The sequence below is a fragment of the Psychrobacter sp. TPE 89C genome (assembly GCF_055522395.1).
This window is the reverse complement of the sequence record NZ_JBVFXW010000002.1, coordinates 57672-115342: the sequence shown is the minus strand read 5'-3', so window position 1 is coordinate 115342 and position 57671 is coordinate 57672. Positions and strand designations below refer to the sequence as shown.

Here is a 57671-nt window from a genome sequence, read left to right as displayed (position 1 = left end):
AGGCTTGATGGGATGGCTGAGCTATATTTGAATGAGTGAAGTTTAGAGCTAGATAATTTAATATGTTATTTTGGAAAAGTATTGAAGTGCATAATGACCTACATCCCCAGACAAAATATTGAAAATTTACTTGAAAGAATGAATTAATCGTTCGATACTATTTTCTTACTTAATGAATGTAAGGAAAGTATGATGGGTAACCCATATGGTAACGATCATGACGATGATACTGAAGAACTAAATGATGCTGATCAACAAAAAGAAAATAATGAAATTCAAGAAATGGGTAAGCAAGGTTTGACGGATCAAGACTTCCCAAAAGGTAGGCCACTTGGTACATTCAGTAGTAGTGACACAAAAAAATAAGGGTCTTGCAGGTAGTTATTTAAAACCTCACTTGTAAGTGAGGTTTTTTTTCATGGGTCATTCCAGCTATGTTTGAGACTTTTTATATTCAGTTTTATAAATGACTACTTGGAAAATGGATAAATTAGTTTAAACTAAATAAGCAGATCATACCGCTCAAATAGACTCAATATACCCTCTCTTTAACTAGATATAGTATCTTACTATGCCCGATCACTATCAAAGCCTTATCCTAAGCCTAACTCAACAGCCTACCGAACAAGAGTGGCTTGAGTTTAAGCATAACTTTCATAGCTCTGATGAGATTGGTAAGCGTATATCTGCGCTTGCCAATGGTGCTTGTTTGGCTGGCAAGAAATTTGGCTATTTAGTGTTTGGCGTAGAGGATGTCACGCATAATATCGTTGGTACAAGCTTTAGTCCAAGGACAAAAAAAGCCAAAGGCAACGAAGACTTAGAGCATTGGCTGGTTAGCCGTTTAAGTCCTAAAATTCATTTTACAATTCATGAGTTGCAGATTGATGGTAAAGCGGTGGTGCTGTTCGAAATTCCAGCAGCCACAGATATGCCCATTAGCTTTTTACATGAGCCTTATATTCGTATTGGTAGCTTCACAAAACCACTTAAGCATTATCCTGATCAAAGCCGTAAGCTGTGGCAAAATAGGGCGGATGACTGGAGTGCCGAGATTTGCCATGAGGCAACGCTTGACGACCTTGACCCTAAAGCCATTGCTGTTGCTAGACAAGTCTTTGCTGATAAAAATAAGCGGTTGGCTGAAGACATTCAAGAATGGGATGACATCACCTTTTTGAATAAAGTCAAAATCACCATTCGTGGTCAGATCACTAACACAGCGATTATTTTATTAGGACGTTATGAATCCACGTATTTTCTAAGCCCAGCGCAAGCGCATATCACTTGGATTCTAAAGGGCGTTGATGGTATTGAAAAAGACTATCAACATTTTGAACCGCCGTTTTTGTTAGCCTTGGACGAGGTGTATAACAAAATTCGCAATCTAAATTACCGCTACATGCCTGCTGGTACGCTGTTCCCTGAAGAGGTACAGCAGTACGATCCCTATATCATCCGTGAAGCATTAAGCAATGCTATTGGTCATCAAGACTATCGTCTGGGTGGACGTATTACGGTGATTGAAAAAGAAGACTCAACACTGATTTTTCAAAACAGTGGTGAGTTCATTCCTAAGACCATCGAGAACGTCTTGCTACAAGATGCGCCTGAAGCGAGCTATCGTAATCCATTTTTGGTTAATGCCATGGTCAGTTTAAATATGATGGACACCATTGGTAGTGGCATCAAAAAAATGTATCAGATTCAGTACAAGCGCTTTTTTCCTTTGCCAGATTATGACTTAACCCATGAAAGAGTACGCGTAAAGTTTACGGGCAAAGTGCTTGATCAGGAGTATGCCAAGCAATTAGCGCAAGTTGATAATCTCGCATTACACGACATTATAGCGCTTGATAAAGTACAGAAAGGGCAGACCATCACCGAAAATGAAGCCGAAGCGCTACGTAAAAAATCACTGATTGAAGGACGTAAAAACAGCTATATCATAGCCGCTGATGTTGCTCGGTATACTGAGCAGCAAGCTGAGTATATGCAAATGCGTGGTTTGGATGATATGCATTATCAAAGCTTGATTATAGAGTATCTCAAGACGTTTGAGCGGGGAAGGCTAGTTGATTTTGATAAAATGCTGGCTAATAAGCTACCGCAAGTGCTAGACGACAAGCAACGTAAGAATAAGGTGCGTAATCTATTACAGAAAATGCGTCGAGATGGTCTAGTCGTTTCTGAAGGCTGGTCTTGGTTTCTGCCAAATAGCTAAGAATAGCTAAGAATAGCTAAGAATAGCTATTTGGCAGTAGTCAAGTAGTTATCTGATAGATTTAATGAAGCTCATTATTCATTAATATGCAGCATTCTTATTCATCTCATCAATCTCTGCTTGAGATAGCGTTGTTTCTGGTCCATCCAACTCACCTTCGTTTAACTCATTCATTTCGTTAATCTCTTCTTGAGAAAGTCTCATTTCTGGACCGTCAATTTCTGGATAAAGTGGCTCGCCTGTAGCTGAATCATATCTAAGCTCATCTGGCAATCTTCGGATATCATCGTCTGTTAGCGGGTTTGGACTATCAACATATACTTCCGTATGATTTGCATCGTCATCTTGATCATTAGGCAAAGCTGCAACTTCAGGTGTTTGTTCTTTTACCTCTGAAGATGTTCCATCTATATCCTCTACTCTATGCTGTTCTGTTGTGTCCACATCGCTAGATTTTATAGTTTTAATCAATATAACGCCACAAACGGTCGCTACTATCATAATGATAAGAATTGATATTGTTTTATTAGTATTAATTGAGTGAGTTCCTTATAGCAATGCAATATATGCGTTTATAGTAAAAAAATTTAATAAATTTCTTGTAATCAGTATGTTATAAAAAGTACAAGTCGGCTTAAACAAAGTTATCGCTCAGACAAATAAAAATGTATACATAGATCGATTAATAAGCATTATAATAACTCTATTTTTATAATATGGTAAGTATTCTCTCGACATTTTCTCGGGAAAATACTTTTTTAAATCTTTATGGGAAAACTTACAATGAACAAGTTTTTGAAGGTTGTAGTGGGTATATGCTTTACTCTTGCATTTTCAATGAGTCATGCTGATTTTTCTGCAATGAATAAATACTATACAAACTCCAAAGTTGCACCAAAAGTAAAGCATTGTAAGGGTGATCAGGATTGTAATGCTTTTTACGCCTTATCCAAAGAATGGAAAGCTATTCCAAATTGTTTTAAAACTTCTTATGGCTCAAACTGTGATGCTAAGGCAGAAGCAAAAGCTGGTAATGGTTATAGCTTATGGAAAGGAGCTAGTTTTAGACATACACGTTCCTCAAACTTAGCTAATGCTGCTGAGGAGGTATTCTATAGAGGTGGTAGTGCAAGTCCGGCTGACGAACGTATTTTTGCTGAAGGGCTAGCCGTACTATACTTCTTAGATGCTAAAAAATAAATTAACTATCTATTAAAATAAAAAAATAAGCCGCGTAGTGCGGCTTATTTTTTATCCTTGATCAGTGAACCCGAGCAGATATTTTACCTTTAATCCAATCAGCCACTTCACTTTCAACCCATGCTACACGACCCTTTGATAGCTTTACTTGAATAGGGAATGTTGGGTCGTAACGATCAGATTTTTCATTGAGCATCTCATAGATTGTAGTGCTGCTAAGCGCTGTATAATGCATTACCTGCTTGAGCGGTAGCATGCGAGGGATCTGTAAAGTGCTAGCTGTTGATACGTTTTGTGGTGTGTTCGCATTTAATAATTGCATGATCATCTCCTTTGTAAGTTAATGAGAATCTTTCTTCTCATACAGTTACGGAGTCCCATATTTTTTTACGGCATCCCATGTAGTTCAACGATTAGCCTTAGTTAAAGCAATAGCAAAAGGAGCTGAATGATCAGCTCCTTTTTTATGCCGTATATCTTTACCACTCCTTTAACTTATAGCTGTCACACTCTCCCTTAGACTTCTTTCGATATTACCGACATTGTAAGGAGCCATGCCATTTTGTGATCCCTCTTGATGGTTACTATTAGCCTCACATGCCTCTACGGGATAAAACTCATCCACCACCTCCATGGCATCTTCGCTATCGACACCAAAGCACGAGTTCACATAGCCAAGCTTTGCCGCTGCCTCTAATGCCGCTTGATCAAAGCCATGTTCGCTAAGCTCCTTATCAATAACCCCAGCATCTTGTACGGCCTGTTTTAGCGTCACATCATCACGTAGCGTCAAGTCCACAAAGTAAATCGGAGTACGATAGCTTTGCGTGGTGCTCTTACCTCTGAGTGTTAGTTGCAGTGGTAGACATGACAGCTTGTTGCCTGATACCGCAGCAAAGTAGCTTAAGCGTGCTGATAAGGTACGGATACTATTAAAGCCAGTAGTGCGAAAGATGAACGTACCTAGCTCATCATCTTCACTCAGATTTGCGTACAGTCTGCCATACGGCTTACAAGCACCGCCCTGTGCCAGTGGACAGCGATCAGGTGATGGGCATGGCAGCTGCTCTACGCCATTGCTAGTTCTGCGCTGACATTGCTCACCGTCGCCAACACATAGTGGACGACCTGTTTGTCTATCGAACAGCGTGTACTCTGCTCGCAGGTTGAGCTCCGGATCATTAAACAGCATGCGTACGGGAATCTGTCTGAGTTTACCGTCATTCTTTTCGCGTAGCTTTGCATCGAGTGGATGATTGATCCAACCGTCTTTATTTTGAATTTGACTGGTGATAGTGAATTGATCGTCTTTAGCAGGTAAACGCTTGCCATCTTTTACAATGACACGCCCAATGCTGATACGACCTAAAACTGGTGGGGTTATCGTTAGACCTTTAATCATGATGGTATTCCTTATGTGTTTAATAGAATGTGTTTGCCCATAAAAAAGCCCACCTGTAATAGGTGGGCTGTTATGCGCTTGCTTTGATTCATTAGCTTTGACTGGTTGATTGAAGCGCTGATGATTGAGTGATCGTCAGCTCAGTCATTAAGCACAACGAAACGTCTGCTGCCTTGCTTGGTTTTACTGAACTTGACTAATAGCTCAGGATGCACTTTGATAACGGCTTTGCTATCTAAACCAATACTGTCTTTCGAGCGCTTCCATGAGATCGCACCTTTATCAAACACAGCCACTTCGTTATCGGCAATCAGCGTTTGCAGCTGGTGCTTCACTTGATCATGCCGCTCTTCCAGCTCTTGCATATAGTCACGGTAGCTCAGTAATTGCTCGAACAGCTTGTTAGCCCCATCATCATCCGTTAGATCAACCTTGCTTGATGGCTTAGCGGTTGGATACAGCTGCTTTAATGCCTGAGCAGCAGATTCAGAATGATCAGGGGTTGGTGGCGTATCTGTTTCCACGTACTGCCAGAATAGACGCTCATGCTCCATGATAGAGTCAATCAAGCGCTCGTCACGTTCAACCTTATAGATCTTGGCTTCATGTCCACACAGCAGCACGCAGATATGAGCCGCTTGTTTACCTGTGACCGCCAATTGATGCTGTACTTGGCATGTCACATATAACGGCACGCCATGCTTCCACAGCTTGGCACCATGTTCACCAGCGGTCTTACACTCTAGAATCTGTACCTCGTCATTGCCTGTGATGGCATAGTCTAGGTTAGCCAGCATAAAGGCTTTGTCAGGATCAGGGTGCTGCAAGATGGCATTGACGCGGCGTACCTTGTTTCCAGTATGGTCTTGATAGTACTTAGCCACCATCGGCTCTAAGGTATTGCCCCAATAGAGTGGCGAATAACCCTCGATGCTCTCATCGATGTTTGATGTCATACGTCCTGTCTTAATCATCCATAGCTCAAGCATCGACAAATATGGATGAATACCACAGGCGGCTGCGGCATCAGAGCTGCCAATGCCTTGCTTTCGAAACTGTAGCCAGTCTTCACGGCTTAAGTCTTTAGTGTTGACCAAACGTTTAGCTGTGATTGATGTCTTTGGTTGAGCAGGTATCCTAACCGTTTCATTTTGTTTTAGCATGATACCTACTGGTTTACTCTTAGTTTTAGACGTTCGAGACGCCTTACCTGTAATGGTTGAACGTTTAGGTCTTATCTGATTCGTGGTTGTATTATTTAATGCGACCATGTTCATGGTGAACTCCTTTATTAAGTTTATTCCTGGTGATCTGTGAATGTGCCTTGCTTAATTGATGGCATAAAAAAACCACGCTCAAAGGCGTGGTTAATTCATTAGACAGGTGAAGTAGCTAGGCAATTAAGCGTAGCGCTTCATCGAGGCTTTTATCTTTGAGTTTAGCGCCTGCGCCAAACCATGCAGAATCTAAACGATGATCTCTCGACATGGCACGTCGTTCATGATCGACATATTCAGTCATCGCACTTAGTAAGCCATAAGCCGTATCTTTAGCAGAATCTAGGTCAGCACCGCGACCTTGACCGTTAAACATTGTCATTACCTGATTCATGGCTTTAGCGTTCGGGACGGCATCTTTTTCTTTCTTAGCCGTATTAAACAGAATGAGGCCATCGTCTTTGACATCGTTAAACACACGGTTTAAATAATTGGCCGCTTCTGCTTGAGTGATTCGTCTATTGCTCAACTGCTTCATCTCATAGTTGAACTCATTCCATTGACTGACGGATACGCCTAATTGCTGCTTGACCTTTTTGGCATCAAAGGTAGTGCTATGCGGTACTTTCACCACACCGCCACTACCATCAGCTAAGCTGATCGCTAAAGTGTTATTACATACCACGCGAATATTAGTGAATTGAGCTGTGGTGGCAAGCGTGCCATCACAAGCGGTTGCTAGTAGCAAATAGCCATGACTAACATCACCGCCACGTAGCGTCGCGGATTGACCCGTACGAGCTAATGCCCAGAACTTACGACCGCCTTTTAACACACCTGCAGTCTCTAGCTCAAAGTCTGCTTGTTCAGTAAGATCACGATAAAACTCTAGGATCTCATTCGGCTGGACTTCTTGATAACGTTGACTAACAACGGATAGTGGCTCTAAGGTGTCACTGCGGTACAGTACCTTATTATTGTCATAAGGCATGATTAGGTTTTGGCCTTTATCATTAGTTGCCATGTAGCTTACATCGGATGATTCAATACGCCAATCCATTCCTGCTTGCTTGGCCCAGACTTCAATAGGCTGTTTGGGGGAAAGCTCGTTACCTAAGCCGTGCCAAGGTGTTTCGCCAACGTATGCCATACTTTCTATTAAATGTGCCATGAGTATTACTCCTTTATGATGCAGTAAAATAAATGTTTTGATAAGTACTTGAATAAGTGAGAAAGTCAGATACTGAAGGTATACTGACAGGTACTGCATAAGTAACGCGGCATGGTAGCCGCTTTGACGAGTGGCGGTTGGATAAGCTTTTGTTGTGCCAGATTAATCACGGTAGCAATAGCGCCGCCTGCGACGATGCCAATCATAGGGTTGATCTTGTAATACTTGCAGACGCTAGCACCAAGACTGGCTAATAGCTTTGGTGAGAACAGATGCTCTGACATACTCTGCGTATTGGTATCTATATTTTCTACGACATGGGCTGAATGACAGTTGGGACAGATAGGTTTCATAATATCTCCTTGATCATGGCGCATAAAAAAGGCCTGCTCATAGCAGACCTTTAATTAGGGTGGATTGGGTTTAAACGGTCAGAAAAGCATAGCTATCTGACTGCTCTCATAGGAATATTATATATCTGAGATTATTTTGATATGGGCGCTAGGCCTCTACGTTTTTTTGTACGATAAATACCATGACCAAAGGTACGCATGTTTGGTAACCAAAGTTTAAGTTGCTGCTCACTCTTGCTTGGCTTCGTTAGGTATAAAGCTGAAGCTACAGCGTTTTCGACTTCCTGAGGGTTATCACGATGAATCATGCCGATACCTAGTTTGCCATGTTGCCTATACTGCTGCTTACGTTCTTTATCGTGGTAGCTATAGTATTCGCCTAGACCAGCGGTTACCTCCTTCCATTTTTCGCCCACCTCTTTAGCCAAGTACCAATCGTTCTGTCGCTCTGAGCCATCATATATAAGTAGTAAATGACAGTGCAACCCGCCCTCGATACCGCCTTGTTCTAAAGCCCAAGCATTGCCTTGCAAATGCTCAAAGCACGTCTTTTTATTACCGATAAGCTCACGGAACTTGCTCATGTGAAAGTCAAAGTCTTCGATAGATACATGATGGCTGGTCTGCTTTTCGTACTTTAAGTCGATGCGGATAAATAGCAGTTTTGAGTAATGAGTGGTCAGATTACCTACGTAATTCGCTAAATTGTTTCTATTTTGCGACTCCTGATAGCTGAACGTGATGCGTTCACGCTCAATGTCATTTCTATAGCATGGCAGCATGTTGATAAAATGCTGTGTTTTATCATGATCCCAAATAACATTAATGGGATATGACTCACCAACAATAGAGTTGGTGCTATGAACAAATGCGACAATTGGCTGTGAATAAAATAGCTCAGTATTGAAGTGAGTCGTGAACGGGTAATACAACCCGTTCAACTGACTTTTGACATCCTCAAAGTGGATAGTATTTGCTAGTACGTCTGTAACGAGACTATGGACGTTAGCGAAAACTTGAGGTTGGTTGAGATGTGAATATGGCATGATCATGATCCTATTAAATTAATGTTCATAGGGTCAGGTCAGTCTGTATTTTTATAATGTTAGTCGCTGAGAGATGAGCTCTCAGCAATAGGATAAATGACTACTGGAGTATTAATAATATACATAACCCATTAAGGATCAGCTGCCGGAAAGCAGCTGTATTTCAGCTAACGTTGAAGAATCGCACGCTAAGTAATTTCAAATTACTGTGTGCTACAGGTAGTTGCTTGGGATGGAGTTAGCTAAGCGGCAATACTAATTAATCTGAACAATCTTCCGCTATAACATCTTAAAAGCAGGTGGATATCACAAATTTTTAAAGCTATCTACTCTGATTTAGAACTAGGCTTGATAAGCATGTTTTCGCTATTAAACTAGCACTTTCGATTAAAGCTGCTAGTTATTATATCTATCAAATTCTAACTTAGTAGTTGCTTAGCTTCATCTACGCTAATTTGGTATAGACTGGCAACATTCATCGCTGTAGTTAACCATCCCATCGTTTAATACGGAATAAAAGTATAGACCCTCATCGTAAGCTAGTATATATTAAAGATACATGACTTATAGTGCTTAAATATAAGGTCTACATGGATTTATTGCTAGAAATAAACTAGAAAAAATACAGTATAAAACCTAATGTAAACTAGGCTTTATACTGTGTGTTTCTATAATCTTTTACGAGGAAATGACACGGTGGACGGACAATTAACCAGGCTGCCTGACAATCAGAACTATCGATTTGATCAAGCATCAATGCTGTACAGTCAATCGAAATTCTTGAAAGTAATGACAGATGAACACATCAAAGACGTCAAATTTGGTAGGAGGCGTATTGAAGATTTTTATAAGGCTTTGCAAAAACTGAGCACAGCGGATGCAAGGTCCCTACTATATATAGATAATCATTTATCAGGCAAAAGTTGGGAAAATATATCTTACGATGATGATGATTATAAAAACTTACTGATTAGTCAGCTTGAAAGCTATCCTGGTCCTATGGATAGATATAACTTTTTGGTAAATCATAAAGCCAAAAGTGTCTTACCAGATAGCTATCTTGATTGGTTTAAAAACGATCTGCGATGCTCACTTTTTTTAATGAGCTTGATTCAGAGTGCAGTTAGTGACTATGCTTACAAAGGTAAAAAAGAGTTGATTACTGGAATATCGAATTTACTACGCTATCATATATCAATTCTAAACTGCACTTCATACAACCTCGATTACAAAGATGAAATACTTAGAGATGGTGACTGGAAGACTGTATTTTTGCTGTCAATTAAATCAACATACCTAAAAGGTCGTGCCGAGAACAAAGAGCTAAAATGGCTTAATGTTTCTAACCATGAACAGATCGAGTGGGCGTGTGATTATCTTGAGAAGAATAAATATACTATTCTCAAAGGTGTTTTTTTTCCTGAGACCATTGAGGAAAAATATGAGCTTATATTAGCCAGTTTAGATAGGCTTTCTAATATTGAAAGTGATGATATTGGAACTGAAAAGAATAAGGGTTATTCTCCACGAAGCTATGTTTTATTTAGTATTAAGAAGGCATGGGATGGGCAAAAGCAATATGATTCTAAGAGTAAAACGAGCGATGGCATTATAAAAATATATAAGAAAAATCAGGCTAAGTTAGACGAGCTCACAAAGAAAAATAAGATGACAGCAAATAAACTGATAAATAAATACATTGAAGACGCTCATAAGAAAATGTTGTCCCCAAACGACCAAAGTGAGAAGCAAGTTTTTGAGCACTATGAAGAATATAAAGCCGACGAAAAGCATATGAATATATCGTCAACAGAGGAGGTGCTACCTGACTCAAATTCAACTAAGCCACCAATAGAAATTACATCTCCTATAGATAAGAAAAAAAATCACCATAATGTAAGTGTTAAGCCTCGTAGAAACAAAGTCTTTGAGAAGCCACCTTGCTGATTAAAGTTTAATTTTTATTAGATAATGATAATTGTATCTCTTCAGTGCTTAAACCTTTATCTATTAATGCTTGTATCAGAGCATCGCTGTCCATATCTGACAGTGATGTTTTTTTATGCTCATTTAGCGACTTTTCAATTTGCTGCCGTGCTGTCTGAAAGTCAACGACCTCGCCTGTTTCTCTAAGCAGGTCTAAAAAGTCTGCCCAGACTTGCATGATTTTACGGCGTTCTTCTAAGTGTTGCGCGTGGTTATAAACCGCTCTGATACTGCTTTTTTTATCGTGCGCCATTTGCTTTTCGATAGCATCGCCCATGTAGCCAAGCTCATTTAGATTGGTTGAGGCAATGTGACGAAAGCCGTGCCCTGTTTGTTTGCCAGCATAACCTAAGATATCAAGCGCGTTATTAATAAACTCTTCACTATACGGCTGATGCATGCCTGTATGATAAAACACGTATTCATACTGTCCTGTAATGGCTTTCATCTCTTCTAATACTGCCAGCATTTGATCTGATAGCGGTACGACGTGTTTACGCGCAATCTTAAGATTATCAATATCAACACGCCATAAGCGATTCGCAAAATCAATGTGTGCCCACTTCATCATACGCAGCTCAATGGTACGGCAAAATGAATAAGCTAAAAATTTCATACCTAGTCTGGTTTGTTCGTGACCATGATATCCTTCGATAGCTTGTAGGAGAGCAGGCAGCTCGTTGATATCGACATGCTTCATGTGCTGACTTTTGGCTTTAGGGTAGAGTTCCTTTAAGTCATCGATTGGGTTTTGCTCAATGATACGTTCACGTTTGGCACGCTTTAAAACATTAGCAACCAAATCAATGGTACGTCTGGTGACCTCACGTGGTGGTTCACCGTCTTTGTTCACACGCTTTTCGATCTCATCCGCCATCGATCGGCAATCTTCAAAGCTTACATCTTTTAAAGCGATGCCTTCAAAATGTGATAACACGTCTTTATGCATACGGTTATAGTCTTGCTGATAAGTACGTGGCTTGACGTTACGTTGTCGTTCAGCGAGCCAGTCTAGCGCATAGTCATTGAATTTCTGCGCATGAATATTGGCAAGCTTATCTTGCCGCTTCTTATTTTTTGGATCAATACCGTTAGCCAATAGTGCTTTGATCTCAAGGTTAGCTTGTCTGGCCTCAGATAGCGACATAAAGGGATAAGTACCAAGAGTCATGCTTTTTTTCTTACCACAAAAGCGATAAGTTCTTATCCATGATTTTGTACCCGTGCTACGCACAAAAAGCTGTAATCCATACTTGTCAGTGTATTTGTCAGGCCGCGAAGGTAGGCACTTCTCACTTGGTTTAAGCTTACGAATTTTGGTATCACTCAACATGTTGGTCTATTCCTTGTACCTACGAGCTATACATTTAAAGCGTTAAGGCAATTATGTTGTTCTAAGTCGTATAAATCTAGATCGAATGTTGGTCTAATTACGATGTATATGAATGATAGACCAACAAATAGACCAACACAAGCGAAGTGATAGGTGGGTAGTATTGGGTAGAGTTGGGAAAACAGCAGGCATAAAAAAAACGCTAGACGCGTTATTTATAAAGGGTTTTATTAGTATATGTGTGGAATTGGGGCAAGGTGGGAAAACTAGGAATTTATAAGATTGGCGGTGAAGGAGGGATTCGAACCCTCGATACGCTATTAACGCATACACACTTTCCAGGCGTGCGGTTTCAGCCACTCACCCACTTCACCGTTTTTTGACTGGCTCAGTATAGCGGATACCATTTAAAATGTCACCACTTACACCTTATCTTTCTTTATTTGCAGACGCCTGCTAGGATAGCGTATCCGTAATAACAAGCATAGATGGTTGAAAGTTGAATGATAAGTTTTGGTAGGCTCAAATATACTCTCAAAAATAGCATAATAATGACCGTTGCGACGGTTGCCATAAGTATGACTTCAGCAAATGCTGATGATTTTACTCAGTGTAGTGAGTCTTTTTATGGTGGTGTTTACCCCGAATTTACCAATGACAAACTCAGTAATAAGACGCAAGCGCTATGTATGGACGGTTTTGCCGTCATGTATTCAGGCGTATCGCGCACACCGTTATGGTCGGCAGAGCATCTAGATCGCAAGCGTTTACAGCAAGCCAAAGAGATTGATCGTGAAGACAGTTTTCATGAAGAAAGCAAATTGCCAGAATCCGCACGCGCCTCATTATCTGACTACTCAAAGTCTGGTTATGATCGCGGACATTTAGCACCCAATGCTGATATGGCCAATCGCAGCCAACAATATGACAGCTTCAGTTTGGCCAATATTGCCCCACAGTCACCTCGTAATAATCGTTATATTTGGCGCAATATTGAATCAGCGACTCGATATCTGACGCAGCAGTATGGCGAAGTCTATACGATTACAGGGGTTTCGTTTACGAATAAAAAAACCAAGCAGCTCGCTGATCGTGTGCTTGTACCCAGTCATTTCTTCAAAGCTGTTTATATCCCAGCGACCAATCAAGCAGGGGTTTACTACGCACCAAACGATGAGTCGGAGCGTATAGAAGTTATTAGTATTGATGAGTTGGCTACCGAAATCGGTATCGATGTCTTACCCATGCTGGACTCTCAGACCAAAAAACAAGCATTCGATTTGCCACTGAAAGCGGGTGAAAGCGCTGATTTACCTGACGCACCAACAGAAGAGCCTACTTGGATGCTATTTGTTTGGGCGATTATTGAGTGGCTGTTGGGTCAGCTGCAAGCATAGAGGTTTATATGTAAAAGTAGGCACATGACTAAAAGCGAATGATACTAAGGAATAACGTAAGATGCTATTAATAGGATGGATGACCAAATGATTGAACCCTTTGCTAATAATCATCAAAGTATGCAGATAGGTGAGCTTGTAATTGAAAATCAAGAAGACAAAATTATCATTTATGGTGATCTTGATCTGACTTTAGACGCGTCTGGATATGAGCAAGCCCAGCAGCTACATGCACTGACCGCTAAAATCATAAAAGCTTTCGAAGTTAACGACACTTATAGCAAGAATGACAGTAAGTCAAAAGAAAATGATGACCAATTAGGCAAAGATATAGATAATCCTTTTCTATAACTCTTTGATATAGTTTTGTTTTTACAGAAATAATAAAGTGTAAAAAACTACTAGGCAAAGTCCAAAAATTGCTTATAATGAATTAAGACATTGCTTATATCACTCAAAGCTTTGAAGAAACTGATAAGCAATGGTAGTCATCGGCTTTCAATTAGCGTGAGATCGTAAAGCTTGTAATAAAGTATTCTAGCAACGGAAAAGCATGGAATATCAGAAACATAATGTTTCGAGTAATCATTGTATGAAGGGAGTCAATTTATGAAATTATTTACAAAAACCGTTTTAGCAGTTGCTGGTATCAGCATGGCAACGATGGCATTTGCCGCTGATCCATTACACAATACTACTTGGCAGACCTATGATGAAGGCCAACCAAAAGGTGTCGTAAAAATTACCGAGTCTAATGGTGTATTAACAGGTAAGTTAATCAGTGCTAATACATCTGCCGGTAAACAGTATGTTGGTAATACCGTTATCAGAAATCTAAAGGCTGATGGCGGTGGTAAATATAGTGGTGGTACGATTACCGATCCTGCTAAAGGCAAAGACTATCGTATGACGGCTAGTCTAAGTGGCAGTACCTTGAACCTAAAAGGCTATATTGGTCCATTCTCACGCAGTCAAACATGGAAAAAGAAATAACCTAATATAGTTGTTCTTTTACCAATATTAATTTTGATCAAAAAAATCCCGCATTACTGAAAGGCATCGCGGGATTTTTGATGCCTATAGTTTAGTATGGTTTCAAAGTATTTATCTTACAAACTCTGGATAATCTTTCATACCACATTCTGCTATATCTGCACCTTCGTACCTATCTTCTTCAGAGAGACATAGGCTAATAACTGCTTTGATAATTGCTCAAACGATACTAGGGCATGTCCTCAATTCAATCGATGGTAATCTAAATGGGTTAAAAATGGCTAAATCTTGCCAAACAGCGTCAAATAGTTAACTAATATCTCGATATTACCTGCACTATTTTCCTTGTTTGACTGCAACTTATCTCATTTTTACCATCATTTTTGAAATGAGGACACACCCTAATTTTGATCAAAAAAATCCCGCTTTACCAAAAGGTATCGCGGGATTTTTAGTGCTTATAGTTTAGTATAGTTTCAAAGTGTTTATCTCACGAACTCTGGATAAGCTTCCATACCACATTCTGCTATATCTGCACCTTCATACTCATCTTCTTCAGAGAGACGTAGGCCAATAACTGCCTTGATAATTGCCCAAGCGATTAAGCTAGCAACGAATACCCAAACAAAGATGGTAGCTGCACCAGCGATCTGACCGACGAACGATGCCGCTGGATTGGTAATTGGTACAATAAGTAGACCGAATAGACCGACTACGCCATGAACTGAGATAGCACCGACAGGATCATCTATTTTTATTTTATCCAATGCTAAGATAGATAGCACAACGATAACGCCAGCGATTAAACCAAATAGTGTGGCTTGTAATGCAGATGGAGTAGAGGGTTCTGCCGTGATAGCGACTAGCCCTGCAAGTGCACCATTTAAGAGCATTGTTAAGTCAGCTTTGCCAAAGATGATGCGTGCTATTATTAAAGCACCAATTGCACCGCCTGCTGCTGCTGCATTGGTATTCAAAAAGACCATGGCAACTGAGTTAGCACTGGCAATATCGCCAAGCTTTAGTACTGAACCGCCGTTAAAGCCGAACCAACCCATCCATAATATGAGTGTACCCAGTGCTGCTAGTGGTAGATTGGCACCTGGAATGGCACGTATCTCGCCATTAGGGCCATACTTACCTTTACGTGCACCTAACAGTAGTACACCTGCCAATGCAGCCGCAGCACCCGCCATATGAACGATACCAGAGCCTGCAAAATCAGAGAAGCCCATATCACCTAAGTTGAACATGCCAAATACATCATTGCCACCCCACGTCCAGCTGCCTTCTAATGGATAAATGACACCAGTCATCACCACGGCAAACAGTAAGAATGACCAAAGCTTCATGCGCTCAGCCACAGCCCCTGAGACGATAGACATACAGGTTGCAACAAATACTACTTGGAAGAAAAAGTCAGACGCGGCAGAGTAGACAGAGTCACCGTCAAAGCCGTTTTCAGCTGATGCTGTCAAAGCCTCTTCTACTAGTGTGTCACCACCTGCGATACCACTCAAAAACAAATCACCGCCATACATAATGGCGTAACCGCAAATCATGTACATAGTACAAGCGGTCGCAAAAAGTGCGATGTTTTTGGTTAAAATCTCAACGGTGTTTTTTGAACGAACTAGGCCAGCTTCCAACATAGTGAAGCCCGCTGCCATCCACATGACTAGCGCCCCACATATCAAAAAATAAAACGTATCAAGTGCGTACTGGAGCTCGAAGATTTGATTTTGCATATTAATTCCCCCTTGAATTGATGCAATACAGCTTATCGGTGTGATCTATAATTTTTGTTTATAGGTTGGTCATATGCTTTAGATAGCGTCAGGACCTGTCTCGCCTGTACGGATACGAATGACTTGTTCAAGAGCGGTGACGAAGATTTTGCCGTCTCCAATCTTGCCAGTGCTCGCAATGCGAGTGATTGCTTCGATAGCAGGTTCAACCATTTCATCGATAACAGCCACTTCGACTTTTACTTTAGGTAAAAAGTCCACCACGTATTCTGCGCCACGATAAAGTTCTGTATGACCTTTTTGGCGACCGAAACCTTTAACTTCAGTAACGGTGACACCTTTAACACCGATGTCAGAAAGCGCTTCACGTACATCATCGAGCTTAAACGGTTTTAAGATCGCAGTGATTAGCTTCATAAAATATTCCTTATTTGTGTGATGCTGCAGATTGATAGAGGCATTGTGGTACATCTTATCTCTGCCTTGCTTATCATAAGTTATTCAAGAACTGTGCCAATTTACTCAAGGGGGATAGGTAAGATCGGAACTTTGTGCTCAAAAAACTCACGTTCAGGGCAAAGAGTAATGACTATGCTAACACGGTAAGCACTGTCACCATGGGCATAAATAACCTGTATAAACCTTTAGCGTTAAATCAACGAAAACTTTATTATAACCAACTTTTTAGGTGCTTGGGGAGGCTATCCATGTATTTCATGTGATGATTTGCTAAATTGATTTAATGTGTGGAAATGTATTGAGAACTAGATGGGGAAAAGTATTAGAGAGTGTATTGATATATAGCAGAGCTGGGCGGCAGAGCTTGGTATTAGTACTCATGCTCTGCATCTAACAAGATAATAGTAGCCATGTAGTGGGCTACAGGCTAGTTTGAGCCTACGCTTTAGGGAATAGTAGATAAGGTGTTTTAGTACTGCCTAGGAGCTTTTTGGTATCACTACCTTGTAATAATGTGCGGATACGAGATTGACCAAAGGCACCTGTCATCAGCAGACCGATGTCATTTTCATTTTGATAATAATGTAGAGCAGCAGTGACATCACGGCAGTCTAGCAATGCTTTTTTAGATTTAATCCCCGCTTGTTTGAGACGCGCATAAGCTTCACGTAAGGCATCACAGTTTTCTGAGTTTTCTTTGCCGATCATAACGATGTGCACAGTTAATGCACGCACAAGCGATGTTTTACAGAGCCAATTGAGCAATTTATGCGATGTTGGACTGTTATCGAACGCAAATAGCGCAGTAGTAGGGGGCAAAAATGGTGCATGAGTCACCAAAATGGGGCAGTGGCTGACTCTAACCAGCTGACTTAATGTTGCTTTGCAGGTAACATTATGGCCTATGACAATAAGTTGCGCCTTATCATCGACATAATCGATACTCTCATTGAGGTTTTCATGCCGATGCAATGTATACGTTTTTAGCTTCTTGCGTTGTTGCTCACAATAGGTTGTGGCTTGATGGAGCAACAGCTTACCTTGAGACTTTAGCTCACAGTTACTCAGATGCTCTTTAGTAGTGAATTGCTCGAGCAGCATGTTTTCATCATCGATGTTCAGACAGCCAGAATAATTCACCGCTGCTTTTTGTTGTAAGCTCGGTACAGAGTGCAACAGTCCGATAGGTGCTTGTAGGCGAGTCGAGGCCCACATGCTCGCCTCTAACACCGCTTGTACATGATCAGGGCAGTCCAAGCAGGCGATTACGCTATCTAGTTTTAAATTACTCATAAGACCACCACATCATTCTAATAATAAAAATACAGCTGCTTGGTTCAAGAATTGGACGGTAATGCTGATACCCAATTCTCTCAACCACTGCAGCTGTGTATTAAACTATCTATTCTATTATCTATTTATACGCCATCAAGCAACGCCAGCATTTACTATGCAGACGTGGCTGTGCTTAATCCAATAGGCCAATATCTCGGCGATCATGGACAGAGAAGCGATCAATTAGGGTTCGACTTGCATTGTTGAGTCCAACCACTTTGACATCAATACCCTCACGTTGCAAGCGCATGACCAGCTTGTCCAAGGTATCGACGGCACTGATATCCCAAAAGTGCGCTTGGCTGACATCGATTTGAATGCTGTCTAGTGCTTCTTTGGTATCAAAGCTGGCTAAAAATTGTGTGGTGGACGCAAAGAATACTTGTCCTTGCACATAATAATAGCGGGTGTTGCTGCTATCATCATACTCACTAAAGATGGTTAGGAATTGACCAATCTTATTGGCAAATGCTAGAGCGGACAATAGAACGCCAACACCCACACCATACGCTAAGTTGTGAGTGAATACGGTGGTTAACACAGTCGCTAACATAACGATATTAAATGACATTGGATGCGTTTTAAACTCGCGAATAGACTGCCAATTAAACGTACCAATAGACACCATAATCATCACAGCGACCAACGCTGCCATTGGAATTTGGCTGACCCATTCACTTAAGAATACAACCATGATGAGTAGGACAACACCTGCCATCAAGGTAGACAGGCGCGTGCGTCCGCCAGATTTGACGTTAATCATTGACTGACCAATCATCGCACAGCCTGCCATGCCACCAAAGAAACCTGACACAACGTTGGCAATACCTTGACCACGGCACTCTTTATTTTTATCACTTGGCGTATCAGTCAATTCATCAACGATAGTCGCGGTCATCATAGATTCTAATAAACCGACAACGGCCAACGCGATAGAGTAAGGCGCAATAATCAGTAGGGTTTGTAGATTCAATGGAATGTCAGGCAATAAAAACATTGGCAATGAATCTGGCAAATCACCCATGCTGCCGACGTTACGAATATCGAGATTCATATACATCGCGACAGCTGTCAATCCAACGATACAAATAAGTGGCGAGGGAATCACACGCCCAATCTTAGGGATAAGCGGAAATAGGTAAATAATCCCCAAGCCGGCTGCTGTCATGATATAAACCGTCATGCCAACACGTTCAGTCATGGGATTAAGCTCAGGAATCTGAGCCGCAAATATCAATATAGCCAGTGCATTGACGAAGCCAATAACCACTGAGCGAGAGACAAAGCGCATCAAATTGCCAAGCTTTAGTAAGCCCATCACAACCTGAATACCACCACATAATAAGGTAGCGGCCAGTAAATATTGCAAACCATGATCGGCGACTAAGTCGACCATCACCAGTGCCATGGCGCCTGTCGCCGCCGAAATCATACCTGGACGGCCACCGACGAAACTAATCACGACAGCGATACAAAATGAGGCATATAAGCCGACTTTTGGGTCAACACCCGCGATAATAGAAAAAGCAATAGCTTCAGGAATCAGTGCCAATGCGACGACCAAACCTGATAAGACGTCACCGCGAACGTTGGAAAACCACTCGTCACGTAAGTTATCAATAAAAGATGTCATAAGTAAACTGCGTAGGGTTAGAGGCAAAAAAAGTAATCATTACTCATTAATAAAATGATCGCGTCGCTACAAAAGTAGCTATCCATCTTTCTTTTACCACGACACGCATTGCATCATGTGGTGGCATTGAATTATTAAAGGTCGATAATAAGTATGTCTACTGATTTATGATTGGTATCACTAATACGCTCACCAATCACTAATACGATGATAAATTCAGTGAGATTACCTAAAAAATATTGTTTAAAATAGGTTGCGTAAAATAGCACCTAAGATAATGAATAGAGTCAGTAATGACTTTGTGCGGTAGAGGGTGGTAAATAATCTGTCAAACAAACCTTGTCGCTTGATAGAGCATGACCGCAACACCAATCTCTGTTAAAGATAAGTGACAATCACACGCGAATAGCGCGTTAACTATGGCAACATGCTAAACTAAAATGCTTGGGGGAATACCCAACCATTCATAGCTTAGGGCGACTATTATAGCACTAGCCACTTAATATAAAAACAGGCGCATAATAGCATAAAGTCATAAAAAACCAGTACCGAAATCTGAACGATACCGTTATGATGCTTCTCATCTTGAAGGCATTATTTGGACTCTTTATAGATTAGGTCTGCTTGATGCCATTTTGCTCGTAAAATAGAAGGAATATATATGACCACCAACACTGCAACAGATGCCTTACTTCATAAAGGCAGTGGTCTACAAGTCGTGGTCGGCTTGGGGCAATCTGGTCTATCCGTTGCGCGCTATCTGGCCAAGCAAGGCTATCAAGTAGCAGTCACTGATGCACAAGAGGCGCCTAAATTAGCGGATCAATTACCAGCTGAAGTTGATATCCGTCAGTTCGGTGCAATCGATGCCGAACTCTTACAACAAGCAGCACGTATCATTATCAGCCCTGGTATCTCTTTGGCTACCGAAGCCATTGCTGCTGCATGCCAAGCTCACATTCCAGTGGTCAGTGATATTCAGCTATTCTGTGAAGCTTGTACGGTGCCGATCGTGGCTATTACAGGCTCTAATGCTAAAAGTACCGTGACCACGTTGGTCGGTCAAATGGCTGCAGATGCTGGTATCAATGTGGGTGTTGGTGGCAATATTGGTGTGCCAGCGCTCACGCTACTTGATAATCCTGAAATGGCATTGGCTGTACTGGAATTATCCAGTTTTCAGCTAGAGACCGTCACCAATTTGGGTGCGCAGGTAGCGACAGTTCTCAATATGTCGCCTGACCATTTAGACCGTCATGGCGATATGTTGGGTTATCATCAAGCGAAGCACCGTATTTTTCAGGGTGCTAAGTCCATCGTTATTAATCGTGAAGACGCACTGACGCGCCCGTTAGTCGCTGATAATTTAACCAGAGTGAGCACAGGTATTCATGCCCCTGACAAAGGCCAATATGGTCTTATCATTGATCCTGAAGGTCAGATTTATCTTGCTCGTGGTACAGAATTGCTACTGTCGGCAGACAAACTGTTGATTAAAGGTCGTCATAATTTACTCAATGCTCAGGCAGCCTTAGCCTTAGGTGAGCTTGTGGGTTTACCACTTGATGGTATGCTAGATACGTTACAGCACTTCACTGGACTTGAGCATCGCTGTGAATATATTGCCCATGCTGCCGATATTGATTATTTTAATGATTCAAAAGGTACTAATATTGGCTCAACCATGGCCGCAATCGAAGGGCTAGGTGCGGTCTATGCGCCAAAAGACGGCAAGCTATTATTGATTTTGGGTGGACAAGGTAAAGGCCAAGCATTTGGCGAGCTGACGCCGTTCATTAATCAATATGTCAGCCAAGTGCTATTTGTCGGTGAAGATGCTCAGCTGATTGAGCAACATCTGCGTGCAGCGAAGATTAGTGCTGATGTGGCATTACATCAGTGCCAAACGCTAGAGAAAGCTTTTGCTACGATCCAACAGGTGACGTCAAGTAGCCTATCGCAAGTACAAGCGGTGCTACTGTCTCCTGCTTGTGCCAGCTTTGATCAGTATAGTGGCTACGCTGCTCGTGGTGAGCACTTTAGTCAGTTGGTTAGTCAGCTAGAGTGCGTGCAATGAAATTAGTTTTGATAACTGACTGGCTTGAGAATAAACAACAATATCGAATAGTAAGATGTTATTTAGTTGATGTTTATTCTCAGAAAGCATTTTCTGTATAAATGATTGTTTTGCTTATAGATTGCTGCTACTGTCAATCATAACCAGACAAGTGATCTGTTTGGTATTATCTTCTTCATGTTTTTTAAACGGTGGCGTTTCATAGACGCCGTGTTTTTCGTTCGTTAGTGTATATAAAATTATGGCGCTCCCTTCTTTTTTTCGTTCCTCGTCCCAATCAAAACAAGCCGCTGGCTCTGATGGCATTCTTTCTATGCCGTCAGCACGTGCTGTTTTGATATCGAGCGTCGGCTGCATGCTGGTGCTCAGTTTACTAATGGTTGCTTCTGCTTCTATTCCTTTTGCGCTCAGTCGCGGTATGACAGAGCTGTACTTTTTTAACAACCAACTGCTGTATATGACGATTGGTCTGGTTATCGCGTCTATTCCTTATTATAGCGTGTCCTTACGAACACTATATAAGACCGAAACCCAATTTATGCTACTCGGTATTACGGGCGTGCTATTAGTAGCAACCTTGTTTAGTACGCCTATTAATGGCTCTAAGCGCTGGTTGAATTTGGGAGTTTTTAACTTTCAGGTAGCAGAGCTTGCCAAGCTGGTCATGATTGTCTTTGTGTCTGACTTTGTGGTGCGCCGGTCTTTCGAAGTTCGTAATGGTTTAGATGGCTTTTTGCGAATTATGCTAGTGGTTGCGCTCATTACCATGCTGCTATTATCGCAGCCAGATTTTGGTTCTTTTGTCGTGATTTTAGGAACCATTTTTGCGATATTTTATATCGCTGGTGCGCCTTATAAGCACTTCTTAGCATTGGCTGCGGCTGCTGTTGGTGGCGCAGTATTGATGGTCACGACAGCACAGTATCGATTGGTACGTGTGATGTCGTTCATGGATCCGTTCGATGACGTGCAGGACACCGATTACCAGTTAGCACGCAGTTTGATTGCTTTTGGTCGTGGGCAGTTTACGGGTGTTGGCTATGGTGAGAGCGTACAAAAATTATCGCATTTGCCAGAGGCACACACGGATTTTTTACTAGCAATTACGGGCGAAGAGTTAGGTTTTGTTGGGGTCACTATGGTGTTGGTGCTCGAAGCACTGATTATCGGTAGTGCGATGCGTATCAGTTATAACGCGTTAAAACGTCGACAGATGCGTATGAGCTATACGGCATTCGGTATTGGCGTGGTGTTTATCGCACAGACGATTATTAATGCAGCGATGAATATGGGCGCGATTCCGACCAAAGGTTTGACCATGCCATTCTTTAGTTATGGTGGCTCATCCATGTTGATTAGCCTAGTGATGGTTGCGTTATTGTTGAAAATTTATAAAGAAAGCCCTGAGATCGAAAAAAGCCAGTGTCGTTATTATTAGCAGTTTATTATTATGCATGATGCTGAATAATATGGTACTTAATTACTAGTGTCTGGTTTCCTTTAAAAAAGCGTCGCTAATGAGTGGCGCTTTTTGTTATCTATTTTTTATCAGTTAGATAAATTTAACTGTTGCTTGCTCTGTAGTGGGGTATTGTCCCATTGCGCAATGGCTTGCTTGAGCATGTTTTCAGGGGTATCTCTGTCTACGACGGGTTGTTGTAATAATTTTAGTGCATGAACGATTAATTGACTTGGATTGCGTGTATCAATAGGTTGTGCAAGGTTTTGTTTGGAGAGTTTTTGTCCATCAGGATTGCATATCAACGGCAAATGATACCAGTGGTCGATAGCGGGTAAGTGAGCAGCATTCATGATGCTGATTTGTGCTGTGGTCATGGGTAATATATCCAAGCCACGCATGATGTGGGTAACTTGTTGTAGACCATCATCGAGACTCGCAGCCAAAATATAATTGATCATGCCATCTTGGCGACGAGCCACCATGTCGCCTAATGTCTGCTGAGGGTTATCCCATTGCATTCCTTGAATACCATCATTGAAGCCAATCCTATAGTTTGGTAGCTGAATGCGTAGTTTATGCTGCTGTCTATCAAGGTCAGCGGCGACACAGCAGCGTGGATAACGCTTTCTATTTGGCTGGTTTTCATTATGAATTTGGCTCTGTTCTTCTTTTGCCCAATATTGCTCTAAGCCTTTACGTGAGCATTGGCAGCCATAAGTGAGTGGATGCAGGGCAGAGTTTAAGTAATCATTATAGATATCAATACGCTCAGATTGATAAATGACATCGCCGTCCCAGTGTAGGCCAAGCGCTTCTAGATCAATCAAAATTTGCTCAGTGAACTGTTGATCGCAGCGCTCAGTATCGGTATCTTCAATGCGCAGTAGCCATTGACCACCCAGTGATTTTATATGGCAGAAGCTGGCAAGTGCTGTCGTTAAAGAGCCAAGGTGCAGCTCACCAGTGGGTGAAGGTGCGAAACGGCCGATAGGCTGAGAAGGAGTAGGCATAGGAATCTTGATCGTTTTTAAAATAAGTGGTTATCGATGATAGCGTTATTCAAATAGAATAATAAAGTTAGGTCAAAAAAGATATTTATTAAATGAGATGATTTGTTAGAGGTGTTACTTCTAAAAATAAAATTGATTTTTTAACACTTATCGTTAGGGGCTATATTTATAGATTGATTAAAGGTTATTCAACATAGAAACGATAGCCTAAAACGCAACGAGCGACCAATAATATGGTCGCTCGTACTTAAATATGGTCTTCTTATGCTTGATTGAAGCTATCTTATCTAAGCGCCTTGGTTCTGACGTTCTTTGATTTCAGATAGCGTTTTACAGTCGATACACTGAGTCGCTGTTGGGCGTGCTTCAAGACGACGCAGACCGATCTCTACACCGCAAGTTTCACAAAAACCATAGTCATCATTTTCGATTTCTGACATAGATTTATCAATTTTGCGAATGAGTTTGCGTTCACGGTCACGCGTACGCAAAGCCAGCGCAAACTCTTCTTCTTGGGTCGCGCGATCATTGATATCTGGCATGGCACTTGACTCATCCTGGATATAAGTCTTGGTACGATCTGCTTCGCCAATCAGTTGGTTTTTCCAGTCCAATAAAATCGCTTTAAAATGCTCTAACTGAGCATCAGACATATATTCTTCGTCTTTGGCTGGCACATAAGGAGTAAACTTCACTTCACTCGGATTCGTGGTCACGGTGCTCATATGGGTATCCTACTTTTTCAAATTAATTCAATAAAACGACGTATCAACAGATAAGACGTTATTAATTTTACGAACGCTATAATGCTTTCCATTTATAAAACGTTTTACCACTTGGTAACACAAGTAACACAGCTGCTCTAATAGTATGGCTATCTTGCTATGCTGACATAGCGATGGTCAAATATATGGTTACGCTTATCTTTATTTAAATAGTCTTGTTTAAAAAATACTGCAAACCACTGACGGTTAAAACCTCAATTATGGTCGACTTAGTCATCCTAGCCATTATGATTGTACCTAATAGTAGATATTAGGCAGTCTTCATTTTATAAGTTGTATCATTGTTTCTCATAATAATGAAGTGATTTTTTATACTGGTTGTTGTTTTACTTTGATATCTACTTCATATTAGGGTAGTGAATATCAGCTAAATGCTTAATACATAAGGGTTAAAACTATTTTTATACCAGTAATTATGGCCATCAAGTATCCAGTCTTTCAACCCAGCTTGCAACCGTCCCATTGTTGGCTAATTGCAACCAACGGTAACCAGGTCGAGCGTCTTCATCGTAAGCAAAGTCATCTTCGTTGGGCATGAACTGATAGCAGGTTGAGGGTGTGGTATAGACAGAAACGCCTTGACGATAGCGAACTTGGTCTTGGTGAATATGTCCACTAATGATTACTTTTAGATGCTCAAAAGCTAGCATATGCTGCCAAAAATCTTCGCTATTTCCTACTATATGAGCATCAATCCAGGCAGAGCCTACCGGTATAATATGATGGTGTAGGGCGATTAGCGTAGGCTTGTTACAAGCACTGAGTCTTTCACATAACCAGCTCATGTCGGCAGACGTTATTTTGCCTGCCACCTCACCACTAATGGAGGAGTCTAGCAGCAGTAACTGCCAATGGTCAGTTTCAATAATATGTTGACTCAATAAACGAGGGTCAGCAGGTTGAGCAACCAATGTGCGCTGCAAAAACGGCAAATGACAGCCAATTTCGTCAGTCACGTCATGATTACCAGCAATACAAGCAAAAGGAATGTTGGTCGCTTGTAGTACCTTAAAGATATGGTCATAAATCGTAGGTATGATTTTATTAACCAAGTCACCTGTCACGAGAATGAGATCACAGCGAATATCTTCATTCAGTGCTTGTTGAAGCACTTTCTCAAAACTATGCTGATAAATGGCGGCTTCATCACTGTCAATATTATCGTTATCTGTAATAAAAGCGCTAGGTGTCAATAAGTGTAAATCGGTAACTTGTAAGATATTAACTTGCTCATCTGGCGTACTGATTCTACTGATACTATTGCTTGGCATTGGGTCAGTCCCTTATTAAAGCAGAGCCATTGACGCTGTCAACATGACCATAAGTAAACGAGTCACTATTATCTGTTTTCACTACTTTTTTCCATCATATAGGATATTTAATCGCAGTTACCATACTATATTTTCAATAGCTATTATAAGCAGCTTTCTATTATCAATGATACCGATAGTGTCGAGGCAAGTTTATAACATAAAGTAAAACAAAGCTCTAGCAATATTAATCAAATAAAGTTGAATAAAATATAATCTACGACAGATTGTTAGCAATTAGCGGCGAGCTGACCAGAATTTTGTCGCGATTAATTTTGAAAAAATAAGTGCCACAAAAAACAAAATGGCCAATATCAATACAATAGATAGTCCAGTCTGAATATCTAGCCAAATGCTGCCCCAAACGCCTAAAGTAACACCTAACTGAGCGATAACTAAAGATATAATGACCATTTGTTTTGGTGATGTCACCCATAAGCGTGCGGTTAGTGCTGGCAATACCAACAACCCACTAATTAGTAAGCTACCGACTGCTTGTAGCGCAACAGCACAGAACCCTGCCAATATCCCCATAAAAAACAATCGTTGGCGTGTCGGGTTGATACCTTGAATACGTGCCAATGCTTCATGAGTCGCAAGCTTAATTTGCGCTGGCCATATATAGCGTAGTAAGCCCAAACCTACCAGCACGCTACCCGCAAGTAGAGGCAAATCAGCCCAATCTAGCTCTAATAAATTACCAAATAAAAAGCCTAATACATTGGCTTGCTGATCTGTCAGCTGGGTTAAGGTCAATAGTCCTAAACATAATAATGAGACAGCCACCACTGCCAATACGGCATCCGCTGGTAGGCGTTCATCATCAATTAATACCAGTCCTAACACTACCGCAATGCTGACTAACAAAACACCAATGCCCATTGGTAGTTGCCACCAAGCAGCTAAGGCCACACCAAGTAAAGTGCCATGTGCCAGAGCATCAGCAAAAAAGGCCATACGGCGCCACAATACCAAACACCCTAATGGTGCTGATAGTAGTGCTAAAATACTGCCAGCAATCCAAGCAGGAGCAATAATGGCTAACCAAGTGGTCATAATGAATATCCGTAAAATTTTTATAAAGGCATGAGACAGTATCAGTAAATATCAAAAATATTTGACTAGATATAGCCATCATATATTTGGTTTTGATGATTATGGTTCGAGCTCGTTTGGTGCGTGATGCTGGCAAGCATGTGGCTGATGCACATAAGGTTGCTCATAATAATGACCAAATAGCTTTTTAAATTCGGTGCTAATGGCCAGCTCGCTTGGTTGCCCCTCGCAGCAGATATGTTTGTTGAGGCAAATAACACGTCGACTACCTCTCATTACCCAATGCAAATCATGCGATATCACTAGCATGGCACAATGTAAGAAATCTGGTAGCTTGTCGATGAACTGATAGAGCCAAACCTCAGTATCAGGGTCAAGCCCTTGCATGGGTTCATCCAAAATCAATAAATTGGGTTTATCCAATAAGGCTCGGGCTAATAAGACGCGCTGTGTTTCGCCACCTGACAAATGCAGCATCTGCCGTGATAGCAAATGCGTCAATGCTAAATTATCAAATATGAACTGGCGCTGCTCGTCGGTTAAACGCTTTTTATTTGCTTGACCCAATAGGTCGCTGACTCGCAAGGGCAATATAGGCGGTACGGTAAATCGCTGCGGTACATAGCCAAGTTGTAGTGGCTGATGCGCTGTGATATTGCCCTTAGTCGGATCAATCAAACCTAAAATAAGTTTAACCAACGTTGATTTGCCAGCACCGTTAGGTCCCACCAGACTTACCGTCTCATTGACCGCAATGTCAATATCGATGTTTGAAAGGATACGTTGCTGTCCAACATGGTAGCTGATATTGCTTAAGCTCAGCAGCTGGTTGGTATCTTTCATAGGACGGTTATCAGCAGTAGGGGAGAGCGGCTGATTAGATATTGAAGTAGATGGGCTCATAATATGACAACGAATGGATAAGTAAAAGATAGGAATAATAAAAATATTGCTATTAAAAACCAATAAAAAAGTACTAAAAATAGTGAAAACAAGACTGATAGGTTATCGGCAAGCTTGGCATCGACCACTAAGTTCAATAACACTGTTCTCCACAACAAACCCAACATCTTGCTCAGCAAAGCTCATCATCTCTCGTACTGGCAAGCTGCTGCATTCTTGTACCCTCTGGCACTGACCACAGATTAAAAAAGCCGCCGTATGTTGCGCTCTTGGGTGACAGCAAGGAACATAAGCATTGATAGACGTTAATTGATGAATCAAACCTTCGCTCAATAAAAACTCCAAGCTGCGATAGACCGTTGGTGGGGCGACGTTTTTGTTGGTTTGTTTTTTTGATGAGGACTTTTTTGAGTCAGCCTCTTTATTATCATCACTGCTCTGAGAATCTGACAGGCGCATATTCTGTAATAGAGTGATTAGGTCATAGGCACCGATGGGCTTATTGGCTTCTAATACCAACTGATATATTTGCTGACGTAAAGATGTAAAGCGCGATCCATTTAAACGGCATCGCTCTTTTGCTTCGGTTAAGCGCTCGACAACATCATGCGGCGTAAAGTCTTGCGCATCATGTAGATGTTCACAATCTGATGAGTGGATAGACATGGTGCAGACTCCTAAAAATAAATGGCTGTTTTATTATATTTTTTATTGTTATAGTATAACATAATAAAATGAAAAGAAGATAAGCTGTCTTATGTTATCTACTGTATCGTCACTCTTCATTAAACATGATATTTCGACATTATCAACCATATACCAAAGACACCTACTATGAACTCAGCTTTCAATCAGTTACTACGTCCAATCATCAAGATAAAACGTCTGCTAGTTTCTGGAGCACTACTAGGATTTTTAACGCTAAATGCTCAAGCAGCAACCGTTAGTGTGAGCAACTATCCGATGTTTTTACTCAGTGAAGCGGTGACTGAAGGAACACCGGCCGCCAATAGAATTTTACAACCAGGTGATGTAGGGCATCATGGAAGTATCAGTCCAAGTGATATTAAAGCGATTAAAGACAGTAAGTTCATCGTTTGGTTTGGACCTTCATTAGAAAATAGCCTGACTGGCAGTTTAGAGACAGCCCCTAATGCCATTGCTATGTTTGACTTTAAGGCCTTCAACCGCTATCCACTTCGTGATGTAAAAGGCGCGCCGATTGCAGGCACGCTTGATCCGCATATCTGGCTAGATCCTGAAAATGCCAAAGCCATTACTCGTGCATTGGCCGTGATACACAGCCGTGCTAACCCAGAGTACGCAAGCACTTATCAAGCCAACGTTAAAAAATTCGCTGCTCGTATGGATACAGCAGTTGCCACTATACAACAAGCTTCACAGAAAAACCGTCCTTATTGGGCTTATCATGATGCCTATCAATATATTGAAAAAGCTGCGCATATAGAGCTAGCAGGTAGCTTAAGTCCAGACCACCATATTTCTCCAAAAGCCAGTCAATTGCGTTGGTTAAATGAGAACCGTCCTGTTAAGCAAATGTGCATGGTTAATCAAGGCGTCGTTTCTAAAGGATTGCTTGCTAAATTACAGCCAATCAGTACTTCTGTACAAATCGAAGACATGAGCGACAGTCAAGACTTTGTAAAAGGGTGGACGAATATGGCACAGCAAATTAACAATTGTGTGGATGGTAAGTAGGAATAAATCGAAGTATTCTTCAAATAAATGTTACCATGCCTCAAACTAAGTGCTTTGAAATGAAGTTTGGCCTAGTTTGAGGCGTGTTTTCACGCTAAATAGTTGACAAATTTCATATTATGCTTGCTTAAAACTCACATGCTCCTTATAATAAGTGGCGTTTAATTTTGGTTGAAAGGCATTACCTGTAGAGTGAGCGATTCACGGATAAAAGTGTCAAAAGGATACTAGATTATCCCAATATTGTAAGGCTATAGGAATACCGATGACCAAGCCTGCCAAACGCACGCAGAAAGATAAGATTGGTATCTATATCAAACGCCAAGCATGGATATTGTTTATCCTGATAATTGTTGTTTGGATTCTAGATGCTATTTGGTTAGATAGTGAGCTTACTGTAACGAAAAGCGCCGCAATTGGTGCGTTGCTAAGTTTTACTACTCAAGCCGTATTTGCTTCTTTTATCTTTTGGCATACTGGATATCGCGCACGCCAACATATTGTTAGCCAGCTATATCGAGGGCAGATGGCCAAATGGCTATTAGCCGTGTTAGGTTTCGCACTAATTTTTATTACCGTACAACCCCTATCTGCGCCTGCGCTGTTTATCGGTTTTATGGTAATGCAAATTAGTCACAGTTGGATGTTGTGGCATATACGCTAGGGTTAATCATATAACTATTTATATGGTTTTGTGATTAATAACGCTATGCAAGCCACCCTGCCGTCCAGCTTCTCTATGACTAGTTTTAAAAAGTCAAAACATAAAAACCTGTCTTATGACAGCGCTAGTGACTATAAAAACTGTAGTATAAGTGTTCTAAATGAATGTAGCATTTAAGAATGCGGTGATAGGGTAGGGCAAGTTTCGCTATCGTTATCATTTGTAATTAAATTATTACAATTAAATTACAGCCGTAAAGCTATATTGGTAAACGTTAAGCGTTGCTAACTTATTCATACAACGGATAAAAAAGTAACAATTGACTTTACACGAATACAACGCTGCATTAATATAGGCAGCTAAATATTTTGCTTACAAACCTTGTATAAGGCGCCAGTCGTGGAACACGACAGTAGGCGAGCACATATATAATAATTTTTCGTACACATGCAAGGGCTATTACTGATTCATCATAAGCCCTTTTTTGATAGCTAAATTTCATTTGTAGCTATTGAGTTGCGCACTAGTAATAGAACTATGGGTTGGATGTTATTGATTACATGAGCGCGTTAGCATGAATTATTTGCTTGCTTATAAGCACATCAAATAAAACACTAAACCTCATCAGATGACAACCATATTTTTGGTAGTTGATTAAATCGTTGATTAATAAGAAGCTTACATTATGGCATCCGAGCAAACATCATCAGAATATATCTCTCACCACTTAACGAATTGGACGTACGGCTATCTGCCGGGCGAAGGTTGGAAAGTTGCCTATACTGCTGAAGAAGCGGGGCTAATGGGCTTTAAAGCTATCCATCTTGACTCTATGCTATGGTCAATTGGTCTGGGCATTCTATTTTGTACCATCTTTTGGATGGTTGCCAAAAAAGTCACTTCAGGCGTGCCAGGCAAAATGCAGGCAGCAGTTGAATTGATCGTTGAGTTTGTTGATAACAACGTTCGTGATTCATACAGTGGTACATCAAAACTGATTGCACCATTGGCGTTGACCATCTTTGTTTGGATCTTTTTGATGAACTTGATGGATCTAATACCTGTCGACTTCGTTCCAGGTATTGCGGGACAAATTGGTGCTGCAATGGGCCATGATCCACATCATGTTTTCTTTAAGATTGTTCCAACGACTGATCCTAACATCACGCTTGGCATGTCGTTCTCTGTCTTTGCACTGATTATCTTTTATAGCATTAAAGAAAAAGGTTTGGGCGGCTTTATCGGTGAATTAACACTACATCCGTTTGGCGCCAAAAACCCAATCGTACAAGCGATTTTGATTCCCATCAACTTCATCCTAGAAGCAGTTACTCTAATAGCCAAACCTGTATCACTTGGTTTGCGTCTATTCGGCAACATGTATGCTGGGGAATTGATTTTCATACTGATTGCTCTAATGCCGTTTTGGATTCAATGGGCGTTATCGGTACCGTGGGCTATCTTCCACATCTTAGTTATTACACTTCAAGCGTTCGTATTTATGATGCTGACGATAGTTTATATGTCGCTCGCATCATCAACTGAACATTAATTAGACATTCAATAGGTAAATGAGGATACATCAATGGATCCAGTATTAGGTGGTTACACAGTTATCGCAGTAGCGCTACTTATCGGTCTTGGCGCACTTGGCACAGGTATTGGTTTTGCTATTCTAGGTGGTAAATTCCTAGAAGGCGTAGCACGTCAGCCAGAACTAGGCTCACAGCTACAAACTCGTATGTTCATCGTAGCAGGTCTTCTTGATGCTATTCCGATGATCGGTGTTGGTATTGCTATGCTATTGTTATTCGCTAACCCTCTAGCAGGTTAATCAGAAAGCTCAGTTGTAAATGTTTGGTAGTCAAAGTTTGTATCTTAACCATAGCCAAAGTTTGGCTATCAAATATGATCAATGAAACTGATTTTTCATTAACAAAGAGGTGATCACGTGAATATCAATTCTACCCTCATCGGTCAAGCCATTGCTTTTGCAATCTTTGTGATGTTCTGCATGAAATTCGTGTGGCCACCACTTATTGGTGCCATCAATGAGCGTCAGCGTAAAATTGCTGAAGGCCTGAATGCCGCAGAAAAAGCAAAAGCAGATCTGGCGACCGCGGAGCAAGATGTCCAGCAGGAGCTTACTCTTGCAAAGACTAAAGCTGCTGCTCTAATCGAGCAAGCGAATAAAAGTGCCAACCAGCTTGTCGAAGATGCAAAAACGCATGCCCAAGTGGAAGGCGAGCGCATTCGTCAACAAGCGCAAGCGTCTATCGACCAAGAAATCAATCAGGCGCGTGATTCATTACGTGCTCAAGTTGCTGAACTGGCTGTACTTGGTGCAGAAAAGATTTTGCAAGACAAAGTCGATGTGCAAAAACATGCCAGTATGCTAGACCAACTGGCGGCGAAGCTGTAACTGTGAGGATATAATGGCTGACTTATCAACCTTAGCACGACCCTACGCTAGAGCCGCGTTTGACTATGCCAATGAAAACGGGGCCGTAGACGAGTGGGAAAATTTCTTGTTTATCGCTGGTGCAATTGTCAATGACAAAGCGTTCCGTACTTGGCTAGAAAATCCAGCCGTTACGGCTGAGCATAAGTCAGCTGCTTTGGTTGATCTTTATGACTCACAAGTGGCTGGTGATAACGACTCTGCTTTTAAACAGCTATTAGGTGAGAACAAAGGTTCTCGCTACGGTAATAGTATTAGCTATCCTAAAGTATCACCAGCGCTCAATAATTTTATTAAGCAGCTGGCAGAACAAGAGCGTCTGGCGCTGCTTCCTGAAGTTTATGAGCATTATCGTCATCACAAGGCAGTAAGCTTAAAGCAGCTTGACGCATATGTGACTTCTGCTTATCCATTAACGGATGACCAACGTCAAATGATTCAAACACGTCTCGCTGCCTCGCTAAACGCTAGTGTGGTGATTCACGAATCAGTTGATCCAAGTCTATTGGCAGGTGCTACGATCAAAGTCGGTGACAAAATCATTGATGATTCGATGCGCGGCAAGTTACAACAGTTAAAAACACAGCTAACTGCCTAATGCCATTCATCAACGCAGTCATTTAATATCTGCGTGATAGTAAGAGCATTTAAGTCAGTGGGCGGGTTATCATAAATTAAAGGAAACAAGGCAATGCAACAATTGAATCCAGCGGAAATCAGTAACCTGATTAAGCAGCGTATTCAAGACCTTGATGCGGGTGCAACTGCAAAGAATGAAGGCACGATTGTCAAAGTATCTGACGGTATCGTGCAGATTCATGGTCTTGAAGATGCCATGTACGGCGAAATGATTGAGTTTGAAGGTGAAGTCTATGGAATGGCGCTTAACTTAGAGCGTGATTCTGTTGGTGCGGTAGTACTAGGTGACTTCCTAAAGTTACAAGAAGGTCAAAAAGCCTATTGTACTGGTCGCATTCTTGAAGTACCCGTAGGTCCTGAGCTGCTAGGCCGTGTTGTTGATGCTTTGGGTAATCCTATCGATGGCAAAGGTCCTATCGATGCCAAGATGACTGACAAAGTCGAAAAGATCGCCCCAGGTGTTATCGATCGTCAGTCAGTAGATCAGCCAGTAATGACTGGTTATAAAGCCGTTGATACTATGATCCCAATTGGTCGTGGTCAGCGTGAGCTTATCATTGGTGACCGTCAGACGGGTAAAACCGCAATGGCTATCGATGCGATTATTGCACAGAAATCATCTGGCATTAAGTGTGTGTACGTAGCTATCGGTCAGAAACGTTCGACCATCGCCAACGTCGTACGTAAGCTTGAGCAAACTGGTGCATTAGAATATACCACGGTTGTGGTTGCATCAGCATCAGAGCCAGCAGCACTACAGTATATCGCACCGTACTCAGGTTGTACGATGGGCGAATATTTCCGTGACCGCGGCGAAGATGCTCTGATTGTCTTTGATGACTTATCAAAGCAAGCTGTTGCTTATCGTCAGATTTCACTATTGCTACGTCGTCCGCCAGGCCGTGAAGCATATCCTGGTGACGTATTCTATTTACACTCACGTTTACTTGAGCGTGCATCACGTGTAAATGCTGCTTATGTAGAAAAATTCACTAATGGTGAAGTTGTTGGTAAAACAGGTTCTTTAACTGCATTACCAATCATTGAGACCCAAGCTGGTGACGTTTCTGCATTCGTACCGACTAACGTAATCTCAATTACTGATGGTCAGATCTTCCTAGAGTCTAGTTTATTCGCATCAGGTCTCCGTCCAGCAGTCAACGCTGGTATTTCGGTATCTCGTGTTGGTGGTGCTGCACAGACTAAGATCATTAAGAAACTGTCTGGTGGTATCCGTACCGCACTAGCTCAGTATCGTGAACTAGCAGCATTTGCTCAGTTTGCCTCAGATCTTGATGACGCAACTCGCGAACAGCTTGATCATGGTGAGCGTGTGACTGAACTTATGAAGCAGAAGCAGTATCAGCCAATGTCTATCTCTGAGCAAGCAGCAGTTATTTATGCTTCGAATGAAGGATTTTTATCTGACGTGCCTGTTGAAAAAATTGGTTCTTTCGAAGAAGCTTACTTACGCTATATGCATGATGAGCAGAGTGAATTGATGCGTGAGATTGATGACACTGCGAACTACAACGATGATATCGCAGGTCGTTTAAAGTCAGCTCTAGAGACATTTAAACAAAATCACAGTTATTAATTTAACGGGTTAAGCCGAATTTGGTTATGGCTATCTTTGATAGCTGATAAAGTGGCGCGTTGTCTGATCAGATTTTTGCCAAGATAGAGCGCCACTGTTTTAACCATTGACGGTATTAGAACGCGTAATGCACAAGATATAAAATATTACTCTGTCAGATTAATGTTGTATATTAAATGATTGTCGCTTGCGCCAATGCTTTTTAACCCTCTTATATTGGAATCATTATGGCAAGCTTAAAAGAGATACGTGCCAAAGTCACCAGTATTAAAAGCACCCAAAAAATTACTCGCGCAATGCAAATGGTTGCAGCAAGTAAAATGCGCCGTGCACAAGAGCGCATGGAAGTGGGTCGCCCGTATGCTGATAGTATGCGCCGGGTTATCTCACATTTGGTGCATGCTTCATCAGACTACAAACATCCGTATATGGTATCGCGCCCAGTCAATAAGGTTGGCTATATTGTCATTACCTCTGACCGTGGTCTAGCGGGTGGTTTGAATGTCAACCTATTTAAAGCTTTAACTAAAAGTATCCAGCAATACCAAGACCAGTCTGTACAGACTGAGTTTGCAGCCATTGGCGCTAAAGGTGTGAGTTTTTTCAAAAACTTTGGTGGTAAAGTTACCTCGGCCGTGACCGATTATGGTGATAAGCCAACGTTTGAGCAATTGAACGCACCTGTTCAGGCGATGCTTGAGGACTATAGTAACGGTAATTTAGACCGTATCTATGTGGTATATAACCAGTTTATCAATGCCATGACTCAAAAGCCGACAGTCAGTCAGTTAGTACCTCTTCCAGAGGGATCGCTTATTGATGAAGACAGCGGCATGCAGACTGAGCTTAGCTGGGATTATATCTACGAGCCTGACATCAAGACTTTGATTGATGAATTGCTTGGCCGTTATATTGAGTCGATTGTTTATCAAGCGGTAATGGAAAACATTGCCTCTGAGCAGTCGTCACGTATGGTTGCGATGAAAGCGGCTACAGATAATGCTGGTGACCTTATTAACGATTTACAGTTGGTTTATAACAAGCTGCGTCAAGCGGCGATTACTCGAGAAATCTCGGAAATCGTTGGCGGTGCTGCTGCTGTTTCATAATTGACTACACCTATATATAGAAGTTCAAGGAGAACGCAATGAGTAGCGGTCGTATTGTACAGATTATTGGCGCGGTTCTTGACGTTGAGTTCAACCGTAACGAAGTTCCTAAAATTTTTGATGCCTTGCAAGTAGACGGTACCGAAACCACCCTAGAAGTACAGCAACAGCTAGGTGATGGCATCGTACGTACTATCGCAATGGGTTCAACTGAAGGCCTAAAGCGTAACCTACCAGTTACTAACACTGGCGCACCTATTTCTGTACCTGTCGGTATTGGTACACTAGGTCGCATCATGGATGTTCTTGGTCGTCCTATCGATGAAGAAGGTCCTGTTGCTGCTGATGAAAAATGGTCTATCCATCGTGAAGCTCCAAGCTATGCAGAGCAGTCAAACAGTACTGAACTATTAGAAACAGGCATCAAGGTTATTGATTTACTTTGCCCGTTTGCAAAAGGTGGTAAAGTTGGTCTGTTTGGTGGTGCTGGTGTTGGTAAAACCGTCAACATGATGGAATTGATCAACAACATTGCGCTTAAGCATGAAGGCTTGTCAGTATTTGCTGGTGTTGGTGAACGTACTCGTGAAGGTAACGATTTCTATCACGAAATGCAAGAAGCTGGCGTTGTAAACACTGAAGACTTTAGCAAATCTAAAGTAGCAATGGTATATGGCCAGATGAATGAGCCACCGGGTAACCGTTTACGTGTTGCACTGTCTGGTTTGACCATGGCTGAGTACTTCCGTGATACCAAAGATCCTGCTACTGGCAAAGGTCGTGACGTATTGCTGTTTGTTGATAACATCTATCGCTACACACTAGCCGGTACTGAAGTATCAGCACTACTAGGTCGTATGCCATCAGCAGTTGGTTATCAGCCAACGCTAGCTGAAGAGATGGGTATGCTGCAAGAGCGTATCACGTCAACTCAGTCAGGCTCTATTACTTCAGTTCAAGCTGTATACGTACCTGCGGATGATTTGACCGATCCATCACCTGCTACGACGTTTGCTCACTTGGATGCAACAGTTGTACTAAGCCGTGATATCGCTTCACAAGGTATCTATCCTGCGGTTGATCCATTGGATTCAACGTCACGTCAGCTAGATCCACAAGTGATCGGCGAAGAGCATTACAATGTTGCTCGTGGCGTACAGGAAATCCTACAGCGCTATAAAGAGCTTAAAGATATCATCGCAATTTTGGGTATGGATGAGTTATCAGAAGAAGATAAACTGGTTGTTTATCGTGCTCGTAAGATTCAGCGCTTCTTATCACAGCCATTCCACGTTGCTGAAATCTTTACTGGTGCACCTGGTAAATATGTACCATTACGCGATACCATTGCTAGCTTTAAAGCAATCATCGCTGGTGAATACGATGACTTGCCAGAGCAGGCATTCTATATGGCTGGTGGCATCGATGAAGTTGTTGCCAAAGCAGAAAAAATGAAATCTTCTGCAGCGTAAGTTGCTCAAGCATTGGCTAACGAGTAGATAGGCTATAATACGTTTATCTACTCATCAGTAACGCATCGCAGTTTTTACTGTTTTTTTGATCGCGTTTTGATAGTAAGGAGTTAAGTATGGCAACGTTACAATGTCGCGTCGTAAGTGCTCGTGAAGAGTTGTATTCAGGCGAAATTAGCATGTTAATAGCTACGGGAACCGAAGGCGAGATTGGTGTATTGCCAGGTCACACACCGCTTATTACTTTGTTAAAACCGGGTGCGATGCGAGTGCAAACACCAGACGGTGAAGAAGAAATAATTTATGTATCAGGCGGTGTATTAGAAGTACAGCCGAAGATGGTTACCGTATTGGCTGATACAGCCATGCGTGCACATAACCTTGATGAAAGCAAAATTGTTGAAGCACGTAAAAAGGCTGAGCAAATGCTTGTCAATCAATCGGACACTGTACAGACTAATGCAGCTTTAGCATCATTAGCAGAGTCTGTGGCACAGCTACAGACTATCCGTAAGTACAAAAACCGTGCTTAAAATTTTTGTTTGAAAGTTTTAGTCTTTCGACGATAAAAAAACAGTCCAATATGGGCTGTTTTTTTATGCCTGTTTTTAGAGTGACCATATCAAATATATATGAATCAAAGAATATTAGACAATTTCTAAAAAGTCACTGGCGACAACAACAATATGTCGCTATATTATATGTCATAGAGAGTAAGTTCTGAGTGAGAGTAAAGCGATTAGAAGTTCCTTGAAAAGCTAATTTGGTTAGTTTACTTACCAATATTTAGACATTCAAGGAGTGATAAAACCAACTTGTCTGCTGTTATTTGCGTAAATCACGTATTTTTTGGACGTAAACTAACGTTTTAATAGGTGTAGTTTATAGGTTTTGTTAACGACTATAAGCTATAGTATAGGAAGCTGTATATTTAATAGTATACTGTGCTACCAAGTTTGTAACAGCTATACGAACATCAATTGTGCCACGTGATGGTGCTATTAATTTACCGCTCTTACTTTTACTACTTTTAAATTAGATGTATTAGAGGATATAACAATGACAACGAATGAAGAAGACAACACCCCCCGAATCTTGATTGTTGAGGATGATGAGCGTCTGGCCATGCTGACCCAAGATTACTTGGTCAAAAACGGTTTAGAAGTAGCGATTGAAACAGATGGTAATCGTGCTATTCGCCGTATCGTCAATGAGCAACCAGATTTGGTTGTACTTGATGTGATGCTTCCTGGTAGCGATGGATTAACGGTTTGTCGTGAAGTTCGCCCGCATTACCAAAATCCTATTTTGATGCTGACGGCTCGTACTGAAGATATGGATCAGGTACTAGGTCTTGAGATGGGTGCCGATGATTATGTCGCAAAACCTGCTCAGCCACGTGTCTTGCTTGCCCGTATTCGTGCATTATTACGCCGTTCAGAAAATGCACCATCAGAAGACGTGCCACAGCGCCTAGAGTTTGGTGAGTTGGTCATCGACAATGGTGGTCGTTCAGTGAATCTAGGTGATGAGCTGGTTGATTTCACCAGTGCTGAATATGACCTTTTATGGTTGCTAGCTTCTAATGCTGGTCGTATTCTATCTCGTGAAGATATTTTTGAACGTCTACGCGGTATTGAATATGATGGTCAAGATCGCTCAATTGACGTACGTATCTCACGTATTCGTCCAAAGATTGGTGATGATCCAGAAAACCCTAAACGTATTAAAACCGTACGTAGTAAAGGTTATTTATTTGTGAAAGAAGGCAACTAATTCTCGTTCCTTTGAGTAATTACTTACTATTGATAATCGTCATATAAAAAACCAGCAACTATGCTGGTTTTTTTATGGCTAAATTTGAATTTTTGAACTTAATTATAGTGTTATGTGGTTTAATTAAACAATTATTGTAGTGACTGAGACCCTGCACATGGTACAAAGTGTGCTAAGTATCAGCTCAACACAAAAAACATAATAGCTAGGATCGTTTTTACTCCATACTGTTTGATATTATTTGTTATACAGCGCTTATGTGCTGCATGATATCAGCAGTTTTTATTCATTAAGTTGGTCACGGCACGTATGTCATTAGTCTCTTCTTTAAAACACAGTATTTTTGTTCGTATCTATGCTGGACTACTCATAGTCTGTTTATGTGTGGCGTTATTTGCCCAGTTATTGATGGATACAATCAATAAAGAGCGTGTACAGTCCTATCGTGAAAATATGGCCAAGGGCGCTTTTCATCTGGTGAGCGAAGGTATTTCTCATCAGGAGAGTGAAGAGCAGCGTGAGTATTGGCTGTCTGATGCGAGTAGTTTGTTTGGCTCAAAGTTCAGTATTGTGCCTATTACTGACGTGGACTTTAATGCCAGTGAATTGCGACGTTTTGAAAATGACAACACAGTCGTACGCTATGTTACTCAACCTGTGCATGCCGATGTCTATTATCGTTTACCTGACAATAAAAATGTCCTAACGGCTAGGGTTACGCAAGTCACTGAACAGCAAGTGCGTGCAATAGCTGTGTTCTTATTAGATGATTTGTCTTATCACGTGACGCTGCCTGATAAACGTGCACGCTTGGCTCAGTTAGAAGAGAAGTTCTCCTTCCCATTGGAATTCAAAGCAGTTAATACGCTGGATTTGGATACCGATCAGATGGGTCGATTGCGCCGTGATGAGGTTGTTATCTCACTGCAGGACACCAATAGCAGTAAAAGTAATTCGGCTATCCAGATAGTAGTGCCTTCTGAAATCAATGATATGGCCATTTTGATTGGGCCAGTACCTTTATTTAACTGGTTTCCCCTCAATTTGATTATAAGTATGATTTTGATAAGCATGTTTTTAATCAGCTTGGGTGTATATGCATTGATTTTCCCGCTTGAACGCAAATTACAATTGATTCAGGTCGGTGTCAATGAAGTCAGTAAAGGTAACCTTGAAAGTCAGGTGCAAGTGATTGGGCAAGATGAAATTGCTCGTTTAGCAGCGACTTTTAATGCGATGACCTCACATATCAAACGTTTGATTGAGTCGCAGCGAGAGCTGACACGAGCAGTGTCACATGAGTTACGTACGCCTGTGGCTCGTATTCGCTTTGCTGTCGATATGCTTGCTGATACTGATGATGAAGACTCACGCTTTATGCAGCGCGACTATATCGATGAAGATATTGAATCGCTCAATGGTTTGATTGATGAGATTTTGACCTATGCTAAGCTTGAAGAAGGCTCACCAAAACTAGATTTGGAGCCAGTCAATCTTAGAGAGTTGCTTGAGCAGATTGAACGTGAGACCAATGCACTAGGTAAGCCAATCAAGATAGTGACCAAACTGCCGAACGCTAAAGTAACCGCCATTGCCGACCGACGCTATCTACATCGTGTGATTCAAAACCTTGCAGGCAATGCATTACGCTATGCAGAGACCACGATTGTCATTAGCGCAGGCGTCAAAAAAGGCAATGCGTTTGTTAGTGTTGAAGATGATGGTCATGGTATTCCAGAAGCAGATCGCGAAAAAGTATTTATTCCATTCTCACGGCTAGATGATAGTCGTACGCGTGCATCAGGTGGCTATGGTCTGGGCTTGTCTATTGTATCGCGTATTGCTTTTTGGTTTAATGGTAGTATGAAAGTCGATGAGAGCGAGCCACTTGGTGGTGCCCGATTTGTTATGACATGGCCGATTAAACCACTGACACAAATTCTGGCTGCTGACGAGTTGACGCAGGAGAAAAGTGAACGTGGTTTTGATGATAAGTGATGATAAATAGAGGCAATACACAACACTATAGCTACTTTTTAGCTAAGAATTACTGAAACATGAATTAATAAGCTATAGATTACGAATCTAATCATATTTTATGATGTAATCATGGTCAGTACTGCAGTACCAATAATGGTTTTAAAAGTAGATTTTTTGACAGTAGAGGAGGGCAAAGGATGCCGTATTTATTTGGTGGTTTGGTGGTTTTAAATGCAATAACGCTAGGGTATTACTTATTCTTACAGCAGCCTTCGACGACTCAAACGTTAAAAGCTGCGCAAGAAAGTATTACTCAACCATTAGAGTTTACCAATAGCGCCAAGTATATCCCTCCTGTCATCGGAACTAGAGACTAGTTTTTATTCATGCAAAAACTGCAATGAAGTATTTTCTAGCTCTAGTCAGGTTCAGTCTAGTCGTCTTTATTCAATAGGTTGTTATCAAAACCTGAACGCTCTTCGGTATCGGCAGCGACTGTCTTATCTCCCGCAACTTTAGAAAGCAAAGGTATACGTACACAAACCTGTAGACCACCTTCAGGATGGTTGATAGCTTCTACTGTGCCATGATGCAATCTTGCGATACGGTCTACGATAGCCAAACCTAAACCGCTACCTTGGGTGGTACGTGCGGTCTCTCCCCGTTCAAAAGGTTGCATAATACGTTCTAATTGATCCTCTGCAACGCCGTCACCACAGTCCCTTACACATATCATTAGTTGCTCTTGTGCTTCCTGATTGACAGCACTTTCACTGACCACGTCACTATCTTCATCTTCAATAGTCTCTATAAATGTCGGCATCACAGTCGCCGATAGGTAAATAGGTCCCTTACCATAACGCTTCGAATTGTTTACCAGATTTATAATGAGGCGTTTGATAGACATGGGGCGTATAGGAACAACTTTATGACACTCTGACTGATAAATAAATTCCATCGGAGCAAATTGCACCATGATTTCATTAAAAATGGTGTTCAAATTAGTCAGGCTCACTGGCTCATCAGAACCATCTTTCATAAATGAAATAAATTGCTCTAAGATGGCGTCCATATCCTCAATATCATAAATCAGTCCTTCTCGAAAAAAGTCATCTGGCAGCATTTCTGCCGTCAAACGCATACGAGTCAAAGGTGTACGCAGATCATGTGAGATGCCAGCAAGCATAATTGTGCGTTCTTTTTGTGCTTGGTTTAGCGTCGTAAATAGGCGATTGAATGCCATATTGACTTGGCGTATCTCGGTAGGACCTTTTTGCGTTGGTAGAGTAGTTGCGTGACCGAGGCGAATATAGTTGGTTGCAGCACGCTGTAAATATCGCAATGGGCGGTTTAGTTGTCGCGCCAGTAAGATAATGGTTAGCAGCGACAGAATAGGCAATCCAATGAGGAATAGTACCAACAATCCTGGACTGTACTGTGAGTAATAGACCACTGGCTCACGAATCCAAAAACTGTCGTCTCGGCTGTCTTGTACCCAAAGCTGCGGTGTTGGTTTAAATTTGAAATATACTTCAACAGGCCGACCTAACTGCGCACCGATTTCGCGTTGCAAAACATCGGTAAAGACCCCGACAAACGCCTTGTCAGACACTTCTGGAAAGTCATTCGGATTATTTACCACCACCACATGAGAATGCTGATAAATCCATCGGCGTACCTCAGGACGGTCTTTCCAGTCTTGATTGACACTGTTCATCAGCTGTAGCTCGCTCGTTAAATAGCGAGCATGGTTTTTTAGCTCTGGTAAATACAAGCTTCGCCAAAAAAACAAAATCGATAAGCCAACACTGATAAGGACAATAAAGGAGACCATCAAGGTTGTCAGCCAAGTATTGGAATAGGAGCGTGGTAGCCAACCTTTACGACGTGGTTTTGGGTGTGAGGTGGTCATATGAATCCAACATGTTGAGAGAGGTATTTTATTAAATCGACTATTGAGCTAAACCGTTATTATGCTGCTTATAGGATGAACTCTGCTTTTTATACTTGGTTATTATCAACTAGATGACGATATCGAACTTGGTCAGTATATTTATCTTGGTCATTATATACGGCTTGATACGTATACTGAGCAACTCGCATATTAGGTCGCTAGACATATCATAGAATATAGTCAAATCTATATAAATCGGCTACATCGTCATCCTCGTTAAGCATACTAATGTATAACTTGCACTCGGTTTCCTTGTATCGAAATTATTTGAATTGAACTATAGCATAATCAATGAAAGGTACCGACGTCGCTTTTACCTGATAAACCAGTCATATGACTCTCTAAAATGCGTGTGAGAATCGGGATAAGGTGACTTTGTATTTTAGCTATTCCATATGCTGAAGACAGTCAAATTACTGATTTAAAATAAAAGGTTATGAGCAATTATGTTTTACATCGATGTGCATTTAAGCTATTGTTAATAAATAATTAAATAAGCACAGTTTATGTTTTCAATAAATAAAGACTGTGATATAATTATGCCCTTTTTGGTATACCTGCGAAAGAGAGAATTCACATGGTTGTTATTCGTTTAGCACGGGGCGGTGCCAAGAAACGCCCATTTTATCAAGTAGTTGTTGCTGATCAACGCCGCGCGCGTGACGGTCGCTATATTGAAAACATCGGCTTTTTTAACCCACTCGCTAAAGATTCAGAAGAAGCAGTGCGCCTAAACATGGAAGCGTACAACGCGTGGATCGCAAAAGGTGCACAACCTTCAGATCGCGTTGCTTCATTAGTAAAAGCTTACAACAAGTCTGTAGCACCAACTGAAGCAACTGCTTAAGTTTTCGTTACTATTACTGAGATGCTGATAGCAAGATCATGAGCATACCTCAGTAGACTTTAGTAAATATAGCGTAACTGGTCTAACCAGGGTGCGCCATTAACTGTTTATTGATTTTGATTGCGTTTATCGCTTTTGATTGAAATGTAATTATAATTTCTGTTTTAATCATTGTTAGGTTAGCCGTTATGTCATCAGTTCCAAACGCTAGTGCCCTTATGAAAATTGGTCAGCTGAAAAAGCCTTATGGTATTAAAGGCTGGCTTTGGGTTTTTAGCGATACAGATGATCGTACGGCAATATTTGACATGCATCCGTGGTGGATGAAAACTGCCACAGGCATGAAACCTTTGACTGTTAAAGCTTGGCGTGAGCAAGGAACAGGAATCGTGGCTCAATTTGAGCAAGTTCCTGATCGTAATGTTGCTGAGACCATGAACGGTGTTACCGTTTGGGTCGAACAAAACGTTTTGCCTGAAACAGCTGAAAACGAATATTATTGGTCGGATTTGGTCAGCTTGCGCGTGATGAACGAGCAAGATGAGTATCTAGGCAATATCACTGAAATGTTTGAGACCGGTGCCCATGACATCATGCGTGTAGCGGCAAACTCAGACAGTTTGGATAATGAAGAGCGCCTGATTCCATGGCATAAGCAAACGGTAATGAAGGTCAATATGACTGAAAAAACAGTGCTTGTGTCTTGGCCAAGTGATTATTGATATCAGCTTTAACGATATAAGTTTCGGCTTTATTGTTAAGTGTCATCGATAATTATACCGATTCATTTAACTATTATTAACCACTACGCCAAGTAGACATCAGATGTATTTTGCCGTTATTAGTATTTTTCCTGAGATGTTTGCCACGATTCGTGATTTTGGTATCACGGGGCGGGCAGTTACTCAGGAGCAAGTGACGATAGAATGCATTAATCCACGTGATTATACCACTGATAACTATCGCCGTATTGATGAACGCCCGTATGGTGGCGGTCCTGGAATGCTGATGATGGCTGAGCCATTGTCAAAAGCTATTGAGGATGCGCGCTTACGAGCCAGTCAACATGGCTGCCGTGTCGATAGTGAGCACTGTCCGGTGATTTATATGTCGCCACAAGGGCAGACGCTCAGTGAGAGTAGTGTGGTCAGTATGACTGATTACGATGGCATGATTTTATTATGCGGTCGTTATGAAGGTATTGATGAGCGCTTACTGTCACAGTATGTCGATATGGAAGTATCACTCGGTGATTATGTCTTGACTGGTGGTGAGCTACCAGCAATGGTCCTAATGGATAGTGTGATACGTCGTCTGCCTGACATTATGGGTGATGATAAGTCAGCTGAGCAAGACTCCTTCGTTGATGGATTGCTTGATTGTCCACATTATACTAAGCCACATGATTTTGCTGGTATGGCGGTTCCTGATGTTTTACTGTCAGGTCACCATGCCAATATCGCTAAGTGGCGCTTTAGTCAGCAAGTCAGTCGCACGCAAGCGCGTCGTCCAGACTTGTGGCAAGCGTTCACACCAACGGTAGAGCAAGCAAAGTGGTTAAAAGCATTGGCAAAAGCAGAAAAAAATAAGACTTTATAAGGTTAGGATTGATAAAAAACTGTCTTATAAAGCACGGATTCGATAAACAGTTAAGAAACACAATTTTGAGCAACAATAAAACAGGTCATAGAATAGTGGCCGTTGGTTATAAACCATTTACGTTGTGTCTCACCATAAAGAGACGCAATTAATTATTACAAACAGGTGATATGCGTTAAGCCTCTATTATCTAATGTGAGGAGATAACTCTCATGAGCAACAAGCATCCATTAGTTCAGGTCATCGAAAATGCTCAATTGATTGAGCGCCCAAGCTTTGCACCCGGCGATACCGTTGTGGTTCAAGTAAAAGTACGTGAAGGTGAGCGTGAGCGTTTACAGGCTTTTGAAGGCATTGTAATTGCTAAGCGTAACCGCGGTCTAAACTCAGCGTTTACCGTACGTAAAATATCAAGCGGTGTTGGTGTTGAGCGTGCATTCCAATTGCATTCACCAATCATTGAAAGCATTGAAGTTAAACGCCGTGGTGCTGTTCGCCGTGCGAAATTGTACTACTTACGTGAGCGTTCTGGTAAATCAGCACGTATCCGCGAAAAACTTGCTCCGCGTGCAGCTGCTCCAAAGAAAGCTGCCGCTAAAGCATAAGTTTAAGCAATTGCTTAAACTTGCTACGGTTGCTGAGCTGCTAATGAAGTGGCAAGGCAACGACGCAAAAGTAGATACAAGCCCTTATTCATAGGTTTATCATATAAATAAGCGGGCCATACCAAAAAAGACAGAACCCCAATCTATGCGAAAGCTAGGTTGGGGTTTTTGTATGTAAGGTTTTAAATGAGAGTTGAGCATGACATGTTTAGTACGCTCTAATCTTCGTCATCAAAATTATCTATACGGCTACTTTGGTCTTTAGATTTGCTGTACTTACGCAGTCTGATATATATCGTCTTTGTGACGATCGCAATAACTTTTTGCTGTTCATCGACTATATCGACTTTATATTCACGAAAGACCGCATCACCATCTTTCGCCATTTCTTGAATGGTAATAATTTCGGAGCTGGCAATCTTCATGCGTGCGGTAACTTTGCTATAACCCGGCGCTATAAAATCAATATTTGAGCTTTTGTCCCACACAACATAGCTACTACCGAGTTGGTGCATGAGCATAATCATATAAAATGGATCAACCATAGAATATAAACTGCCCCCAAACTGAGTACCGACGATATTTTTGTTTAAAGCATTGAGTCCCATACTGACGACGCACAGACCTTGATCCAGACTTATATGATCGATTTTGATGCCTGCACCGACATAAGGTGCGTAGGTGTTGATGCGCAGCTTAAGTAGGTGTGGTGTCAGTAATGGCATGATGCTTTGTTTAGCCCGACGTTTTAAGGTCTCAAAATTGGATGGTAGTAAACGCATGAACTTATCCTGTTATTGCTTCTAAGTTTTTCTATTTATTTTGATATGGCTGATTATCTGAAAGGTATCTGTATTGAGCATAATCATTAGGGGGTATTTATCATAAGTAAAAAACACCAAGACCGCTAGCCTTAAAGCGTAACTGACATGGATTTTCTAGAATTACTTAAAAGTTATAATAAACTATTTATTATACCTATCTTTAATATTTAGTTATGTGATAACAAATGTCTAGATTCGGATAATTATCAAGAAAAAGGTCATTTATTCTAATTTAAAGCCTATATTAGGCATGTTTTTTCCTCATGGTTTACTATTAAGTTAAATTTTGCATTAAATAGAAACTTTAATTTATAGATTATAATAGTGTATCGGCTTTTTGAGTGGTTCTAAGTTCGCATTTCGAGTTCTCATGTCATACAATGGCTTGCAATTTTTAATGGACGCTTTAGTCACATTAAATGTCACTATCAAATTATCAGTTAAATCAAGCCTCAGACGACACAAGGAAATGTGATGAGTAACTCTCAGATCCCTTCTTCAGGGTCTAATCAACAGCCGTCAAACCCATCCGACTACGACACAGAGTTATCAGGTAGCTATGTCGATTTGCACAAACCAAGTTCGAGTTTTGAGAGTCGTGATGATTATCTCAATCATGAATTGCAAATCATGCAGCCCAAACGCTGGCGTCCCAATTTGCCCTTTCGTGATTATCGCTTTGAGTATGAAGATACTATTCCTGCAATGGCAGCGACGATTGGTAAAGTGGTTATGGTGGGTGCGATTGCTGCAACATTTGCAGGTCCACTTGGTTTGGGCGATGCGTTTGTTTTAGAAAACGTTCGTTATGAGCTATTAATCGTTTCATTCTTTATCATCTTATTTTCAGGATTTCTACTCCCGACAGCCAACCTTGCAGGTACTCACGGCCCCCTTATTCCCCTTATTCCTATTGTTGTAGCCGCTGGTGGCCATCCAATGGCATTTGGTCTGCTTATCGGTGCCTTTGGCTTGCTATTGGCAATCAGTAAAGGGGGCAGTCTGCTGGCAAATCTGACCAGTAAAGGTGTGTGCGGTGGCCTCTTGATTTACTTAGGATTTATCGGTACTACCTCACAGGTCAAAAACCTCTTTGCATGGGCAGAAGGTATCGGCATGTCGCATATTGCCTTCTTCATTATTTTGGCCACTATCCTGCTATATGCATTACTTGAGCACTGGCAAAAACGCTGGCTTGCGGTTCCGCTAAGCTGTGTCTTAGGTGGCGGTCTCGCTTTTGCATTAGGCGCACCATTTGAGTTCAAAACGGCACCAGGCTTGCCGAATATGAACCCGATGTATTGGTGGGGTGAAAATACTGGTTGGATGCTAGGATTACCTACGGTTGAAAGCTTTATTGTCGTACTGCCATTTGCTATTTTGGCAGTTGCGATGTGGTCACCAGATTTCTTAGGTCATCAGGTCTTTCAAAAAATCAGCTATCCTAAACGTACTGAAAAGGTACTCATGGATATCGATGACACAATGACCAGCGCTTCGTTTCGTCAGGTAGTCGGCTCTGTATTGGGCGGTGCTAACTTTGCGTCATCATGGGGCACTTATATTGTCCCAGCAGCGATTGCCAAACGTCCGATTCCTGCCGGTGCTTTGTTGACGGCATTGTTCTGTATTATCGCAGGTGTTTGGGGCTATCCAATGGATTTGGCTATCTGGCAGCCAGTGATGTGTGTGGCATTGATCGTTGGGGTATTTATCCCACTGCTTGAAGCTGGCATGGAAATGACTCGCGAAGGAAAAACCACGCAGTCTGCTGCAATCGTAGTGTTTGCTTCCGCATTGGTGAATCCGGCATTTGGTTGGTCACTCACGTTGTTGCTCGATAACTTGGGCTTAATTGGTTCTAAAGAACGCAGTGCCAATTTGACTAAAATGAGCCGCTGGATCATACCGGGTATTATGTTTGTTGTATTGACTGGTGTGATGGCTATCGTTGGTATGTTGCCGGGTATCCCAGCTTTAATGGCTAACTTCCGCCATTAATAGTAGGTTGCTGAATAAACGATAATAGAACAAACTAAGTCAGCGAAAGCTGGCTTTTTTATGGGTGATGCTATGATAATAAGTGGCTTGTAAAACAATGATTCCCGCCCCATAACTAGCAGTATTATAAGACTTTTAAGAGCAATGAATTCTATGGTCAATGTTTCAGAATCTAGCCCTGTCGATGATAAAAAAGCCCGTCTTAAGCATCTAATTCAGCGCTTACCCAATTTGCCAGGCGTGTATAAGATGCTGGGAAAAAACGGTGATATTTTATACGTTGGTAAAGCTAAATCACTTAAAAGCCGTGTAAACAGCTACTTTGCAAAGACAATCGATCATCCAAAGACACGAGCATTAGTGGCGCGTATCCATGATATCGAAACCATTATCACGCGTAGTGAGACTGAAGCACTACTGCTTGAGCAAAACCTAATTAAAGAATATCGTCCTCCCTATAATGTGCTATTGCGTGATGATAAGTCTTACCTCTATGTGTTTATCTCAGCTGACAAGCCCTATCCGAGATTGGCGTATGGTCGCGGCAAAGGTAATCATCAAAAAGGTCGATTCTTTGGACCGTTTCCCTCTGCGCATGCGGCAAAAGAGACACTGGTGCTGATGCAAAAAATGTTTCAAATGCGCCAATGCACCAATACTTTCTTCAATCAACGTAAGCGCCCTTGTCTTGAATATCAGATTAAGCGTTGTCGTGCACCCTGTGTCGGCTTGGTATCAGCAGAAGAATATGCAGAGGACGTTAACAATACCATTCGCTTTCTAAAGGGTGACTCTGGTGATATTCATACGACTCTGATTGAAAAAATGGAAGCATCAGCTGAAGAGTTAGATTTTGAAAAAGCGGTCTTTTATCGCGATCAGCTCTCTATGCTGCGTGAAGTGCAGGCCAAGCAAGCTGTCTATACCGTACAAGGTGAGGCAGATGTGATTGCTATTGCCAGTCAGGCAGGCATGACGTGTGTCAACGTGCTGACCGTACGTGGTGGGCGTGTGCTAGGTGGTAAGAACTATTTCCCTGACGTCGACAGCAGTGAATCGCTCGCGGATAATTTATCTGCTTTTATTACCTCTTTCTATTTTCAGGTAACGGATGATTTGCCCGCAGAAATTATGTTAACTCATGAGTTACCGGATCAAGTGGCAGTGAGTGAGGCATTGGCGACGCATTTTGGTAGCAAAGTCGTCATCAAAACCAATGTACGTGAACATCGTGCAGAGTGGCTAGATTTGGCAAAACTGAACACCAATAACGCGCTAAAAACCAAGCTGGGCGATTATTTAGAATTGCATGCACGCTTTGGTGCATTGAAAGATGTATTGGCGGATGTCACCGAGCGAACCATTGATCGCATCGAATGCTTTGATATCTCACATACCATGGGTGAAGCGACCATTGGTAGCTGTGTAGTATTTGACCAAGGTGGCTCGCGTCGCCGTGATTATCGTCAGTATGCTATCCATGACATCGTAGGCGGTGATGACTATGCGGCGATGAAGCAAGTGCTGACACGGCGTTATAAAAAGCAGCCGTTGCCTGATTTGTTGCTTATTGATGGTGGTAAAGGTCAGCTAGGTATTGCCAAAGAAGTATTGACTGAGTTGGGTATTCTTGGTGATACTTTGCTTATTAGTGTGGCAAAAGGGGAAGGGCGCAAGGCTGGGCTTGAAGTATTGCACTTTATTGACCACGAGCCACTAGATCTACCGATGGATAGTAAAGCGCTGCATTTATTGATGCATATTCGTGATGAGGCACATCGATTTGCGATTACTGCTCACCGTAAAAAGCGTGATAAGCGTCGTTCATCGTCAGTGCTAGAAGTGATACCGGGACTGGGTGAAAAGCGTCGTCGTGACCTGCTCAATCACTTTGGCGGTATGCAGCAACTGCTTGGTGCATCGCAACAAGAGCTGTCAGGGGTGCAAGGTATTGGGCCTGTGCTCGCAAAAACTGTTTATAAAGTGTTGCATGAGTAGCTGGACATATTAAAAAAACGACAACAGAACCAAATCTGTTGTCGTTTTAACATTAGGAATATTTAGCAGATTAAGACCTCTAATCGCTAAAAATCAAAACTTAACTGCTGGTTTGGATAGCTACGGCAGTGCTCGCAGACGCGCTCCCAACGATTAAATCGATAGCGTAAATACCAACGAACATGCACAGCTTTAGGATAACCGCATTGAATGGTCATGATGACCTCCATAATTATGATTAGGAATTCATAACTGTGGAGACATAGACACTTACTAGCATTTACTATAAAATATATGAACCCTGCAAGGTAAATAAACTTTATTAGTATGCTAATAGCGGAGTCTAGCTCCACAGTTGTCTTATCTAAAAGTTTTTTAAGCTCAGCAATTAATTTTGCTGGGCTTTTTTAATTTTTCATATTTGGTTCCTCCTTTTAAATTATATCTTATTAAAGTTGAATAGAAGACCAACCAACGTTAGGCTTTTACTTTATAAGTCACAAATTTAAAATCCAACGCACTCTTTTCATCGTGCATCTGCTCAGACTCTTCTGCTACTTCAAATTCACTTGGCAATTCAGGATAAAAGGCATCGCCATCGGTAATTTCGGTGTCGACGTGGGTCAGTTCAATACGGTCGGTATACATTAAGGCATCGCTAAAGACACGCTCGCCACCAATGACCCAAATAGTATCCAAATGCGCGCCATGTGCCAGACTGGCTGCTTGTGTCAAAGCATCGTCCAGATTGTGTACCACGTAAGCATTGTCCTTTCCAACGAGGCCTTTTTGCTCAGCATAATCCAATTGGCTGCTGATGATGAAGCTAACACGTTTTGGCAAAGGCTTGCTGCCCATTGATTCAAACGTCTTACGACCCATAATGACGATACCTTGTATACCGCCATCCGTTTGTTTGGTCGTCATCTTTTTGAAGTGCTGCAAGTCTGCTGAGATATGCCACGGCAGCTCATTATCCTTACCGATACAACGGTTGCTACTGATAGCAGCGATTTGGGCAACTTCGGTATGGGCATAGCTCATAAGGTATCCTTTTTACTGTCTCTTCAGCGTGTAATTATAGAAATTTTAAACAGCAACTTTTGCTTTGATGGCTGGATGTGACTCATAACCCTCAACGCTAATGTCTTCGTAATTGAAGGCAAAAATATCATTAACATCAGGGTTAAGCGTCAATGTTGGCAGTGTATATAGCGAACGCGTCAACTGTAACTCGACTTGCTCACGGTGGTTTTGATAAATGTGGCAATCACCACCTGCCCAGATGAATTCGCCCACTTCTAGACCACAAATCTGCGCGACCATATGGGTAAGTAGCGCGTAGCTGGCAATATTGAACGGCACACCTAGAAATAAATCTGCTGAACGCTGATAGAGCTGGCATGACAGTTTATTGTCTGCGACAAAGAATTGAAACATGGTATGACAAGGCGGCAAGGCAACTTGATCTGCTTCACCAGGGTTCCAACCAGACACGATTAAGCGACGTGAATTGGGGTTGGTTTTTATTTGCTCGATGACTTGGGTGATTTGATCGACACCATCAGCATGGTAATTGCCGTCTTCATCTTTGGTTGCGCCATAATTGCGCCATTGATGACCATAGACAGGGCCCAAATCGCCAGCAGGACGATTAAAGCGCGCCGTCTGCTCTGCAGTAGCCCATTCATTCCAAATGCGTACGCCATTGGCTTGCAAATAATCGACGTGAGTACTGCCACTTAAAAACCAAAATAACTCATAGGCGATGGATTTAAAATGGACTTTTTTGGTGGTTAATAGCGGAAACCCTGACGCCAAGTCAAAACGTAGCTGCGCGCCAAAGTGGCTGAGCGTACCAGTGCCAGTACGATCGCCTTTTTCAGTACCTGTGGTCAAAACGTGTTTGAGCAAGTCTAAATAGCCCTGCTCGTTATTGCTGTTAATCATAAAAATGCTCGTCGGTATTGTTTAGTACACTGATGGATATATGGCTTAATAAGCAGCTTGCTTACCCCAGTCATAGATGCCGCGTTTGTAAGCATAGACTAGTAGAATAAAGCCAATAATAATCATTGGGGCGCTGAGTATTTGCCCTTTGGTCATCCAGCCTAATAGGATGAATCCTTGGTCGACGTCTGGCTGACGGAAGAACTCAATGATAAAGCGGCTGATACCGTATCCTAATAAAAACACAGCGGATGCTGCCATACGCGGGCGCGGTTTTGATGAATACCACCATAGGAAAAGGAATAGCAATAAACCTTCAGCAAGTGCTTCATACAATTGTGAAGGATGACGCGGTAGCAAATACTGCCCATTCACTTCGACCATCAACTCTTGTAGCTCAGGGTTGGTTTGCAATTGTTGCATATCAAACCCAGCTGCTTGCGGAAAGTAAGTGAGCCAATTGTAGCCACCGTCAGAGACACGGCCCCATAGCTCACCATTGATATAATTGCCAATACGACCAAACAATAAACCCGTTGGGACACAGGGAACGACAAAATCCAGCACTTGAAACGCGGTTTTTTTGTACTTACGGGCAAAATATAACATGCCAAGTAAGACGCCTATCATGCCGCCATGGAAAGACATACCACCTTCCCAGACTTTAAAGAGATAGGCTGGATTTTGTAAAAATTCACCGAATTGATAAAACAACACATAGCCGACACGGCCACCTAAAATAACGCCCAGAGCACCAAAAAACACCAAGTCGGACACCATGTCAGTGGTCCAATTGTCGCGTTTGGTGCTGCGATACCACGCTAGGCCATAAGCGGCGGCGAATGCCAACAAATACATCAGCCCATACCAATGGACTTCGACGGGTCCAAGTGCTAATGCTACAGGATCGTACTGAGGATGAATCATCATAAGGGCATCATAATATTGGTAATAAAGTGCTGACTATAATAGCAAATTTCATTCGTCGAGCATACACAATTGCTATGATGCCAAGCAGTTAGCATTGAGAAGTTGAACGGTCGATACAGTGCAGAATACATAGGGTAGGAAGCAGGTAAGATGCTGAATGAAACAGGACAAATAGCTGTAATCGTGAAAAGGTTTCGTGATGACATGTCGAACAAGCAATAATCTTGGCAGCTAGCAGCTTAGGATAAAAATACCATTTTTAGTATTATCCAGCGTTCACTACCAATTTGTATTATTACATCTATTATTAAAAGAAATTAGATGGCGACCAGATCTTGCACTTTGTTTTCGATCATTGTGTCGCCTGCGCCTTGAGAGACTACTTTGCCGCGTGATAGCACGGTGTAGTTGTCAGCCAGCTCTTCGGCAAACTCATAGAATTGCTCAACCAGCACAATGGCCATGTCACCTTTGTCAGCCAAGTCACGTAGAACTCGGCCAATATCTTTAATAATAGAGGGCTGGATACCTTCAGTCGGTTCATCTAAAATCAACACAGTCGGCTCAGAGGCTAAGGCGCGGGCAATGGCAAGTTGCTGCTGCTGACCACCAGACAAATCCCCACCGCGCCGATGTTTCATCTCATCGAGTACCGGGAAAATATCGTATAAATGTTTGGGTACGTGTTTTGCCTTGCTGCGTGAAAACTTAGCCATACCAATCAAGATATTTTCTTCTACGGTCAGTGTCGAAAAGATATCACGACCTTGAGGCACATAAGCCAATCCTGCTCGTACTCGCTGCTCGGATGACATTTTGCTAATGTCTTTATCATTGAGCAAAATCTCTCCTGATTTAATCGGTAATATCCCCATTAAACATTTGAGTAGGGTGGTTTTACCCACGCCATTACGACCAAGTACCACACTGCATTCGCCGATGGGGGCTGTAAGCGAGACGTCTCGTAAAATATGGCTGCCGCCGTAATACTGGTTGATATCGTTCACTTGTAACATGGCTGTCTCCTAAACTCTAAAACTTTTCTAGTATTTTAAAGGTTATATTCGTTTGGCTCGTCTAAATGATTCGTTCAGCTATCGACCTAAATAGGACTCAATCACGGCTTCATTGGCTTGCACTTCTGCTAACGTACCTTCGGCCAAAATTGCCCCTTGTGCCAATACCGTGACTTTTTCACTAATGGCATCAATAAAGGTCATGTCATGTTCGACCACAACCAAGGTATGGTTCTTTTTAAGGCGTAGACACAGCTCGGCGGTATGCTCAGTTTCCGCATCAGTCATACCTGCTACAGGCTCATCAAGCAAAATTAGCTTAGGGCTTTGCATCAGCAGCATGCCAATCTCTAACCATTGTTTTTGCCCATGTGAGAGCAAACCAGCTGGCTTGTTGATTTTATCGGTCAGGCGAATTTGTTGTAGGGTAGCGTCGAGGGTATCGCGAGTATCGGCATTGAGTTTGTTGAATAAGCTTTTGACCACACGCTTGTCTTTCGGTGCGGCAAGTAACAGATTATCCATCACCGTAAAGTTTTCAAAGACAGTAGGTTTTTGAAATTTACGCCCGATGCCAGCTTCGGCGATTTCTTCAGTAGATAAATTAGCAAGATTGTGGGTTTGACCAAAAAAAACGCTGCCTTCAGTGGGCCGAGTTTTACCTGTGATGACATCCATTAGCGTGGTTTTACCAGCACCGTTTGGGCCGATAATGCAACGTAGCTCACCTTCTTCAATATATAGTGACAGATTGTTGAGTGCTCGAAACGAATCAAACCAAACACTTAAATCTTCTAAATATAATGCAATGCCATGGCTAAAATCGACGCCTGATGGCTTTGGGTGACTGTGGCCCGTCCCGCCATGAGTACGTCCATACTCATTAATAATTTGCTCAGTTGTTGACGGTTTATCATGTAGCATTACTGCTTCTCCTTTTTGAATCGATCGAACAAGCCCATAATGCCATTGGGCAAAAACAACGTCACGACGACGAACAGTCCACCTAATATCAATAGCCAAAACTCAGGGTAGGCGACCGTAAAGTAGGTTTTCACAGCGTTCACCACACCAGTACCTAAGATCGCGCCAATTAAGCTTCCTCGACCACCAGTTGCTACCCAGACAGCTATCTCAATTGAGTTAACTGGGTTCATCTCACTCGGATTGATAATGCCTACCTGCGGCACATATAGCGCACCTGCGATACCAGCAATGACAGCTGACAACACCCAAGCGGATAGCTTGTACCACAACGTACGGTAGCCTAGATACTGCAAGCGGTTTTCGCTATCACGAATGGCGCCAAGCACTCGACCATAAGGCTGATTCATTAAATGACGCAAACCCATATAAGAGACTAACAATGCTAAGGCCGTGACAAAGCACAGCATTGAACGAGTAGAGGCAGCGGTGATGTCATAGCCGAGTAAGGTGGTAAAACCAGTAAAACCATTGTTGCCACCAAAGCCTGTCTCATTACGGAAGAACAGCAAGGCTGCTGCATAGACCATGGCTTGAGTGATGATAGAAAAATAAACGCCTTTGATTTTTGAGCGAAAGGCAAAGAAACCAAAGATAAAAGCAACTAAGCCAGGCACTAATACAACCAGTGCGACTGCCCACCAAAAATGCTGCGTGCCAGCCCAGTACCATGGCATCTCGGTCCAGCTCAAAAATCGCATAAAATCAGGAAGCGCGTCGCCTGCTGTCTCGCGTGTTAGGTACATGCCAAATGCATAACCACCCAAGGCAAAGTACAGGCCATGTCCTAAGCTCAAAATACCGGCATAGCCCCAGACGAGATCTAGCGCCAGAGCCACCATCGCTAGCGCCATGATTTTGCCAATCAAGGTAATCCAGTAGGCTGAAAGGTGAAAAGCTGAAGTCTCCGGCATAAGATGTAGCCAAGGCAGTATCAGTAGTACGGCAAAACATAAGCCAATTAAAACAGCACTACGCGGGGTATCAGACAGTAATTTGGTCAGTATCATAAGATTCTCCTTATTCGACAAAGCGGCCTTTAAGTGCAAATAAACCTTGTGGCCGTTTCTGAATAAACAGAATCACAAGAACCAATAATACAATCTTAGCCAGTACCGCACCGATACCAATCTCAAGTACCGTACCACTCACACCAAGTCCTAAGGCGGCCAATACTGCGCCCCAGACTTGTCCGACGCCGCCAACGACGACGACCAAAAACGTATCAATGATATAGGTTTGACCCAGATCAGGACCTACGTTGCCGACTTGGGCAAGGGCACAGCCTGCCATACCAGCCAGCCCAGAGCCCAAACCAAACGCCATCATATCGATACGTGCAGAAGGGATGCCGACAGCACGTGCCATTTGACGGTTTTGGGTAACGGCTCGTATAAACAAGCCAAAGCGCGTTTTGTTGAGTAAGTACACCAGTAGAGCCACGAC

General features: G+C 41.9%; 57 protein-coding genes and 1 tRNA gene (2 of these 58 cut by a window edge). 29 read left to right on the top strand and 29 right to left on the bottom strand.

Going from position 1 to position 57671, the window contains the following annotated elements:
• The 3 genes from ACZW67_RS01440 to ACZW67_RS01430 form a co-directional block, all read left to right on the top strand.
• On the top strand, positions 1 to 39 hold the 3' end of the coding sequence (locus ACZW67_RS01440) for a M48 family metallopeptidase (protein WP_465181879.1). Its footprint begins 783 nt before the window's first position; the window shows 39 of its 822 coding nt (coding positions 784–822); its start codon lies beyond the left edge, outside the window; the stop codon is at positions 37 to 39.
• A 153-nt stretch (positions 40 to 192) separates the two neighbouring features.
• Positions 193 to 366 carry a hypothetical protein gene (locus tag ACZW67_RS01435; RefSeq protein WP_465181878.1) on the top strand — a complete coding sequence of 58 codons (174 nt, stop codon included), beginning with the start codon at positions 193 to 195 and terminating at the stop codon, positions 364 to 366.
• A gap of 205 nt (positions 367 to 571) precedes the next feature.
• Positions 572 to 2224 carry an RNA-binding domain-containing protein gene (locus tag ACZW67_RS01430; RefSeq protein ID WP_465181877.1) on the top strand — a complete coding sequence of 551 codons (1653 nt, stop codon included), beginning with the start codon at positions 572 to 574 and terminating at the stop codon, positions 2222 to 2224.
• An 81-nt stretch (positions 2225 to 2305) separates the two neighbouring features.
• Here the strand turns inward: ACZW67_RS01430 and ACZW67_RS01425 are convergent, their stop codons facing one another.
• On the bottom strand, positions 2306 to 2725 hold the full coding sequence (locus ACZW67_RS01425) for a hypothetical protein (RefSeq protein ID WP_465181876.1): 420 nt from the start codon (positions 2723 to 2725) through the stop codon (positions 2306 to 2308).
• A gap of 282 nt (positions 2726 to 3007) precedes the next feature.
• Between ACZW67_RS01425 and ACZW67_RS01420 the strand changes: the two genes are divergently transcribed.
• A complete protein-coding gene (locus ACZW67_RS01420) occupies positions 3008 to 3424 on the top strand; it encodes a hypothetical protein (RefSeq protein ID WP_465181875.1) in 417 nt (138 codons plus the stop codon).
• A 61-nt stretch (positions 3425 to 3485) separates the two neighbouring features.
• Here the strand turns inward: ACZW67_RS01420 and ACZW67_RS01415 are convergent, their stop codons facing one another.
• From ACZW67_RS01415 to ACZW67_RS01390, 6 genes are all read right to left on the bottom strand, one after another.
• Complete coding sequence (locus ACZW67_RS01415) at positions 3486 to 3746, bottom strand: helix-turn-helix transcriptional regulator (RefSeq protein WP_465181874.1); 261 nt, start codon at positions 3744 to 3746, stop codon at positions 3486 to 3488.
• 168 nt (positions 3747 to 3914) lie between these two features.
• Entirely contained in the window at positions 3915 to 4826 is a 912-nt protein-coding gene (locus ACZW67_RS01410) for a recombination directionality factor (protein WP_465181873.1), read from the bottom strand.
• Positions 4827 to 4966: 140 nt separating this feature from the next.
• The gene (locus ACZW67_RS01405) at positions 4967 to 5989 is read right to left on the bottom strand and encodes a YqaJ viral recombinase family nuclease (protein ID WP_465181918.1); all 1023 of its coding nucleotides are present in this window, start codon (positions 5987 to 5989) and stop codon (positions 4967 to 4969) included.
• A 229-nt stretch (positions 5990 to 6218) separates the two neighbouring features.
• A complete protein-coding gene (locus tag ACZW67_RS01400; protein ID WP_465181872.1) occupies positions 6219 to 7214 on the bottom strand; it encodes a DUF932 domain-containing protein in 996 nt (331 codons plus the stop codon).
• A 65-nt stretch (positions 7215 to 7279) separates the two neighbouring features.
• Positions 7280 to 7567 carry a hypothetical protein gene (locus tag ACZW67_RS01395; protein WP_465181871.1) on the bottom strand — a complete coding sequence of 96 codons (288 nt, stop codon included), beginning with the start codon at positions 7565 to 7567 and terminating at the stop codon, positions 7280 to 7282.
• Between the two features lie 131 nt (positions 7568 to 7698).
• Positions 7699 to 8613, bottom strand: a complete 915-nt coding sequence (locus ACZW67_RS01390; RefSeq protein WP_465181870.1) for a YagK/YfjJ domain-containing protein — start codon at positions 8611 to 8613, stop codon at positions 7699 to 7701.
• Positions 8614 to 9309: 696 nt separating this feature from the next.
• Here ACZW67_RS01390 and ACZW67_RS01385 point away from each other — a divergent pair.
• Positions 9310 to 10560, top strand: coding sequence for a hypothetical protein (locus ACZW67_RS01385; RefSeq protein WP_465181869.1), 1251 nt, complete (start codon positions 9310 to 9312; stop codon positions 10558 to 10560).
• 7 nt (positions 10561 to 10567) lie between these two features.
• Here the strand turns inward: ACZW67_RS01385 and ACZW67_RS01380 are convergent, their stop codons facing one another.
• Positions 10568 to 11932, bottom strand: coding sequence for a tyrosine-type recombinase/integrase (locus ACZW67_RS01380; RefSeq protein WP_465181868.1), 1365 nt, complete (start codon positions 11930 to 11932; stop codon positions 10568 to 10570).
• A 283-nt stretch (positions 11933 to 12215) separates the two neighbouring features.
• Positions 12216 to 12306 (bottom strand) — tRNA-Ser (locus tag ACZW67_RS01375).
• A 204-nt stretch (positions 12307 to 12510) separates the two neighbouring features.
• On the opposite strand from ACZW67_RS01375, the gene ACZW67_RS01370 reads away from it, so the two are divergent.
• The 3 genes from ACZW67_RS01370 to ACZW67_RS01360 all read left to right on the top strand — a co-directional run bounded on the left by ACZW67_RS01370 (position 12511) and on the right by ACZW67_RS01360 (position 14322).
• Positions 12511 to 13329, top strand: a complete 819-nt coding sequence (locus ACZW67_RS01370) for a DNA/RNA non-specific endonuclease (RefSeq protein ID WP_465181867.1) — start codon at positions 12511 to 12513, stop codon at positions 13327 to 13329.
• 87 nt (positions 13330 to 13416) lie between these two features.
• Complete coding sequence (locus ACZW67_RS01365; RefSeq protein ID WP_465181866.1) at positions 13417 to 13680, top strand: hypothetical protein; 264 nt, start codon at positions 13417 to 13419, stop codon at positions 13678 to 13680.
• Between the two features lie 258 nt (positions 13681 to 13938).
• Positions 13939 to 14322 carry a DUF2147 domain-containing protein gene (locus ACZW67_RS01360; protein WP_465181865.1) on the top strand — a complete coding sequence of 128 codons (384 nt, stop codon included), beginning with the start codon at positions 13939 to 13941 and terminating at the stop codon, positions 14320 to 14322.
• A gap of 485 nt (positions 14323 to 14807) precedes the next feature.
• Here ACZW67_RS01360 and ACZW67_RS01355 read toward each other — a convergent pair whose 3' ends face one another.
• From ACZW67_RS01355 to ACZW67_RS01340, 4 genes are all read right to left on the bottom strand, one after another.
• Positions 14808 to 16070: an ammonium transporter gene (locus ACZW67_RS01355; RefSeq protein WP_110923645.1), complete on the bottom strand. Its 1263-nt coding sequence runs from the start codon at positions 16068 to 16070 to the stop codon at positions 14808 to 14810.
• Between the two features lie 78 nt (positions 16071 to 16148).
• Entirely contained in the window at positions 16149 to 16487 is a 339-nt protein-coding gene (locus ACZW67_RS01350; RefSeq protein WP_010197981.1) for a P-II family nitrogen regulator, read from the bottom strand.
• A gap of 480 nt (positions 16488 to 16967) precedes the next feature.
• On the bottom strand, positions 16968 to 17822 hold the full coding sequence (locus ACZW67_RS01345; protein WP_465181864.1) for a universal stress protein: 855 nt from the start codon (positions 17820 to 17822) through the stop codon (positions 16968 to 16970).
• A gap of 175 nt (positions 17823 to 17997) precedes the next feature.
• Positions 17998 to 19497 carry a SulP family inorganic anion transporter gene (locus ACZW67_RS01340; RefSeq protein WP_465181863.1) on the bottom strand — a complete coding sequence of 500 codons (1500 nt, stop codon included), beginning with the start codon at positions 19495 to 19497 and terminating at the stop codon, positions 17998 to 18000.
• Between the two features lie 661 nt (positions 19498 to 20158).
• Here ACZW67_RS01340 and murD point away from each other — a divergent pair.
• Positions 20159 to 21574, top strand: coding sequence for a UDP-N-acetylmuramoyl-L-alanine--D-glutamate ligase (gene murD / locus ACZW67_RS01335; protein ID WP_465181862.1), 1416 nt, complete (start codon positions 20159 to 20161; stop codon positions 21572 to 21574).
• Between the two features lie 241 nt (positions 21575 to 21815).
• Complete coding sequence (ftsW, locus tag ACZW67_RS01330) at positions 21816 to 23012, top strand: putative lipid II flippase FtsW (RefSeq protein ID WP_197101973.1); 1197 nt, start codon at positions 21816 to 21818, stop codon at positions 23010 to 23012.
• A gap of 110 nt (positions 23013 to 23122) precedes the next feature.
• On the opposite strand, the gene gluQRS is transcribed toward ftsW, so the two are convergent.
• The 6 genes from gluQRS to ACZW67_RS01300 form a co-directional block, all read right to left on the bottom strand.
• Positions 23123 to 24046, bottom strand: a complete 924-nt coding sequence (gene gluQRS, locus ACZW67_RS01325; RefSeq protein ID WP_465181861.1) for a tRNA glutamyl-Q(34) synthetase GluQRS — start codon at positions 24044 to 24046, stop codon at positions 23123 to 23125.
• A gap of 287 nt (positions 24047 to 24333) precedes the next feature.
• The gene (gene dksA, locus ACZW67_RS01320; RefSeq protein ID WP_110923638.1) at positions 24334 to 24771 is read right to left on the bottom strand and encodes an RNA polymerase-binding protein DksA; all 438 of its coding nucleotides are present in this window, start codon (positions 24769 to 24771) and stop codon (positions 24334 to 24336) included.
• Between the two features lie 482 nt (positions 24772 to 25253).
• The gene (locus ACZW67_RS01315) at positions 25254 to 26102 is read right to left on the bottom strand and encodes a metallophosphoesterase (protein ID WP_465181860.1); all 849 of its coding nucleotides are present in this window, start codon (positions 26100 to 26102) and stop codon (positions 25254 to 25256) included.
• A 276-nt stretch (positions 26103 to 26378) separates the two neighbouring features.
• Complete coding sequence (locus ACZW67_RS01310; protein WP_465181859.1) at positions 26379 to 27197, bottom strand: metal ABC transporter permease; 819 nt, start codon at positions 27195 to 27197, stop codon at positions 26379 to 26381.
• A 99-nt stretch (positions 27198 to 27296) separates the two neighbouring features.
• A complete protein-coding gene (locus ACZW67_RS01305) occupies positions 27297 to 28040 on the bottom strand; it encodes a metal ABC transporter ATP-binding protein (RefSeq protein ID WP_201550369.1) in 744 nt (247 codons plus the stop codon).
• A gap of 162 nt (positions 28041 to 28202) precedes the next feature.
• Complete coding sequence (locus ACZW67_RS01300) at positions 28203 to 28766, bottom strand: transcriptional repressor (RefSeq protein WP_465181858.1); 564 nt, start codon at positions 28764 to 28766, stop codon at positions 28203 to 28205.
• 168 nt (positions 28767 to 28934) lie between these two features.
• Here ACZW67_RS01300 and ACZW67_RS01295 point away from each other — a divergent pair, with 168 nt between their 5' ends.
• From ACZW67_RS01295 to ACZW67_RS01235, 13 genes are all read left to right on the top strand, one after another.
• Positions 28935 to 29819, top strand: a complete 885-nt coding sequence (locus tag ACZW67_RS01295; RefSeq protein ID WP_465181857.1) for a metal ABC transporter solute-binding protein, Zn/Mn family — start codon at positions 28935 to 28937, stop codon at positions 29817 to 29819.
• 265 nt (positions 29820 to 30084) lie between these two features.
• Complete coding sequence (locus ACZW67_RS01290; protein ID WP_465181856.1) at positions 30085 to 30483, top strand: ATP synthase subunit I; 399 nt, start codon at positions 30085 to 30087, stop codon at positions 30481 to 30483.
• Positions 30484 to 31168: 685 nt separating this feature from the next.
• Positions 31169 to 32035 (top strand): F0F1 ATP synthase subunit A, encoded by an 867-nt coding sequence (gene atpB / locus ACZW67_RS01285; protein WP_110923631.1) that lies wholly within the window; start codon positions 31169 to 31171, stop codon positions 32033 to 32035.
• Between the two features lie 33 nt (positions 32036 to 32068).
• Positions 32069 to 32317, top strand: a complete 249-nt coding sequence (gene atpE, locus ACZW67_RS01280) for a F0F1 ATP synthase subunit C (protein WP_010197960.1) — start codon at positions 32069 to 32071, stop codon at positions 32315 to 32317.
• Positions 32318 to 32434: 117 nt separating this feature from the next.
• Positions 32435 to 32905 carry a F0F1 ATP synthase subunit B gene (locus ACZW67_RS01275; protein ID WP_465181855.1) on the top strand — a complete coding sequence of 157 codons (471 nt, stop codon included), beginning with the start codon at positions 32435 to 32437 and terminating at the stop codon, positions 32903 to 32905.
• Between the two features lie 13 nt (positions 32906 to 32918).
• A complete protein-coding gene (locus tag ACZW67_RS01270; protein WP_110923629.1) occupies positions 32919 to 33542 on the top strand; it encodes a F0F1 ATP synthase subunit delta in 624 nt (207 codons plus the stop codon).
• 93 nt (positions 33543 to 33635) lie between these two features.
• Positions 33636 to 35180 (top strand): F0F1 ATP synthase subunit alpha, encoded by a 1545-nt coding sequence (gene atpA, locus ACZW67_RS01265; protein WP_110923628.1) that lies wholly within the window; start codon positions 33636 to 33638, stop codon positions 35178 to 35180.
• Between the two features lie 227 nt (positions 35181 to 35407).
• Positions 35408 to 36289 (top strand): F0F1 ATP synthase subunit gamma, encoded by an 882-nt coding sequence (gene atpG / locus ACZW67_RS01260; RefSeq protein ID WP_110923627.1) that lies wholly within the window; start codon positions 35408 to 35410, stop codon positions 36287 to 36289.
• A 38-nt stretch (positions 36290 to 36327) separates the two neighbouring features.
• Positions 36328 to 37761, top strand: coding sequence for a F0F1 ATP synthase subunit beta (atpD, locus tag ACZW67_RS01255; RefSeq protein ID WP_110923626.1), 1434 nt, complete (start codon positions 36328 to 36330; stop codon positions 37759 to 37761).
• A 116-nt stretch (positions 37762 to 37877) separates the two neighbouring features.
• Positions 37878 to 38294, top strand: a complete 417-nt coding sequence (locus tag ACZW67_RS01250; protein ID WP_197218061.1) for a F0F1 ATP synthase subunit epsilon — start codon at positions 37878 to 37880, stop codon at positions 38292 to 38294.
• A 526-nt stretch (positions 38295 to 38820) separates the two neighbouring features.
• Entirely contained in the window at positions 38821 to 39537 is a 717-nt protein-coding gene (locus ACZW67_RS01245) for a response regulator (protein ID WP_021812806.1), read from the top strand.
• A 309-nt stretch (positions 39538 to 39846) separates the two neighbouring features.
• On the top strand, positions 39847 to 41535 hold the full coding sequence (locus ACZW67_RS01240; protein WP_197218062.1) for an ATP-binding protein: 1689 nt from the start codon (positions 39847 to 39849) through the stop codon (positions 41533 to 41535).
• Positions 41536 to 41714: 179 nt separating this feature from the next.
• Positions 41715 to 41894 carry a hypothetical protein gene (locus tag ACZW67_RS01235; RefSeq protein WP_110923624.1) on the top strand — a complete coding sequence of 60 codons (180 nt, stop codon included), beginning with the start codon at positions 41715 to 41717 and terminating at the stop codon, positions 41892 to 41894.
• Positions 41895 to 41950: 56 nt separating this feature from the next.
• Here the strand turns inward: ACZW67_RS01235 and ACZW67_RS01230 are convergent, their stop codons facing one another.
• Positions 41951 to 43429: an ATP-binding protein gene (locus ACZW67_RS01230; RefSeq protein WP_197218063.1), complete on the bottom strand. Its 1479-nt coding sequence runs from the start codon at positions 43427 to 43429 to the stop codon at positions 41951 to 41953.
• A gap of 619 nt (positions 43430 to 44048) precedes the next feature.
• Between ACZW67_RS01230 and rpsP the strand changes: the two genes are divergently transcribed.
• The 4 genes from rpsP (at position 44049) to rplS (ending at position 46522) form a co-directional block, all read left to right on the top strand.
• On the top strand, positions 44049 to 44318 hold the full coding sequence (gene rpsP, locus ACZW67_RS01225) for a 30S ribosomal protein S16 (RefSeq protein ID WP_197101989.1): 270 nt from the start codon (positions 44049 to 44051) through the stop codon (positions 44316 to 44318).
• A gap of 188 nt (positions 44319 to 44506) precedes the next feature.
• Positions 44507 to 45040, top strand: coding sequence for a ribosome maturation factor RimM (gene rimM / locus ACZW67_RS01220; RefSeq protein ID WP_465181854.1), 534 nt, complete (start codon positions 44507 to 44509; stop codon positions 45038 to 45040).
• Positions 45041 to 45143: 103 nt separating this feature from the next.
• The gene (gene trmD / locus ACZW67_RS01215; protein ID WP_197101993.1) at positions 45144 to 45917 is read left to right on the top strand and encodes a tRNA (guanosine(37)-N1)-methyltransferase TrmD; all 774 of its coding nucleotides are present in this window, start codon (positions 45144 to 45146) and stop codon (positions 45915 to 45917) included.
• A 212-nt stretch (positions 45918 to 46129) separates the two neighbouring features.
• On the top strand, positions 46130 to 46522 hold the full coding sequence (rplS, locus tag ACZW67_RS01210; RefSeq protein WP_110923619.1) for a 50S ribosomal protein L19: 393 nt from the start codon (positions 46130 to 46132) through the stop codon (positions 46520 to 46522).
• A gap of 218 nt (positions 46523 to 46740) precedes the next feature.
• Here the strand turns inward: rplS and ACZW67_RS01205 are convergent, their stop codons facing one another.
• Positions 46741 to 47304 (bottom strand): DUF4442 domain-containing protein, encoded by a 564-nt coding sequence (locus ACZW67_RS01205; RefSeq protein ID WP_197101995.1) that lies wholly within the window; start codon positions 47302 to 47304, stop codon positions 46741 to 46743.
• Positions 47305 to 47820: 516 nt separating this feature from the next.
• Between ACZW67_RS01205 and ACZW67_RS01200 the strand changes: the two genes are divergently transcribed.
• Both ACZW67_RS01200 and uvrC read left to right on the top strand, forming a co-directional pair.
• Positions 47821 to 49347: a DUF3360 family protein gene (locus tag ACZW67_RS01200; protein ID WP_110923617.1), complete on the top strand. Its 1527-nt coding sequence runs from the start codon at positions 47821 to 47823 to the stop codon at positions 49345 to 49347.
• A 153-nt stretch (positions 49348 to 49500) separates the two neighbouring features.
• Positions 49501 to 51345, top strand: a complete 1845-nt coding sequence (gene uvrC / locus ACZW67_RS01195) for an excinuclease ABC subunit UvrC (protein WP_465181853.1) — start codon at positions 49501 to 49503, stop codon at positions 51343 to 51345.
• Positions 51346 to 51431: 86 nt separating this feature from the next.
• On the opposite strand, the gene ACZW67_RS01190 is transcribed toward uvrC, so the two are convergent.
• The 8 genes from ACZW67_RS01190 to urtB all read right to left on the bottom strand — a co-directional run.
• Positions 51432 to 51563, bottom strand: a complete 132-nt coding sequence (locus ACZW67_RS01190) for a hypothetical protein (RefSeq protein WP_264298303.1) — start codon at positions 51561 to 51563, stop codon at positions 51432 to 51434.
• A 259-nt stretch (positions 51564 to 51822) separates the two neighbouring features.
• Positions 51823 to 52389 (bottom strand): dihydrofolate reductase, encoded by a 567-nt coding sequence (locus tag ACZW67_RS01185; RefSeq protein ID WP_465181852.1) that lies wholly within the window; start codon positions 52387 to 52389, stop codon positions 51823 to 51825.
• A 45-nt stretch (positions 52390 to 52434) separates the two neighbouring features.
• A complete protein-coding gene (locus ACZW67_RS01180) occupies positions 52435 to 53295 on the bottom strand; it encodes a thymidylate synthase (protein ID WP_465181851.1) in 861 nt (286 codons plus the stop codon).
• A gap of 45 nt (positions 53296 to 53340) precedes the next feature.
• Positions 53341 to 54225: a prolipoprotein diacylglyceryl transferase gene (gene lgt, locus ACZW67_RS01175; protein WP_290164131.1), complete on the bottom strand. Its 885-nt coding sequence runs from the start codon at positions 54223 to 54225 to the stop codon at positions 53341 to 53343.
• 317 nt (positions 54226 to 54542) lie between these two features.
• Entirely contained in the window at positions 54543 to 55241 is a 699-nt protein-coding gene (gene urtE, locus ACZW67_RS01170) for an urea ABC transporter ATP-binding subunit UrtE (RefSeq protein ID WP_465181850.1), read from the bottom strand.
• Between the two features lie 78 nt (positions 55242 to 55319).
• Entirely contained in the window at positions 55320 to 56165 is an 846-nt protein-coding gene (gene urtD / locus ACZW67_RS01165; RefSeq protein WP_465181849.1) for an urea ABC transporter ATP-binding protein UrtD, read from the bottom strand.
• Positions 56165 to 57235 (bottom strand): urea ABC transporter permease subunit UrtC, encoded by a 1071-nt coding sequence (gene urtC / locus ACZW67_RS01160; RefSeq protein WP_101204890.1) that lies wholly within the window; start codon positions 57233 to 57235, stop codon positions 56165 to 56167. Before urtC ends, urtD begins: the two co-directional genes overlap by 1 nt.
• A gap of 10 nt (positions 57236 to 57245) precedes the next feature.
• Positions 57246 to 57671 carry the 3' end of an urea ABC transporter permease subunit UrtB gene (urtB, locus tag ACZW67_RS01155; RefSeq protein ID WP_465181917.1) on the bottom strand. The gene runs 1191 nt beyond the window's last position, so only the last 426 of its 1617 coding nucleotides appear in the window; its start codon lies off the right edge, out of view — the gene reads right to left on this strand; it ends in the stop codon at positions 57246 to 57248.

Coding starts and splice junctions, on each gene's coding strand:
- ACZW67_RS01370 (WP_465181867.1), top strand. CDS start 12,511: ATGACTTCAGCAAATGCTGATGATTTTACTCAGTGTAGTGAGTCTTTT.
- rplS (WP_110923619.1), top strand. CDS start 46,130: ATGAGCAACAAGCATCCATTAGTTCAGGTCATCGAAAATGCTCAATTG.
- ACZW67_RS01235 (WP_110923624.1), top strand. CDS start 41,715: ATGCCGTATTTATTTGGTGGTTTGGTGGTTTTAAATGCAATAACGCTA.
- ACZW67_RS01180 (WP_465181851.1), bottom strand. CDS start 53,295: ATGATTAACAGCAATAACGAGCAGGGCTATTTAGACTTGCTCAAACAC.
- urtC (WP_101204890.1), bottom strand. CDS start 57,235: ATGATACTGACCAAATTACTGTCTGATACCCCGCGTAGTGCTGTTTTA.
- ACZW67_RS01305 (WP_201550369.1), bottom strand. CDS start 28,040: ATGAAAGATACCAACCAGCTGCTGAGCTTAAGCAATATCAGCTACCAT.
- ACZW67_RS01270 (WP_110923629.1), top strand. CDS start 32,919: ATGGCTGACTTATCAACCTTAGCACGACCCTACGCTAGAGCCGCGTTT.
- ACZW67_RS01400 (WP_465181872.1), bottom strand. CDS start 7,214: ATGGCACATTTAATAGAAAGTATGGCATACGTTGGCGAAACACCTTGG.
- ACZW67_RS01300 (WP_465181858.1), bottom strand. CDS start 28,766: ATGTCTATCCACTCATCAGATTGTGAACATCTACATGATGCGCAAGAC.
- ACZW67_RS01200 (WP_110923617.1), top strand. CDS start 47,821: ATGAGTAACTCTCAGATCCCTTCTTCAGGGTCTAATCAACAGCCGTCA.
- atpD (WP_110923626.1), top strand. CDS start 36,328: ATGAGTAGCGGTCGTATTGTACAGATTATTGGCGCGGTTCTTGACGTT.
- ACZW67_RS01290 (WP_465181856.1), top strand. CDS start 30,085: ATGACCAAGCCTGCCAAACGCACGCAGAAAGATAAGATTGGTATCTAT.
- ACZW67_RS01435 (WP_465181878.1), top strand. CDS start 193: ATGGGTAACCCATATGGTAACGATCATGACGATGATACTGAAGAACTA.
- ACZW67_RS01390 (WP_465181870.1), bottom strand. CDS start 8,613: ATGCCATATTCACATCTCAACCAACCTCAAGTTTTCGCTAACGTCCAT.
- atpE (WP_010197960.1), top strand. CDS start 32,069: ATGGATCCAGTATTAGGTGGTTACACAGTTATCGCAGTAGCGCTACTT.
- rpsP (WP_197101989.1), top strand. CDS start 44,049: ATGGTTGTTATTCGTTTAGCACGGGGCGGTGCCAAGAAACGCCCATTT.
- ACZW67_RS01190 (WP_264298303.1), bottom strand. CDS start 51,563: ATGACCATTCAATGCGGTTATCCTAAAGCTGTGCATGTTCGTTGGTAT.
- trmD (WP_197101993.1), top strand. CDS start 45,144: ATGTATTTTGCCGTTATTAGTATTTTTCCTGAGATGTTTGCCACGATT.
- ACZW67_RS01185 (WP_465181852.1), bottom strand. CDS start 52,389: ATGAGCTATGCCCATACCGAAGTTGCCCAAATCGCTGCTATCAGTAGC.
- rimM (WP_465181854.1), top strand. CDS start 44,507: ATGTCATCAGTTCCAAACGCTAGTGCCCTTATGAAAATTGGTCAGCTG.
- atpB (WP_110923631.1), top strand. CDS start 31,169: ATGGCATCCGAGCAAACATCATCAGAATATATCTCTCACCACTTAACG.
- ACZW67_RS01425 (WP_465181876.1), bottom strand. CDS start 2,725: ATGATAGTAGCGACCGTTTGTGGCGTTATATTGATTAAAACTATAAAA.
- uvrC (WP_465181853.1), top strand. CDS start 49,501: ATGGTCAATGTTTCAGAATCTAGCCCTGTCGATGATAAAAAAGCCCGT.
- ACZW67_RS01315 (WP_465181860.1), bottom strand. CDS start 26,102: ATGCCAAGCAATAGTATCAGTAGAATCAGTACGCCAGATGAGCAAGTT.
- ACZW67_RS01380 (WP_465181868.1), bottom strand. CDS start 11,932: ATGTTGAGTGATACCAAAATTCGTAAGCTTAAACCAAGTGAGAAGTGC.
- ACZW67_RS01240 (WP_197218062.1), top strand. CDS start 39,847: ATGTCATTAGTCTCTTCTTTAAAACACAGTATTTTTGTTCGTATCTAT.
- ACZW67_RS01360 (WP_465181865.1), top strand. CDS start 13,939: ATGAAATTATTTACAAAAACCGTTTTAGCAGTTGCTGGTATCAGCATG.
- dksA (WP_110923638.1), bottom strand. CDS start 24,771: ATGAGCACCGTGACCACGAATCCGAGTGAAGTGAAGTTTACTCCTTAT.
- atpG (WP_110923627.1), top strand. CDS start 35,408: ATGGCAAGCTTAAAAGAGATACGTGCCAAAGTCACCAGTATTAAAAGC.
- ACZW67_RS01345 (WP_465181864.1), bottom strand. CDS start 17,822: ATGAGTAATTTAAAACTAGATAGCGTAATCGCCTGCTTGGACTGCCCT.
- ACZW67_RS01310 (WP_465181859.1), bottom strand. CDS start 27,197: ATGACCACTTGGTTAGCCATTATTGCTCCTGCTTGGATTGCTGGCAGT.
- gluQRS (WP_465181861.1), bottom strand. CDS start 24,046: ATGCCTACTCCTTCTCAGCCTATCGGCCGTTTCGCACCTTCACCCACT.
- ACZW67_RS01245 (WP_021812806.1), top strand. CDS start 38,821: ATGACAACGAATGAAGAAGACAACACCCCCCGAATCTTGATTGTTGAG.
- ACZW67_RS01250 (WP_197218061.1), top strand. CDS start 37,878: ATGGCAACGTTACAATGTCGCGTCGTAAGTGCTCGTGAAGAGTTGTAT.
- urtD (WP_465181849.1), bottom strand. CDS start 56,165: ATGCTACATGATAAACCGTCAACAACTGAGCAAATTATTAATGAGTAT.
- ACZW67_RS01410 (WP_465181873.1), bottom strand. CDS start 4,826: ATGATTAAAGGTCTAACGATAACCCCACCAGTTTTAGGTCGTATCAGC.
- ACZW67_RS01415 (WP_465181874.1), bottom strand. CDS start 3,746: ATGCAATTATTAAATGCGAACACACCACAAAACGTATCAACAGCTAGC.
- ACZW67_RS01205 (WP_197101995.1), bottom strand. CDS start 47,304: ATGCGTTTACTACCATCCAATTTTGAGACCTTAAAACGTCGGGCTAAA.
- ACZW67_RS01340 (WP_465181863.1), bottom strand. CDS start 19,497: ATGACATCTTTTATTGATAACTTACGTGACGAGTGGTTTTCCAACGTT.
- lgt (WP_290164131.1), bottom strand. CDS start 54,225: ATGATGATTCATCCTCAGTACGATCCTGTAGCATTAGCACTTGGACCC.
- ftsW (WP_197101973.1), top strand. CDS start 21,816: ATGGCGCTCCCTTCTTTTTTTCGTTCCTCGTCCCAATCAAAACAAGCC.
- atpA (WP_110923628.1), top strand. CDS start 33,636: ATGCAACAATTGAATCCAGCGGAAATCAGTAACCTGATTAAGCAGCGT.
- ACZW67_RS01405 (WP_465181918.1), bottom strand. CDS start 5,989: ATGCTAAAACAAAATGAAACGGTTAGGATACCTGCTCAACCAAAGACA.
- ACZW67_RS01230 (WP_197218063.1), bottom strand. CDS start 43,429: ATGACCACCTCACACCCAAAACCACGTCGTAAAGGTTGGCTACCACGC.
- ACZW67_RS01430 (WP_465181877.1), top strand. CDS start 572: ATGCCCGATCACTATCAAAGCCTTATCCTAAGCCTAACTCAACAGCCT.
- ACZW67_RS01350 (WP_010197981.1), bottom strand. CDS start 16,487: ATGAAGCTAATCACTGCGATCTTAAAACCGTTTAAGCTCGATGATGTA.
- urtE (WP_465181850.1), bottom strand. CDS start 55,241: ATGTTACAAGTGAACGATATCAACCAGTATTACGGCGGCAGCCATATT.
- ACZW67_RS01365 (WP_465181866.1), top strand. CDS start 13,417: ATGATTGAACCCTTTGCTAATAATCATCAAAGTATGCAGATAGGTGAG.
- ACZW67_RS01355 (WP_110923645.1), bottom strand. CDS start 16,070: ATGCAAAATCAAATCTTCGAGCTCCAGTACGCACTTGATACGTTTTAT.
- ACZW67_RS01295 (WP_465181857.1), top strand. CDS start 28,935: ATGAACTCAGCTTTCAATCAGTTACTACGTCCAATCATCAAGATAAAA.
- murD (WP_465181862.1), top strand. CDS start 20,159: ATGACCACCAACACTGCAACAGATGCCTTACTTCATAAAGGCAGTGGT.
- ACZW67_RS01420 (WP_465181875.1), top strand. CDS start 3,008: ATGAACAAGTTTTTGAAGGTTGTAGTGGGTATATGCTTTACTCTTGCA.
- ACZW67_RS01395 (WP_465181871.1), bottom strand. CDS start 7,567: ATGAAACCTATCTGTCCCAACTGTCATTCAGCCCATGTCGTAGAAAAT.